Origin of the sequence: Sinorhizobium sp. 7-81 (assembly GCF_030124405.1) — a bacterium.
Taxonomy (GTDB): domain Bacteria; phylum Pseudomonadota; class Alphaproteobacteria; order Rhizobiales; family Rhizobiaceae; genus Sinorhizobium; species Sinorhizobium psoraleae.
This window is the reverse complement of the sequence record NZ_JASKLT010000007.1, coordinates 56,212-111,989: the sequence shown is the minus strand read 5'-3', so window position 1 is coordinate 111,989 and position 55,778 is coordinate 56,212. Positions and strand designations below refer to the sequence as shown.

Genomic DNA, 55,778 nt, shown 5'->3' with positions numbered 1-55,778 from the left:
CGGGCCGATCTTAGCGTTCTCTCCGATCACGGCCCCATCCTCGATGACAGATGACGGGTGGATCTTCGCAGTCGATGCAATCATGTTCAGGCGTCTTCCTTGCTGACGATCATCGCGCCGATATCAGCTTCCGCGACAAGTTGCCCGTCAACTTTTGCATCACAGTGAAATTTCCAGATATTGCCACGTTGCTTCTGCTTGACGACATGGAACTCGACCTGGTCCCCCGGCACGACAGGCTTGCGGAAACGGGCATTGTCGATGGTCATGAAGTAGACGAGGTTCTCGCCGATCCCGGTCTTGCGGGCGCAGATGGCGCCGGCCGTCTGCGCCATGCCTTCGATCAGCAACACGCCCGGCATGATCGGCTTTTCCGGGAAATGCCCGGTGAAATGCGGTTCGTTCGCCGACACATTCTTGATTCCGATCGCGGAGTTGTCGGAATCGATCTCGATGATGCGATCGACGAGCAGGAACGGGTAGCGGTGGGGAAGAAGCTTCAGGATTTCCTGAATATCCGCCGTGCCGAGTACGGTTGCAGCCTCATTCATCCTTGCCACCCTTCTTCTTCTGTCTTTCGCTGGCGCGCATCGCCATCTCGGCGATATCCCGCAGAAAATCCCGCATCGGGCGTGCGGGAATTCCGCCGTAACGCTCCCCGGGCGGCACGTCGCTTGCAACGCCACTCATGGCGGCGATCTGTACGCCGTCGCCGATCGTGATATGGCCGTTGACGCCCGTTCCGCCGCCAATCATCACGCCGTCGCCAATTTTCGTGCTGCCGGCGATGCCGACCTGGCTGACAATGCCGCAATAGCGGCCGATGCGGACGTTGTGTCCGATCTGCACGAGGTTATCGATCTTCGTGCCCTCGCCGATCACGGTATCATCCATCGTGCCGCGATCGATCGTCGTGTTCGCACCGATCTCGACATGGTCCTGGATGATCACGCGACCGACCTGAACGATCTTGATCATCCCGCCCTTTGGGCCTGGCGCGTAGCCAAAACCGTCCTGACCGATCCGCGCGCCGGGATGAATGATGACGTTGTTGCCGACCAGCGCACAAAGAATGCTGACACCCGCTGAAATCGTGCAATCACGGCCAATCCGGACATTCGGTCCGATGACGGCGCCCGCGGCAACGCGCGTTCCGCTCCCAATCTCGGCACCGGCACCGATCACTGCCGTCGGCTCGACCTCTACACCGGGCTCAAGCCGGGCTGTCGGATCGACAAACGCACCCGCAGCAACGCCCCGCTCGCTTGTAATGTACGATGGGCGCATTGCCGTTTCGTGAAGCAGCGCACCTGCAAGCGCGAAGGCTGTATGCGGCTTCGGGGTCAAGAGAACGGGGATATTGTCCGGTACGATCGAAGAAATCGCCTTGTCGCAAATGATTGCCGAAGCATGGCAATCTTGCAGCTCATCGCGGTTCTTGCGCGAGAGCATATAGCAAACGTCACCCGGTTTGGCGCGATAAACCGGTGCTACCCCGTGGATCAAGCGATCCGCGGCAGCGGCATCCGACAACTCCGCCCCAATCCGATTCGCCAAGTCGCCCAAGCGAATCCCTTCATGGGGCGGAAAAAAGCAGTTCTGTTCCATGGACACTCCAGAACGATTTTGTACGGCAGTTCTGGACTGCTTTTATCAGAACGACGAGTTAATGCCGAACTTGAAGTTCTGCACCTCGTCGAAGTCCTCCTTCGCAACCGGAACCGCGTAGTCGACACGCAGCGGACCGAATGGCGAAGCCCAGATAAGGCTGACGCCGACAGACGCACGCAACGATGCGTCCGTGCCACGAGCGAACTCACCCGCTCCGGTCAGCTCCACGTCATTACCGTAAAGCGTGCCGGCATCGACGAAGAGTGCACCGCGGAAGCCGCTATCGCGCGGAATGCCCGGCAACGGGAACGACGCTTCCGCAGAGGCCGTGAAGTAGGTCGTGCCGCCGAGCGCGTCGCCGTTGTTGACGCGCGGACCGATACCGTTGCGCTCAAAGCCACGGATATCGTTGCTACCCAGCTGGAACTGGTCGAAGACTTCCATTGATCCGGAGGTCTTGAACAGGTGACCGGCACTTCCGCCGATCGACGCGATGATGTCCGCCTCGTCGTTCAGCGTGTAGTACCACTTGGCCTTACCGGTAAGCTTGTAGAAATCAGAGGTACCGCCAAGTCCGGCGAACTCCTGCGTAACCGTCGCGAGAATGCCCTCGTGCGGCAATTGGGCGTCGTCAAGCGTGTTGTAGGTCACCGACTGCGAGATAGACGAACGCGTCCACGGGCTCTCTTCGACGACGCGGTCATAAGGCGAGGACAGTTCGTCCAAGTCGCCACCGTAATCGATCCTGGTGAAGTTGTAGCGCAGCGTTGTCGACAGGCTCTCGGTGATCGGCGCAGTCACGCGCAGGCTGAAGCCCTGATCGTCATAGGTGTAGTGATCGTCGTCGTAGTCGTTTTCGTTCTTGAAGAGATCGAAGCCAGCGGCCAGGCGGTAGCCGAGGAAATAAGGCTCGGTAAACGACACATTGTAGGTCTGGTTGTCTTCACCACGACCGGCTGCGACGCGAATGTACTGGCCGCGACCAAGGAAGTTCTTCTCTTCGATCGAGGCCTCGACAAGGAAGCCGCCGCCGCTGCCGGCCGAATAGCCGGCACCGATGCCGAACGAACCGGTCGACTGATCCTGCACATCGACGATGATCACGACGCGGTCCGCGGCACTGCCCGGCTGCGTCGAAATGTTCACCGTCGAGAAATAGCCAAGGGCCTCGAGCCGGCGCTTTGCGCGCGCGATCATCTCCTGGTTGAAGGCATCACCTTCACCGACGTCGAACTCACGGCGAATAACGTAATCACGCGTGCGCGTGTTGCCGCGGATCTCGATGCGCTCGACATAGGCGCGCTCGCCTTGGTCGACGAGATAATCGACGGCGATCGTGTGGTTGGCAAGATCACGGTTGCCACGGGGCGTCACGCGAGCGAACGGGTAGCCTTCCGAAGCTACACGCTTCGAAATTTCGCTCATGGTATCCTGAACATCCTTGGCCTTGTAGACGGAGCCTTCCCGGCTCTGGACCAGCCCCCTCAACTCCTCGGCGTCGACGCCTTCGACGGTCGATTCGATGTTGACCGGACCGAAATCGTAGCGCGGGCCTTCCTCGACGGTGATCGTCACCGCGTATTCATTGGTCGCCTCATTCAGCGTCGCGTCGGACGAGACGACCTGGAAATCGGCATAGCCGCGATTGTAATAGAATTGACGCAGCAATTCTTCGTCGGCACGCAGCTTGTCCGGATTGTAGACGTCCTTGCGGGTCAGGAACGAGAAGATGCCCGATTCCTTGGTCGCAATCACCGACTGCAACCGGCCATCGCTATAAGCCTCGTTGCCGACGAAATTGATCTGAGAAATCTTCGTGCGCTCGCCCTCATTGATGACGAAGGCGAGGTTCACACGCCCCTCGGCAATCGGCACGACCTGCGTCGTCACGGTGACGTCGCTACGGCCGATCGCGGCGTAGGCGTTCTTGATGGACTGGATATCGCTCTCGACGGTTGCCTCGCTGTAAGGACCGAGCGGCTGGGTCTGCACTGCAGCCTGCAGCTTGTCGTCCGTGATCTTGCGGTTACCGTTGAAAACAACCTGGTTGACGAGCTGGTTCTCGCTGACAGAGACGACGAGCGTGCCGCCGGCGACATTGATGCTGACGTCGGAGAAATAACCGGTGGCATAAAGACGCTTCACCGAAGCATCGATATCGGCGTTGCTGAAGCTCCTGCCCGGGACGATCGTTATGTTCGCACGTACGGTGTCCGCGCTTACACGCGTTGCGCCCCGCACCTCAACCCGATTGATGACCGCGGCTTGTGCAACCGACGTGCCTGCGAACACCCCAACACCGGCACCCGTGGTAACCATGCTTGCTGACAGCGCAAAGGCCGACACCGCGTTCAAAAATCTTGAACCAGCTTTCATGTTTAAATCTTACCTTTTCCCAACGTCCCGCGGCAATTTCGTACCGACTCCGGTCACGGTTGCCGTTTTACCCGCTTTTGCCATACAAGCAAGTCAGCTAGTTAAATTCTGTTTACTTCAATTCGAACCGTGGCTTAACAGCCACTACGGATTCGACTTATCGTAAACAAATCCTTGCGGCGCAAGCCACGGCGCGTCACTCGTTCACAATATCCGAAAGGTTGCTACGTCCCTCCCAGGACGCGGATCGCAAGAAGAGCAAAGACCTGCAGACAGCGCCTCGATCTTCGAAATCCTGTTTCAGCCGAAAAGCCAGTTGATGTCATTCCACGCCGCGAAGACCGTGAGCATCAGCACCATCGCAAATCCAATGCGGAAAGCGATATCCTGTGCTGCGGGGCCGACGGGTTTTCCGCGCAACGCTTCCACCGCATAGAACATGAGATGGCCGCCATCAAGCACGGGGACGGGCATGAGGTTAAGCAATCCTATAGAAACTGAAAGGACGGCTGCGAAATTCAAGACTTCGGCGACGCCAAGCTTGGCCATCTGCCCGGAAATCTGCGCAATACGGATCGGTCCACCCAGTTGATCGGCTTTCATCCGGCCAACGAACAGATTCGACAGATAGTCAAACGTGCCGGTCACGATTCGCCAGCTTTGCAGGGCTCCCTGACCGACCGCTTCAAGCGGTCCGTAGGTCTCGATTCGAAAGTTCCCGACCTCCTGATTTGTCCCGATGCCGATCTTGCCCTCTTCCACCTTGTTGCCCAGCGGGTCGACGGATTCGGTACGCTGCGGCACCATCTGCAGGTCGATCGCGGAACCGTCGCGCTCGACGCGGACCGTGATAGGCAGTTCCGGGCGAACGCTGACGTAGCGCCGTACGTCGTCAAAGGTGGCTATCGGCGTTCCGTCGATCGACACCAGCCGGTCACCCAACTTGACGCCCGCCTTTTCCGCCGCGCTGCCGGGCGCCACCAAGGCCACAACCGGATCGGCAACGGCACGGCCGTAGATGGAGAAGAGAACAGCGAAAATCGCAATCGCCAGCACAAAATTGGCAATCGGCCCGGCCGCGACGGTTGCAGCCCTCTTCCAAAGCTTCGCACCCAGGAATGAACGGGCGCGGTCTTCCGGCGCGATTGTCTCCAACCGGCGATAGTCGGGCGTGCTTGCTGCATCGTCGTCGCCGAAGAATTTCACGTAGCCGCCGAGTGGAACCACGCAGAACTTCCATCTGGTGCCGTGGCGGTCGGTCCAACCGAAGAGCTCCGGTCCGAAACCGACGGAGAAGGCGAGAATGCGGATGCCGGACCAGCGGCCCACCAGATAGTGCCCCAGCTCATGAACGAAGACCAAGAGGGTCAGCAGAAACAGGAAGGTGGGTATGGCGTATTGCAGATTCTCAAGCAGAAGGCTCATGGTATTTCCTAACGCATCCGCTGTTGCGACACCGCACTGCCTTGAGGTGCGCGGCTGTCGCTGTCACATTTTGCATGCTTGCATAATCTACCCCTAATTCGACTTCGACTTAAGGAATTATGCGGCAGCCTCAAAGGCCCAACAGAACCGGACCGAAGGCGACTGCGCGCCCGCCGGCAAACAGAAGCTGGGCCAGCACCAGAATCAAGGCGGCGACGCAGGCGAATATCAATCCGTCGACCCGATCCATAACCCCGCCGTGTCCAGGGATAAGCTTGCTCGAATCCTTTACGCCGAAACGACGCTTGATGAAGGACTCGAACAGATCCCCGATCTGGCTGGAAACGGACAGCACAAGCGCAATGATCGGGATGCGCAGATCCTGCAGGGAGAAATGAGCCATGAACACGGCAACACCCGCAAGAACGCCACAGATCGTCCCGCCCAGCGCTCCCGACCAGGTTTTTCCAGGCGAAATGGCCGGCGCCAGCTTCGGACCGCCGATCGCCCTTCCGGTAAAATAGGCGAAGATGTCCGTCCCCCAAACGACGGCGAACACGAAAAGCATCGCGATCAGACCGAGATAATCTGCCCCGCGGATTGCGGCGAGCGATACCGCAGTCAAACCCGCGTAAACGATGCCACCCGGCAACCACCAGCTCGTCTTGCGGATCAGCACCCAAAGCCCGCCGAAAAGCGAAAAGGCCGCCAGCACCGGCAGGCTGAAGTGAATATAGTCAAACAGGACGAGGATTGCGATCACGGCCTGCGAAAGCCACCCGAGAGCGTTGCCCTGAAAGTCGCTCTCGGCAAGTTTGGTAATGGTCGACCATTCGTAGTAGACCAGCAAACCGATCGCGACGGACAGGAGCTGGAAGGCAAGCCCGCCTGCCCAGGTCGCGCCAAGGGCGACCGCCGCAAGCACTACCCCGGAGGCGATGCGAAGCTTGAGTTCACTCTGCATCAGGAACCAACCGCCAGCGTCGGTTGCGGCAGGCCGCCGAAGCGGCGTTCGCGGCTGGCATATTTTTCAATGGCGGCAAGGAACGTCTCGCGTGTGAAGTCCGGCCAAAGTTCGGGAATGAACAGCAATTCCGAATAGGCTCCTTGCCAAAGCAGAAAGTTGGAGAGGCGCTCCTCGCCGCTCGTCCGCAGGATCAGGTCCGGATCGGGAATGCCGGCGGTATCGATCGTTGCGGTGATTCTTTCCGCCGTGATCTCGTCCGGGCGGAGGCGGCCGGCGGCCACCTCTGCGGCCAGGCGACGCATCGCCCTCGCCAGTTCGTCCCTCGCGCCGTAGTTGAATGCGATCACCAAGGTGATCCCGGTGTTCGCGTGCGTCGTCTCCTCCGCTTCGATCAGCAACGGCAGAATGTCACCGCTGAGATTTGCGCGATCGCCTATGACCCGAATGCGAACGTTCTCGCGATGCAGATCGGCGAGATCCCGTCTTATGAAGGCCTTGAGCAAGCCCATGAGGTCCGTGACCTCGGCCTCGGGCCTGCTCCAGTTTTCCGACGAGAAGGCGAAAAGCGTCAAATAGCGAATGCCGAGTTCGGCGGCCGTCTTTACCGCAGCCCGCACGGCCTCGACACCTTTTCGGTGCCCCATCGTGCGCGGAAGTCCACGCGCGTTCGCCCATCGACCGTTGCCGTCCATGATGATGGCAACGTGATTCGGTACGTTTGCGGGGGTGAACTCTTGCATTGGCGGTCCGAAAAAAGAGACTCAGATCATCGACGCGTCAGACCTGCATGATTTCCTTTTCCTTATCGGCGAGCAAGCGGTCGATCTCGGAAATCGTTTCGTCGGTCATCTTTTGGACACGCTCGGACTGAGCACGGTGGATATCCTGCCCGATCTCGCCATCCTTTTCGGCTTTTTTCAGGTCGTCCATGCCGTCACGGCGAACGTGGCGGACGGCCACCTTGCTTTTCTCGGCGTAGTCGTGCGCGACCTTGACGAGCGACTTGCGGCGTTCCTCGTTCAGCTCCGGGAGCGGAATGCGCAGGTTCTGGCCGTCGACGATCGGGTTGAGGCCAAGGTTCGATTCCCGGATCCCGCGTTCAACGGCGCCGACCATGGACTTGTCCCACACCGAAACGGACAGCATCCGCGGCTCCGGAACCGTGATGTTGGCCACCTGGTTCAACGGCATGCGTGAGCCATAGGCCTCCACGGTCACCGGGTCGAGAACATTGGCCGATGCGCGGCCGGTGCGAAGCGATGCGATGTCGTGCTTGAACGCGGAGATCGCTCCGTCCATGCGGCGTTTCAGTTCCTTCAGATCCACACCTTCACTCATGGTTCAAGACTCCTGTCTTCAACAGCCCCAGGGGCTTTCAAACTGTCAATTGTCCGTGACGATGGTGGCATGGCCGCCACCGGTCAAGATCTCCGCAAAACCGCCCCTCTCGTGAATCGAGAAAACGACGATCGGAATGGCATTTTCGCGTGCAAGCGCCACTGCGGCTACGTCCATCACGGCCAATCCTTTCTCCAGAACCTCACTGTGGGTCAGGCGATCGAAACGGGTAGCCGTTGGGTCCTTCTTCGGATCGGCAGAGTAAATACCGTCGACCTGCGTTCCCTTGAAGATCGCTTCTGCACCCATCTCGGCTGCGCGGAGCGCCGCGGCGGAATCCGTCGTGAAGAACGGATTGCCCGTGCCTCCGGCGAAGATGACCACGCGACCAAGCGATAGATGATATAGGGTAGCGCGTTGCGAAAAACTCTCACAGATTTCCGGCATCGCAATGGCCGAAAGCACCACGGTGTCGATGTCCAGCTTGCGCAGCGACGTCGCCAGCGCGAGCGCATTGATCACCGTCGCCAGCATCCCCATGTGGTCGCCGGTTACCCGGTCACCGCCCTTCGAGGCAACTGCGACGCCACGGAAGATATTGCCGCCGCCGACAACAACGCCGACTTCGACGCCCATGGCGCGCGCCTCGGCGATATCCGAGGCGATCCGGTCGGCGACCGCCACATCGATGCCGAAGCCCTGGCTTCCCATCAAGGCTTCACCGGAGGCTTTGAGAAGAACACGCTTGTAGATTGGCTTGGCCGACATCATCGCTCCTGAACAGATCGGCACGCCTGTGCGGAAGGCAGTGCACAGCGGCATAGGGTATATCGTATTGCGCGGTATCGACCGCTCCGGCACAAACCGGCGGGTCCGACGCATTGACGAATGCCGGATACACGAAGGGCATCGCGTTGTCACGCGATGCCCCCACGTTTTCCCAATAAGGGTGAAGAAATCAGCCCTTGGCAGCCGCTGCGACTTCCGCAGCGAAATCGGACTCTTCCTTCTGAACGCCTTCGCCGAGCAGCAGACGCGCGATACCGGCAACCTCGATCGGCGCACCGACGGTCTTTTCCGCTTCCTTGATCGCTGCCTCGACGGTCTGGTCGGGGTTCATGACGAAAGCCTGCGAAAGAAGCGCAACTTCCTCGAAGAACTTGCGCATGCGGCCTTCGACCATCTTCTCGATGATGTTATCCGGCTTGCCCGAAGCGCGCGACTGCTCGATGAAGACGTTGCGCTCGCGCTCGGCAACCGCCGGGTCGATTTCGCTCGGGCGAACTGCCAGCGGGTTGGTCGCGGCAACGTGCATCGCGACCTGACGGCCGATCGCGTTCAGGGCTTCCTTGTCGCCGGTCGACTTGAGGGCGACGAGTACGCCAAGCTTGCCGAGGCCATCAGCAACCGAATTGTGGATGTAGGTCGCGACGACGCCGTTGTCGACCGACAGCAGCGCAGCGCGGCGAAGCGTCATGTTTTCGCCGATCGTCGCAATCGCATCGGTGATCGTATCGGCGACGGACTTGCCGGTAGCCGGATAGTTGGCGGCGCTGATCGCGTCGACCGATCCATCGGTTCCGACAGCAACAGCCGCCACGCCGCGGACGAGGTCCTGGAAGGCGTCGTTGCGAGCAACGAAGTCCGTCTCCGAGTTGATCTCGACGACCACGGCCTTATTGCCGGCGCTGGCAATGCCGATGAGGCCTTCGGCAGCCGTGCGGCCGGACTTCTTGTCGGCCTTGGCGATGCCCTTGGCGCGCAGCCAATCGATCGCGGCTTCCATATCGCCATTGGTTTCAGCAAGCGCCTTCTTGCAATCCATCATGCCTGCGCCGGTCTTTTCGCGCAGTTCCTTCACCATTGCGGCAGTAACACTCATCTTCTTGCCTCTTTGTCTGTTTGGCTGGCGCGCTCACCATCAGCGGCGCAGTGCCAGGAGGTTTTGGCAGGGAATGGCTTTTCAATGTGACATCGTGATGAACGCTTCATCGCGATGATACGTGGGCAAGATATTGTAGGCCCGATCGCGCCATTTCCGGCTGAAAAGAACGAGGCCGTTCAGATTTCCATCCCAAACGGCCTCGTCCGACGTTTCATTTGGTACGGCAGCCTTGATCTGCCGCCCGGCCCGATCAGGCCTCGGACGATTCGTCGAGAGCAGGCTCGACCGGAACCTCGACCGATGCACCGAGATCGCGGCCAGCGGCACCCTGTTGACGGGCAATGCCGTCGATGGCGGCGCGAGCGATGAGATCGCAGTAGAGAGCGACTGCGCGCGATGCATCGTCGTTGCCCGGGATCGGATAATCGATCTGGTCCGGATCGCAGTTGGAGTCGATGACGGCAACGACCGGGATGCCAAGACGCTTGGCTTCTTCGATCGCGATCGATTCCTTGTTGGTGTCGATGATGAACATCAGGTCCGGCGTGCCGCCCATGTCGCGGATACCGCCGAGCGCGCGGTTCAGCTTCTCGCGCTCACGCTCGAGGTTCAGGCGCTCCTTCTTCGTGAAGCCGGAAGCTTCCGAAGCGAGAATTTCGTCGAGCTTGCGCAGGCGCTGGATCGAGTTGGAAATCGTCTTCCAGTTGGTCATCATGCCGCCGAGCCAGCGAGCATTAACGTAGTACTGGGCAGAGCGCTTCGCGGCGTCGGCGATGATTTCCGAAGCCTGGCGCTTCGTGCCGACGAAGAGCACCCGGCCGCCGTTGGCGACGGTGTCGCTGACGACCTGCAGGGCGCGCGACAGCATCGGGACGGTCTGGGCGAGGTCGATGATGTGGACGTTGTTACGATCGCCGAAGATGTAGGGCTTCATCTTCGGGTTCCAGCGATGCGTCTGGTGGCCGAAGTGAACGCCTGCTTCGAGAAGCTGGCGCATAGTAAAGTCAGGCAATGCCATGCCTTTTTCTCCTTTTCCGGTTGAACCTCCGCAAGGCGTCGAGCGCATTGCTGATGCGCCCACCGGCGGAACAATCCGGATTTCTCCCGGAACATCCCATGCCTCACGTGTGGAATGGCCAGCCCCTTAGCGGTAACTGCCCGATAAATCAAGACTGGAAGTCAGTTTTGTGCGGTTCCTGCTTATTTGCAGTCTCCCGCATTGAAGACTTCGAGTTTGGCGAGTTTTCCACTCAGCACGAAATCTCCATAATCCATCGTCAGGTCGCGAGTAACCCCGTTCTCGTAGAGCTTGAACGACATGCGGTAGATAGGCAGTGCATCTCCGCTCTTGTCGTCATTGAAATAGGAGATCGTCACCGGCCAATAATTCTCTGCAGCCAACTGTCCCGCCTTGCCGACATCAGCGTCGTCCGATGCCGGCTTGCGGGCCTTGCCGACGAAGGTCGAGGTGATCAGCGTCTTGTCGCCCGTGTCGGAGCCGTCAAAGATGCGCGCTTCGAAAAACGCGTCACCCTTCTTCGCCCGTTCGATCACTTCCAGCATGTGCTCGGTCGGGAAGCGGCTTTCGGCGAGCGCCACCTCGCGCTTGTCCGGCGCCGTCAGTTCGACCTTGACGCCGGTCTTGTCCTCATGCGCACTGCCGCGGACTTCCTTGTCGAGTTTCTCGTCGGTGAAAGAACGCGTCAGAAAGCGGAAGTTGCCGTTCCGCATGTCTTCATAGGTGGTCGTCTGCTGGTCCGTAAGGCGAACTTCCTCGCCGGTGTCGACCTGGGTCATGAACCTGAAACTGACCGTGTAACCCTCGCAGGCCGAGCCGTTGAACTCGTAGACCATGCGGCCATACATGCTCGAAATGCCCGACCGATCGGACGCATCCTTCAGCTCCAGATCGTAAACGGCGCGGTGAGGCGCAAGCGCGCTCGCATTCGCAGCAGCGGCGTCCAAGCTCACCATCGCCGCGAAACAGACGCTTCCAAAACTGGCGCGACCGAAGCCTGTACGAAACATCCGTTTCCTCCTGTTGCACTCGCCGGCAATGCTATAAACAAACTGTCGGCAGAAGCGAGGCAGATCCGCGACGAAAGATTGACGCCCGTCGCGATCCAGCTTGCATGCCGGATTTTATCACAAAAGACAACAACGGAGCCTTCCATGTCCGCAGAGATCGAAACGCGCCTCGCCGAACTTGGCATTACCCTGCCCTTGGCAGCAGCGCCCGCAGCGAACTATGTTCCCTACGTGATCAGCGGCTCGATGCTCTATATTTCCGGGCAGTTGCCCATGGAAGGCGGCAAGGTCGCGGTGACGGGGCATGTCGGCAAGGATGTCGATGTCGCGACTGCCCAGCGTGCCGCGGAACTCTGCGCCATCAACATCCTGGCCCAGGCAAAGGCAGCGCTTTCCGACGATCTCGGGCGCATCCGCCGCCTCGTCAAGATCAACGGCTTCGTCGCGTCCGTCCCGGATTTCGTCGAACAGCACCTCGTCATCAACGGCGCGTCCAACCTGTTCGCCAACGTGCTTGGCGAAGCCGGCAAGCATGCGCGCGCCGCGGTGGGCATGGCCGCCCTACCCTTCAACGCGGCCGTCGAAATCGACGCCGTCATCGAAATCGCCTGATCCGAGGAATCGCATGAAGGATATTTCCTGGCTCAAGGCCCAACCGATCGCCCATCGGGGCTATCACGACATGAATCGGGAGGTTTGGGAAAACACGCTTTCAGCGTTTTCCCGCGCCGCCGAAGCGGGTTTCGCGATCGAATGCGACCTGCAATATACCGCCGACAGTATTCCGGTTGTCTTTCATGACGACACCACGGAGCGCCTTTGCGGCATAAGGGGAGATGTTCGGGCACGGACCGCAGGAGAGCTCGGGCTGATGTCGGTCGGCGGCACCAAGGACAAGGTGCCGACGCTGTCGCAGATGCTCCGCCTCGTTAACGGCCGAGTGCCGCTCGTCATCGAACTAAAGGGCCGGAGAGGCGACGACGAAGGCTTTGCCGCCGCGGTGCTCGATACGCTCGAAGGCTATAAGGGCCAGGTGGCGCTGATGAGCTTCGATCATTGGCTGCTGAAGGACCTCAAGGCGCTCGACGCGCCGTATCCCCTTGGCCTGACGGCCGAGGGCGCCGAGCCGGAGCGCTTCTTCGTGCATGAGGAAGCGATGCAGCTTGGCCTCGACTTCATCTCCTATTTCTACGGCCACCTGCCGAACGCCTTCATCAGCAAGGAACGCGCGCTTGGACACACCATCATCACCTGGACGGTGCGCGACCCGCAGGCGCAGGAACACACCTTCGCTCATGCCGATCAGATGACATTCGAGGGTTTCGATCCACGGGAGACCATGATTTCCTAAGCTCATGACAGACGCCATCAACATCCGCATCGAGCACTCGTTTACATCGATCTCACCGGCGAACTGGAATAGGCTCGCCGGCGCCTCGAAGCTGAGTACCAACGTTCCCTACAATCCCTTTGTCTCGCACGCCTACCTCTCCGCACTGGAGGAGTCAGGCTCAGCGACCGCCGAAACGGGATGGCTAGGGCAACATCTGCTGATGGAGGATGCGGACGGCTTCCTGCGCGGCGGCCTTGCCTGCTACATGAAAAGCCACAGCCAGGGCGAATACGTCTTCGACCATGGATGGGCCGACGCCTTCGAGCGCGCGGGTGGCCGCTACTATCCGAAGCTGCAGTGCTCCGTCCCCTTCACGCCGGCCACAGGACCACGCCTGCTCACCACCGAAGGGCGCGATCCGCAGCCGGTTCGCGATGCGCTTGCCGCGGGACTGAAGGAACTCACGCGCCGCCACGGCGTCTCCTCGGCTCACGTAACCTTCGTATCGGCGGACGAAATGCCGACCTTCGAACGGGCGGGCTTTCTTCATCGGACCGACCAGCAGTTTCATTTCACCAATGAAGGCTACGGATCCTACGGCGACTTTCTCGAAACGCTGGCATCCCGGAAGCGCAAGGCACTGAAAAAAGAACGCCGGACGGCAGTCGAAAGCGGCATAACGATCGATTGGCTGACTGCGAGTGATCTGACCGAGGCGATCTGGGACCAGTTCTTCTCCTTCTATATGGATACCGGCGGCCGCAAGTGGGGTCGCCCATACCTCACCCGTGCCTTCTATTCGCTGATCGGTGAAAGGATGGCCGACGACATCTTGCTCGTCATGGCCAAGCGCGGCGGCCGATATATCGCTGGTGCAATCAACTTCATCGGCAGTGACGCGCTCTACGGCCGGCATTGGGGGTGTGTCGAGGACCACCCGTTCCTGCACTTCGAGGTCTGCTACCATCAGGCGATCGATTTCGCGATCGCCAAGGGATTGAAGCGCGTCGAGGCGGGAGCACAAGGAGAGCACAAGCTCGCCCGCGGCTACATGCCCGTCACCACGCATTCGGCGCACTTCATCACCCACTCGGGGCTCGCGCGGGCGGTTGCCGATTATCTCGAACGCGAACGCCGCGATGTGGAAGAAACCGGCGAATTTCTTGCGGAGCACGGACCTTTCCGCAAAGGTGAGCGCTAGAGCGGATGAGGAAAAGTGTGTGCGGTTTTCCGCCCGCATCCCGCTTTAACTTATCGTGATCTGGGACGACTGACAGGACGCCGACCACGCCGGCGCGACATTACGAGGATAGGAAAATGAGCACGTATGACACGAACAATATCTTCGCCAAGATCCTGCGGGGCGAAATTCCATCTCACAAGGTCTACGAGGATGATGCTACGGTCGCCTTCATGGATGTGATGCCTCAGGCGGAAGGCCACGTCCTGGTGCTGCCCAAGACCCCTTCCCGCAACATTCTCGATGCCGACGCGGCAACGCTGCCCTCGCTGATCGGCACGGTTCAAAAGATCGCGATCGCGGCCAAGGAAGCTTTTGACGCGGACGGCGTGACGATCATGCAGTTCAACGAAGCGCCCGCCGGACAGTCCGTCTACCACCTGCACTTCCATGTCATACCCCGTCGCGAAGGCATTCCGCTGAAGCCGCATTCCGGCAAGATGGAAGATGGCGCAGTGCTTGCGGCGAACGCGGAAAAGATCCGCGGGGCGCTCTAAGCGGCCTCACCACCGGACAATATCTCCCGACGCCGGGAAGCAGTTCCCTCTGGACTAGAAACCCTGCCACCAGAGTCCGGCGGCGAGTGTCGCGATTGCCGTTGCGATGCCGACCGCCGGTATTTGGCGGGCGAGGAAAAACGCGATCGCGCCGAGCGCCACGGCTCCCAGCCGCAACCACAGAGGTGATTGTTCGAGAACGCCGTTCGGATAGAGGATAAGCTTCGCGATGACGGCCGCGACCAGCGCTGTCGCTACCGCCCTTACCCAGTTCAATGCCTCGGAATCCTCGCGAAGTCGCTTGCCGGCGAGCACGCCGAGCCATCTCCAGATATCGGTCGCGAGCCAGCCGGCAATCGCGATGAAGACATAGGCCCACCAACCTTCAAGCCACATCACGCGCCCGCCTCCCGTCGCGGGCGCCAGAACCGCTCGGCGAGCCAGGCGAGCGTTCCACCGCCGACGCCCGCAAGCAGGATGTCGAACTCCGGCAGCAGCCAATAGAAAAGCGGTCCCGCGACAAGGCCGGCGGCAAGCGCCAGATAGACCACGCGATGACGCGCGGAATTCCAGATCGAGGCGAGAAAATAGACAGGCGTCAGAAAGAAGAGGCAGCCGGCGACGATCGGCGGAAAGTCGGTGACGAGACGATACACGACTGCCACGAGCATCATGTTTGCGGCGACGAGCGCAATGCCGAAACCAGCGAAGAATGTCACGCGGTGCGGGCGCGGCACTTGTTGCACGCGCTCCATCGCAAACACCCAGGCGGTGATCGCGATAAAGTGCGACAATACGAGAAGCAGCCATGTTGGCGTCTTCGCCGTGCGCAATTCAGGGACAAGGGCTGCCACCATCGGCATGAGCCGCACGGACGAGAGCGTCACCGCGAGAAAGGTCGTCGCAAGGCTCGCGCCGCTCAGAACCGAGCTCACGAGGATAACCTTCGCGGGCAGCGCCCAGACAATGCCCGTCATGAACACGACCTGCTCCGGCGGGACGCCGGCCTGCACGGTCAGCGAACAAAAGCCGACGAAGGAAAGCATGAGGATCATGGCGGGCAGGCTGAATATTCCGCGCGCGCCGGTCAGGAACCAGGCGAGAGATGATCGTTCGTCTTCAACGCGTTCCATGGACACCTGCAAGTTACGCTTACTCACCTGCACCGAGCTTCAAAGAAAGGCCGCTGTAGCACTTTGAGTTGCTGCATGTCTTATCCTAATGCATGTCGCCCGAAAGTGTGCAGCGGTATCGGGACAACGACATGCATGCAAACAAGGACTTAGAGCGTGTCGCGTGACTCCAATTGAATGCGACGCGCTTTAGGTCGGCTCCGATTTAAGGAAACATGCGGTAACACGACCGTGCCGGATGAAGCTCATCCGGCACGGTCGTGTTTAATAGCGATCGCGTTACTTCTTGCGCGGCACCTTGGGGACCGTCCGGCCCTTCAGCGGGGCCGCCTCTGACGTGCGGTCCTTGGAGGATGCTTTCGCTGCAGTCTTCTTCGCCTTTGGCTTCGGCCCGGAGTCGGCGGCGACGGTTTCCTTCTCGTCGCCTTTCTTGGGCTTGGCGCCCTTACCTGCGGGACGCGACACTTCAGCCTTCGGCTTGATCGGCGCCGTTTCAGGGACGGCATCGAGCATCAGGCCCTTGGTACCGTCCTCCTTCGTGCCGATCGTCACCTTGACGACGCCACCCTTCTTGAGCTTGCCGAAGAGGATTTCGTCGGCAAGCGGCTTCTTGATGTTTTCCTGGATGACGCGTGCCAGAGGCCGTGCGCCCATCTTTTCGTCGTATCCCTTCTCGGCGAGCCAGGCGATAGCGTCGGGCGCGAGGTCGAAGGTCACGTTGCGTTCGGCAAGCTGCGTCTCGAGCTGCATGACGAACTTCTGCACGACCTGATGGATAACCGGCGTCGGCAGCGAGTTGAACGGAATGACAGCGTCCAGGCGGTTGCGGAATTCCGGCGTGAACAGCTTGTTCAGCGCCTCGATATCCTCGCCCTCACGCTTCGATGAGCCGAAGCCGATCGCCGGCCGAGCCATGTCGGACGCCCCCGCATTGGTCGTCATGATCAGGATGACGTTGCGGAAGTCGATCCTCTTGCCGTTGTGGTCAGTCAGCGAACCATGGTCCATCACCTGCAGGAGGATGTTGAACAGGTCCGGATGCGCCTTCTCGATCTCATCGAGGAGCAAGACGCAATGCGGATGCTGATCCACGCCGTCCGTCAGGAGACCGCCCTGGTCGAAGCCGACATAGCCGGGAGGTGCGCCGAGCAGGCGGGACACCGTGTGCCGCTCCATGTATTCCGACATGTCGAAACGCAGAAGCTCGACACCCAGCGAGGACGCCAGTTGCTTTGCCACCTCGGTCTTGCCGACACCGGTCGGGCCGGAGAACACATAGCAGCCGATCGGCTTGTTCGGTTCCCGGAGGCCGGCACGTGCCAGCTTGATCGACGAGGCGAGCGCCTCGATCGCCAGGTCCTGGCCATAGACCACGGATCTCAGCTCCTTCTCGAGATTGGCGAGAACCGTTTCATCGTCCTTGGATACGGTCTTCGGCGGAATACGCGCCATCGTCGCGATCGTCGCCTCGATCTCCTTCTCGGTGATCAGCTTGCGACGCTTGCCAGCGGGAAGCAGCATCTGCGCGGCCCCAGACTCGTCGATGACATCGATCGCCTTGTCCGGCAGCTTCCGATCGTTGATGTAGCGAGCGGAAAGCTCGACGGCAGCCTTGATGGCGTCGTTTGTGTATTTGAGGTGGTGATAATCCTCGAAATACGGCTTCAGCCCTCTCATGATCTCGATGGCGTCGGCAATCGTCGGTTCGTTGACGTCGATCTTCTGGAAACGGCGCACCAGCGCGCGATCCTTCTCGAAGAACTGGCGGTATTCCTTATAGGTCGTCGAACCGATGCAGCGGATCGAACCCGACGAGAGCGCCGGCTTCAGAAGATTGGACGCATCCATCGCGCCGCCCGACGTGGCACCGGCGCCAATCACCGTGTGGATCTCGTCGATGAAGAGCACGGCGCCCGGATAATCCTCGAGCTCCTTGACGACCTGCTTCAAACGCTCCTCGAAGTCGCCGCGGTAGCGCGTTCCGGCGAGCAGCGTTCCCATGTCGAGCGAGAAGATCGTGGCGTCTTCGAGCGCCTCCGGCACCTTCTTTTCGACGATGCGCTTGGCAAGGCCCTCGGCAATCGCAGTCTTGCCGACGCCGGGGTCACCGACATAGAGCGGGTTGTTCTTGGACCTGCGGCAGAGCACCTGGATCGTACGATTGACTTCGGCATGGCGGCCGATCAACGGATCGATCTTTCCGGATTTCGCCTTCTCGTTGAGGTTTACGCAGTAGGCGGTCAGCGCGTCCTGCTGCTTCTTCGGGCCGGCTTCCTCGCTTTCGCGGGGCGCTTTCTGCTCGGAATCCTGATCCTCAGCCCCGCGCACCGGCCGCGACTCTGAGCTTCCCGGCCGCTTGCCGATTCCATGCGAAATGAAGTTGACCGCATCGTAGCGGGTCATCTCCTGCTCCTGCAGGAAATAGGCGGCGTGGCTTTCGCGCTCGGCAAAGATCGCCACCAGCACGTTGGCGCCCGTCACCTCCTCCCGGCCGGAGGATTGCACGTGGATGACCGCACGCTGAATCACGCGCTGGAAACCGGCGGTCGGCTTGGAATCTTCGTCATAGCCGGTAACGAGGTTCGACAGTTCGTTGTCGACGTAGTCCGTCACGGTCTTGCGAAGTGTTTCGAGATTTACGTTGCACGCGCCCATCACAGCAGCCGCATCGGCATCGTCGATCAATGCCAGCAGCAGGTGCTCGAGCGTCGCATATTCATGGTGGCGCTCGTTGGCAAAAGTCAGTGCCTGATGCAGCGCCTTTTCGAGGCTGGGCGAAAATGTTGGCACGTTAGTTCCTCATTTCTTTTCCATGACGCATTGCAACGGATGTTGATGCTGCCTGGCGAAATCCATCACCTGCGTCACCTTGGTTTCGGCGACTTCGTAGGTGAAGACGCCGCACTCTCCCACACCGTGGTTGTGGACGTGGAGCATGATGCGGGTCGCTTCTTCCCGATCCTTCTGGAAGAAGCGCTCCAGAATATGGATGACGAATTCCATCGGCGTGTAATCGTCATTCAAAAGCAGAACACGATACAGACTCGGCTTTTTGGTCTTCGGCTTGGTACGCGTGATAACGGAGGTGCCACGACTGGCGCCGCCTCCGTCTCCTTCGCTTCCCTGCTGCATCCGGACCGGCATGGCGATCATTCTTGTTCGTTCCTTGTACAGCCGCACATCCAACGAACGTGGCTGCGGCGTGCTTGTCCTTATCTAATAGTTCGTTTCCGAATTTTAAGGCCGAACCAACGCACTGCAATCATATTCGCACGGCGAAACACAAGATTGATCAACTTTCTTGGGGCATAAGCGGCCGGCATTTCAAAAAGCAAGAAGGCCGGCCGCGGCAACCGCGACCGGCCTTCTTACGATGGCGATGGTCTTTGTCGTCAGGCCGCGGCGGCAGACTTGACTGCTGAAGTCGCCTTGGCGACCGGCGCCTCGTAAGGCTTATAGGCATCCTTGGCGAGGTCAGCGTACATCTCGCCGATCTTCGTCGCCTCGGCGACAAAACCTTCGTAGCTCGCCTTCAGATAATTGGTTTGAAGCTCAAAAGCAGCTTCAAGGCTCTTGGTATTGGTCAGCTTTTCGAAATGGGAAATTCCGTCCTCGAAGGACTTCTTCGAATAGTCCGCTGCTTCCGTCGCAATGGCCTGAAAACCCTTGGTCAGGGTCGAATAGCTTTTGACAGCAACGTCAATGGCTTCTTTGCTTTTCTTGTTCGCATCGTCGAAGTTAAACATCAGGGTGTCTCCTTTGGACGGCTTAACTGTTAGTCAGTTTATGTGCAGTGCACAAAAAGTCAAGTTCTGTGTGCGACGCAATAAAACGCTGTTCTTGCAACGACTTGATGAAAATTCGTGACAAAACTGGGAATTTTTTTCGCGCGAGCGCGTTAAATATGACTTTTAATGAAAAAACCCGGCCTGATTGCTCAGAACCGGGTGGAAGATCCGACGATGGATGTCGATCTCACAGGTCGATGTCGAGGATCGCCATCGAGAAATTGTACGAAAGCTCTCCATCCTCTTCGTCGCGGAAAACGACACCGAGGAATTCGTCGCCGAGATAGACCTCCGCGGACTCGTCCTTCTTCGGCCGTGCCTTGACGACCATCGATTGGTTGAAGGTGCGCTTGAAATAGGCTTCAAGCTTTCGGATCTCTTCGGGCTTCAAATCTCTTCTCCGTGGATGTTTGATTTGCGGCGCTTCTCGCACGCGGAATTGCCAAGTGTAAACCCACTTGGACACCGGGCGTCCCTCCAGACTTGCGAAGTCGCCGTATCGGCTTGAATTTCTGTCCAATTTTCTGCAAGGCACGAACCGGACGCGAGCGGAAAACCGCTCGCAACTGCCTCGTCCCATCAAAACGCCTGCGACCCGAGCAATCGGCAAGGGCTGCTGCGGCGCCGGTGCTCCTATCTGCTCAGATGTCGAAGCTGGCCAGGATCTGGTCCATCTGGCGCGACGGCTCGGAACACCCGGCCTCGCCCACGACCTTTGCTGGAACGCCTGCCACCGTCGTTTTTGGGGGAACGGGCTTCAGCACGACGGAACCGGCGGCCACGCGCGAGCAATGGCCGATGTGGATATTGCCGAGAATCTTCGCACCCGCCCCGATCAACACGCCGTCACCGATCTTCGGGTGACGATCGCTACCCTCCTTGCCGGTGCCGCCAAGCGTCACGCCATGCAGGATCGACACATTGTCGCCAATGGCTGCCGTTTCGCCGACCACGAGGCCGGTCGCGTGATCGAGGAAGATGCCGCGCCCGATCCGGGCTGCAGGATTGATGTCGGTCTGAAAGACGCTGGAGGAGCGGCTCTGCAGATACAGTGCGAAATCCCTCCGACCCTGGTTCCATAGCCAGTGGGCAAGGCGATGCGTCTGGATAGCGTGGAATCCCTTGAAATAGAGCACAGCTTCGATGAACCGCGTGCACGCCGGGTCGCGATCATAGACCGCCTGGATGTCGACGCGCAGGATCGCGCCCCATTCCGGCCAGTCCTCCAGCATTTCGGCGAAGGTCTGACGCAGCAAGTTTGCCTGCAGGTCCGGATGGTCCAGCCGTTCGCAAATCCGGTAGATGACAGCCTCTTCCAGGGAGTGCTGATTGACGACGGTCGAATACAAGAACGCTGCCAGCATCGGATCGCGCTCGGCGGCGACCCGGGCTTCCTCGCGCAGGCTGTCCCAGATCGGGTCTATCGCCTTGAACGATTCCGTATGGCGCAGTTCGGTCTTGGCGACCATAGTCGCTCTCCTTCATGATCGATCGATGGTTTCGAATATAGGGTAATTCCCGGTCGACATAAATGGGTGCCCGACATTTCAGCCACCGGTCGCAGATCCGCTTTACGCTCGCCCGACCTCGCCAAGAAATTCGAGCACGGCCTTCTTGAACACGCGGTCACCGACTGCCAGCATATGATCGCGCCCCGGAATGTCGAGCGCCCTCGCCCGCGGCATAAGCGCGGCAAGCTCCTGCGCCGATCCGGCAATCTCGTCCTTCGTTCCGACACCGATCAGTACCGGTACGTCGATGTGCGCCACATCTTCGGCCGAAAGCAGATCACGCGACGTGGAAATGCAGGCCGCAAGTGCTTGGCGGTCGCTCTTGGTCTGATCGGCAAAGGCACGAAACATTCGGCCGCGCGCATGCGTCACGCTCTCCAGCGACGGTGCAAGCAACGCGTCGGCGATCGGATCCCAGTCTCCGACCCCACTCACCATGCCTATTCCGAGGCCGCCGAACACGAGCGAGCGCACGCGCTCCGGATGCATTAAAGCCAGGAATGCTGAAATGCGCGCGCCCATCGAATAGCCCATGACATGCGCCTCGCCGATTCCGAGATGGACCAAAAGCGCCGCCGCATCCCCTGCCATCTGTTGCGGATGGTAGAGCGAAGGATCGTAGGGCTTGCTGCTCTTTCCATGGCCGCGATTGTCCAAGGCAATAACCCTGTAGCCGGCGTCGCCAAGCGTCTTCAACCAGCCCGGATACACCCAGTTGACATTGGCGCTCGACGCAAAACCGTGAATGAGGAGGATAGGTTCTCCAGACGGATCGCCTTCGTCGAAGAAGGCGATCTCCAGTCCCTCATGCGCGAAGTGCGAAAATGGCGGCGGGATCAGATCCATGTCTCGTTTCCTGAAGGGTCGTTCTGTTTCGGCGCAAACTAGGTTGTAACGCCCTCGCGTGAAACCCCCGGCCGTCCAAAAACCCACAGGCGCGGCATGTTTGCCGCTACACATTTACGGCAAAGCTCACTATGGTGCCGGCAAATTCACATCCAGAGACTTGCATTCATCGGAGCATGACATGGCCGGCCACAGCATCCCGCATTTTCAGAATGACGGCGGACACCAGGCGATCGAGATCGGCGTCAAGGAATTCATGTGCACGGGCGCATCCGTTCCCTTCGACCACCCCCACATCTTCATCGACATGGGCGACGACAACGAGAAGGTCTGCTCCTATTGTTCGACGCTCTACCGCTATAATCCTTCGCTGAAGGCAACGGAGACGAATCCTCCGGAGTGCCTCTTCACCAGCAAGGCCGCTTAAGTCGCCCCAACTCACCGCCAAGAGATCGATGCAAAACGCTGGTCCGGTTGCAATTGTGGGCGCCGGTATCGCCGGCCTGACGACGGCTCTCTGCCTCGCCCGGCAGGGTTTCGAGACGGAAATATTCGAACAGGCCGACGCTTTGAAAGAAGTGGGCGCTGGGTTGCAATTGTCGCCGAATGCGTCACGCATCCTCATCGAACTCGGTCTGCTTCCTGCTCTCGAAAGTGTCTGGAGCGAGCCGGACTCGATTGCGCTTGTCGACGGCCACTCGTTACGTTCGCTCGCAAGCGTGCCGGCTGGTGCCCGTGCCCGCAACCGGTGGGCGGCTCCCTATGGCGTCCTGCACCGCGCCAGCCTGCAGAAGATCCTGTTCGACGCGGTCAAAGCCGAGCCGCGCTGCCGCGTTCACCTTGGCTGCCGGATCGAGAGCGAGCCGGAGGCAGCCATCGATCGCTCGATGATGCGGCGTCCGCAGGTAATCGTCGGCGCCGACGGTATCTGGTCGCGGACAAGGGCGTCCATTCCGGGCGCCGGCGCCGTGCGGTTCTCGGGCAACATCGCGTGGCGCATGATGCTGCCGGGCGCTGAGGCGACGGCCTGCCTGTCGGCCGATCGCGTCACAGCTTTCCTCGGTCCCAATGCGCACCTCGTCGCCTACCCGATCAAGGAGATCGGCGGCTTCAACCTTGTTGGGATCGTCGGGGGCGAGGCCGCCGACAGCGTGTGGATCGGCAAGGATTCCGAAGACAGACGGCGCGAACTCGCAGCAGCTTTCGATGGATGGCATCCCAAACTGCGCGAGCTTCTGACGCGCGCTACCGCGGCGACCTACTGGCCCTTGTGCACCGTCGATGACGGCGCGTGGCACGACGGGGCGAGAACCATTCTCATCGGCGATGCAGCTCATGCCATGACGCCATTTGCGGCCCAGGGCGCCGCAATGGCAATCGAGGATGCGCGAGAACTCGCGCAGTGCCTCGCTGAAGCCCAGGATATCCCCTCCGCATTTGCCGGATATGATCGCGTACGGCGGTCGCGGATCGATCGTGTGCGGAAGCGCGCTGCCTTCAACCGATTCGCCTATCACGCCCGCGGCCCGGTGAGGCTGGGGCGCGATCTGGTTCTGGCCCTCAAGGGTCCCGAAGCGCTGGCTGCCGACCTTGATTGGCTCTACGGTTACGGCGCTACTGCATCTATCCTTAAATCGTAGCCGATTTAAGGATAAAAACATGCGCCAATTCAAAGCGCTACAGCGACCTTTCCGCGTCCGATTGGACGCGCGGCGCTGTAGGGGACGCTGAAGCGTTAAACAGCGTTGGCGGCGGCGAAGCCCGCTTCGATGTCACGGCGAAGATCCGGCACGTCTTCCAGCCCGATCTGCAATCGGATCACCGGCCCTTCCGACGGCGCCTTCGCCACCTTGCGGTCGGAGAGATTGACGTGAACGGCGAGGCTTTCGAAGCCGCCCCAGGAATAGCCGAGACCGAACAGCGAGAGCGCGTCGAGGAAGGCATGGGCCTTGGTCCTGAACTTTTCCGGGCTGTCGGCCTTCAGGACAAAGGAGAAGATTCCGCTCGCACCGCCGAAGTCGCGCTTCCAGAGGTCATGTCCCGGAAAGCTCGGCAGCGCCGGATGCAGCACGCGCGCAACCTCGTCGCGGCTCTCGAGCCACCCGGCAATCGCCAGCGCGCTCGCCTGATGCCGTTCGAGGCGAATCCCCATCGTGCGCAAGCCCCTGAGGATCTGGTAGCTGTCGTCCGGTGATGCGCAGACGCCGAGCGTGACCATCGCCTCGGTTAGCGCCGGCCAATGGGCGACATTCGCCGACACGGTTCCGAACAGCACGTCGGAGTGCCCTGACGGGTATTTCGTCGCCGCATGAATCGAGACGTCCACACCGTGATCGAGCGGGCGGAAATAAACCGCCGTCGCCCAGGTATTGTCCATCGTCACAACGCAGCCGTGGCGGTGCGCCGCAGCCGCAATCGCACGAATGTCCTGCATTTCGAACGTATTCGAGCCCGGCGCCTCGGTATGCACCAGGCGCGTGTTCGGCCGGATCAGGCTCTCGATGGCGGCACCGATCATCGGATCGTAATATTCGACGGTGACACCGAGGCGCTTCAGCATCGTGTCGCAGAAATGCCGTGTCGGGAAGTAAACCGAATCGACCACGAGGGCGTGGTCCCCGGCGGACAGATAGGTCAGGAACGGCACCGTGACGGCCGCCAATCCCGAGGGCACGAGAATCGTTCCGGCAGCGCCCTCGAGCTCGTTGATCGCCTCACAAAGCGCGTCGGTCGTCGGTGTGCCACGCGTCCCGTATGTGTATTTCTGCGCCCGGCTTTCCATGGTCCTGGCGTTAGGAAACAGCACGGTGGAAGCGTGCACCACCGGCGGATTGACGAAACCGTGGAAATCCGAGGGATTGTTGCCGGAGTGCGCCAGACGGGTGTTGATGCCCGTTTCCTTGAGCGCGCTGATCTTGTCTGCCATTGAAAAATCCGCTGTTTGAATTCGACGCCAACTCATCGAACGCAGCACCCGCCGGGTCAAGGGAAAATTCCGGCGAAAGGCCGACGGCGGGTGCAAAATGCCGACCTGGCCGTTTTTTGTTCAAAGAAGCCCAGTTCCCGGCGAGAACTTGCCTAAACTTCTGGCGAAGTTCGGGTTTTTCACATGCAAAATCAGAAAATCGGCAACATCTCTTGACCCTTGTGAATTTTGAGCATGAGATAGATTGCACTCACGCCAGGAGGGTGGCGGAGGCTGCACGCGCCGACAGAGCGCGACTGTGCAGACGGGAACTAACGACAACCGAAAAGGTTCAAAAAATGGCAAGACGAATTCTGACAGCTCTGGTTGGCGCTGCTGTCATGGGTATTGGCGCACCTGCGGCATCGGCTGCAACCCTTGACGACGTGAAGGCCAAAGGCTTCGTGCAGTGCGGCGTCAACACCGGTCTGGCCGGTTTCTCCGCTCCCGACGCTTCCGGCAACTGGGCTGGTTTCGACGTGGACTATTGCAAGGCAATCGCCGCGGCCGTTTTCGGCGACGGCAGCAAGGTCAAGTATACTCCGACTTCCGCCAAGGAGCGCTTTCCAGCGCTGCAGTCGGGCGAAGTCGATGTTCTGGCTCGCAACACGACCTGGTCCATCAACCGCGACACCGCGCTCGGCTTCAACTTCCGCACGGTCAACTACTACGACGGCCAGGGCTTCATGGTCCGCAAGGGCCTCAACGTGAAGTCGGCGCTTGAACTTTCCGGCGCTGCCGTCTGCGTGCAGACCGGCACGACCACCGAATTGAACCTTGCCGACTACTTCAAGTCGAACAACCTGCAGTACAATCCGGTCGTCTTCGAGAAGCTCGACGAAGTGAACGCCGCCTACGACGCGGGCCGTTGCGACGTCTACACCACCGACCAGTCCGGCCTCTACTCTCTCCGCCTGACGCTTTCGAAGCCGGATGATCACATGATCCTGCCGGAAATCATCTCGAAGGAGCCGCTTGGCCCGGCCGTCCGCCAGGGCGACGACCAGTGGTTCGACATCGTCAGCTGGGTTCACTACGCGCTGGTCCAGGCTGAAGAATTCGGCATCACCCAGGCGAACGTCGAAGAGATGAAGAAGTCGACCAACCCTGACGTCCAGCGCTTCCTTGGCGTTGAGGCCGACAGCAAGATCGGTACCGACCTCGGCCTGACCAATGAGTGGGCCGTCAACATCATCAAGGCCGTCGGCAACTACGGCGAAGTCTTCGATCGCAACATCGGTGCCGGCAGCCCGCTGAAAATCGAGCGCGGACTGAATGCGCTCTGGAGCAAGGGCGGCATCCAGTACGCACCGCCGGTCCGCTGATCGCCTGCGACTTTGGAGGAGCGGGAAACCGCTCCTCCATCCCAACGATAAGAACACTCAAAAAGAGTGGATAGGGGAAAGAGGCATTGCATGGCCATTGGCGCAACAACCACGCCTGAAAAAGAGAAATCTGCCGGTTCATTCATCAACGATCCGCAGGTGCGCGGGATTTTCTACCAGGCAATCACGGTCATTATCCTCGCACTACTGATTTACTGGATCGCCGACAATACGATCGAGAACCTGAGGCGCGCGAACATCGCTTCCGGATACGGCTTTGTCAGGGGCCGCGCAGGCTTCGACGTCGGACAATCCCTGATCGCCTTCACGAGTGATTCCACCTATGGCCGCGCGCTGGTGGTCGGCTTCTTGAATACCTTGCTTGTAGCGATTGCGGGGATCATCACGGCAACGATCATCGGCTTCATCGTCGGCATCGGCCGCCTGTCGCACAACTGGATCATTGCGAAACTGTCGCTCGCCTATGTCGAGGTTTTTCGCAACATTCCTCCGTTGCTCGTCATCTTCTTCTGGTACAGCGGCGTTCTTGCTGTGTTGCCGCAGGCGCGTGAAGCGCTTGCCCTCCCCTTGAATGTCTTCGTGAGCAACCGCGGCGTCGCCTTCCCGAGACCTGTCTTCGGAGACGGTTTTCAGTACACGCTCTACGCCTTCATCCTTGCCGCGCTCGCCAGCTTCCTGGTCAGCCGCTATGCACGCCGGAAGCAGGCCGAGACCGGCCAGCGCATTCCGGTGCTTTGGACAGTGCTCGGGCTCGTCATCGGCTTGCCGCTGGTGACGTTCGTTGCGACGGGAGCACCACTTACCTTCGATGTGCCTGTTGCAGGCAAGTTCAACCTCACCGGCGGTTCGGTCGTCGGGCCGGAATTCCTGTCGCTGTTCCTTGCGCTTTCCTTCTACACCGCAGCGTTCATCGCGGAGATCGTCCGCGCGGGCATTCGCGGCGTGTCCAAGGGGCAGACGGAGGCGGCGCACGCGCTCGGCATCCGCCCCAGGTTGACGACGCGCCTGGTGGTCGTGCCGCAGGCAATGAGGATCATCATCCCGCCGCTGACCAGCCAGTATCTTAATCTCACCAAGAACTCGTCGCTCGCGATCGCTATCGGCTATGCCGACCTCGTCGCCGTCGGCGGTACGATCCTGAACCAGACCGGGCAAGCGATCGAGGTGGTCAGCATATGGCTCATCGTCTATCTGAGCCTCAGTCTCGCGACGTCGCTGTTCATGAACTGGTACAACGCTCGCATGGCTCTGGTGGAGAGGTGAGATCATGAACACGCACCAGGCAAGTTTTGTTCGTGCCTCGATGATCGAGGCCTCACCGGCACCGTTGCTGGAAAGCGGCGTTGCTTACTGGCTGAGAAAGAATCTCTTCGCCACGCCGAAGGACACGGCCCTGACGATCATCAGCCTGCTTGTTTTGGCATGGCTGATTCCGCCGGCAATCCAATGGCTCTTCATCGACGCGGCCTGGAGTGGCGGCGGTCGTGGCGTTTGCGCCACGGTGGCGCAGGGCGGCTCGCAACCGGATGGCTGGAGTGGTGCCTGCTGGGCTTTCGTCAACGCGAAGTTCAGCCAGTTCATCTTCGGGCGCTATCCGCCTGATGAACGTTGGCGGCCCGCTCTCGTCGGTATCATCTTCGTGCTCTTCCTCGTACCGATGCTGATCCCGAAGGTTCCATACAAGGGACTGAACGCGTTTCTCCTCCTCGTCGTGCTGCCGATCCTCTCCATCATTCTGCTGCCGGGCGGCTGGTTTGGCCTGACCTATGTAGAGACGCCGCTCTGGGGCGGCCTCATGGTCACGCTCGTCCTTTCGTTCGTCGGCATTGCAGTCTCGCTTCCTCTGGGCGTGCTGCTGGCGCTCGGCAGGCGCTCGACGATGCCCGTGATCAAGATGCTCTGCACGATCTTCATCGAGATCGTTCGCGGCATTCCGCTGATTACAGTGCTTTTCATGGCGAGCGTGATGCTGCCGCTGTTCCTGCCGCAGGGCGTCACTTTCGACAAATTCCTGCGCGCCCTGATCGGCGTATCGCTCTTCGCGTCGGCCTATATGGCGGAGGTCGTGCGCGGTGGCCTGCAGGCGATCCCGAAGGGCCAATATGAAGGCGCCGATTCGCTCGGCCTGGGTTACTGGCAGAAAATGAACCTGATCATCCTGCCGCAGGCGCTGAAGCTCGTGATCCCCGGGATCGTGAACACCTTCATCGGCCTGTTCAAGGATACATCGCTGGTCTCGATCATCGGCATGTTCGACCTTCTCGGCATCGTCCGGCTGAATTTCTCGGATACGAATTGGGCTTCTGCGGTTACGCCGGTCTCGGGTCTGATTTTTGCAGGCTTCATATTCTGGCTTTTCTGCTTCGGCATGTCGCGCTATTCAGGCTTTATGGAGCGAGTGCTCGACACGAGCCAACAACGATAAAAAGGGGAAATAACATGGCCAATCTAGCCACAACTTCCAAAATGACCGGGACCGATGTTGCGATCGAAATCACGGGCATGAACAAGTGGTACGGAGACTTCCACGTTCTGCGCGACATCAATCTCAAAGTCATGGGAGGCGAGCGCATCGTCATCGCCGGCCCTTCCGGTTCCGGCAAATCGACGATGATCCGCTGCATCAACCGGCTCGAGGAACACCAGAAGGGCAAGATCGTCGTCGATGGCATCGAGCTTACCAACGACCTGAAAAAGATCGATGAGGTGCGCCGCGAAGTCGGAATGGTTTTCCAGCACTTCAACCTGTTTCCGCATCTGACGATTCTTGAAAACTGCACGCTGGCGCCGATCTGGGTTCGCAAGATGCCGAAAAAGCAGGCCGAGGAAGTGGCGATGCACTTCCTGAGGCGCGTCAAGATTCCGGAGCAGGCGCACAAATATCCGGGCCAACTCTCTGGCGGGCAGCAACAGCGTGTGGCGATCGCGCGTTCGCTGTGCATGAAGCCGAAGATCCTGCTGTTCGATGAGCCGACTTCGGCGCTCGATCCGGAAATGGTCAAGGAAGTGCTGGACACGATGGTGAGCCTCGCCGAGGAGGGAATGACCATGCTGTGCGTGACCCACGAAATGGGTTTCGCGCGTCAGGTCGCCAACCGAGTGATCTTCATGGATCAGGGCCAGATCGTCGAACAGAATTCGCCTGCCGAGTTCTTCGACAATCCGCAGCACGAGCGCACCAAATTGTTCCTCAGCCAGATCCTGCACTGATATCGAGAGCATAAACTGGAACGAGAACGGCCCGCCGGCAACTGGCGGGCCGTTCTCGTTCAATCGTCAGTTTATCCGTACCGCCCTCGCGGGATCGCGTGAACCGCCAAGAACGAGGCGGACCGGCAACCGGCCCCGCCGGAACTGTCAAAGTGCGGGCAGTGTCGGCCGCTTGCCGCCGGCAACCGACTTGGCGACCTTGAGGATCTCGATCTTCTCCTCCGCGTCGAGCGTCATGTTCTCGCCAGGCGAACCGCAAACGATCAGGCCGTCCGCGCCGGCCTCGAACGCAAAGCGGCGTTCCATCTCCGCCTTGTCGAACTCGCCCTCAGTCGTGAATTTTGTGGTTACTGCAGGAAATACGCCGCGCACATGATAGGCCTCCTTGATTCTGATATATCAGCGTGCTTGCCACCATTTCGAATACGTGTCATTTTCTGATATATCAGAACCAAGGGATGCCCATGCCAGCCCATTCCCAGGCCCACCTCGCCTATCTGGCGCTCGAACGCCTCATCGTCACGTTAAAGCTCAAGCCCGGATCGCTCGTAACCGAGCGCCAGCTCATCGAACTCGCCGAGCATGGCCGTACCCCTGTTCGGGAAGCGATCCAGAAACTTGCCTGGCAGAGGCTCATCGAGATTCGCGCGCGGGTGGGATTACAGATCACCATGATCCAACCGGAGGATCGCGCTCACGTGATGCAGACGCGCCAACGGTTGGAACCATTAGCGGCAACCCTCGTCGCGCAACATGCGAGCCCCGAGGCTCGGCTGGCGATAAGCGGCTGCGAGCAACAGATGGCGGCATGTTCGGATCAAGGCGACATGGAAGGCTTCCTCGTCGCCGACAAGATGTTCGACGAAATCATGGAAGACGCCTGCCCGAACAGGTTTCTGACGGCAGCACTTGCGCCCTTGCAGACCCATGCGCGCCGCATATGGTTTGCATCCGCGGCGCTGGAAAAGATGAAGGCGTCAGTGCAACGTCACATCAAGGTGATGCGCGCGATCGAGGCAGCGGATGCCGAGAAAGCCGCCGCGGCCATGTCGCAGTTGATGGATTACCTCGCGGACGCTTGATGTCGAGCCTCCGGCGACATGCTTCCGGTCTTCAACCGCCGCCCCTTCCGGTGAAAGGCTTCTCAAGAATATGCGGCGTCTGCGCGGCGCACAGGGTTGATGTTTGCCTGAAGTCAAATGCTCCACAAACGAAAAGAGGCGCGTTCGGGACGCGCCTCTTCGTAATCATTGATATCTCAATTGCCTGCGATATCAGCCGACGAATGCACGCTCGATAACGAATTCCGCCGGTTTGTTGTTGGCGCCTTCCGTCATGCCGGCGGCCTCCAGAATTTCCTTGGTGTCCTTGAGCATCGCCGTAGACCCGCAGATCATGCCGCGATCGACCGCCGGATCGAGCGGCGGAAGGCCGAGATCCGCGAAGAACTTGCCGTTGGTCATCAGGTCGGTGATCCGGCCCTTGAACGGATAGTCTTCGCGCGTCACCGTCGCATAGTGGCGAAGCTTGCCGCCTACAATCTCGTTCAGGAACTCGTGATTGCGGATCTCGTCTACGAGATCGAAACCGTATTTCAGTTCCGCCACGTCGCGGCAGGTGTGCGTAAGAATGACTTCCTCGAACTTTTCGTAGGTCTCCGGATCGCGAATGAGGCTCGCGAAGGGAGCAATGCCGGTACCGGTCGAGAACATGTAAAGCCTGCGGCCGGGCACAAGCGCGTCGAGCACCAGCGTGCCCGTCGGCTTCTTGCGCATAAGAACCTGGTCGCCCGGCTTGATCTTCTGCAGATGCGACGTCAGCGGGCCGTCCGGAACCTTGATCGAGAAGAACTCGAGTTCCTCGTCCCATGCCGGGCTTGCGACCGAATAGGCGCGATAGATGGGCTTGTCGCCGACCATGAGACCGATCATGGCGAATTCGCCGGAGCGGAAACGGAACTCCTGGGGACGGGTCATGCGGAAACGGAAAAGGTGGTCCGTATAGTGCGTGACACTCGTGACCGTCTCGACAAAGACACCCGCCGGTGCCTGGATCGCGAAATCTTCCGTTTTTGCCGGAGCATTCATCGTGGCTACAGTCCTGTAATGGTGACCCTGTCTATCAAGTATGAGCGGATATTCCAACTCGCACTCGATTGAAAGGAAATCCCTTCCAAATATAGGCGCTTTCGAGGATTTCGGCTTGCTTCACACTGTCGCAACTGCGCTTTTTTTAAGAAACGCGGCGCCAACTGTAAGATTTCACGTCCGATGAGGGTCTTGCAGTCGGCTGATAGTGATTGGCGATGCCTGGCAGGCGCCCCTCCGAAAGACGCTTGATCGCCGTCGCATTCGTGACAGCGAAACTGTCAATGCCACAACGCAACATCAACGGGATCTGGTCGATCAGCACGTCTCCGACAGCGCGGACTTCACCTTCGAAGCCGAGCCGAGCGCGAAGCAGCGAAGCGTGGCTGAACGCACGTCCGTCATTGAAGGCTGGAAACGCGACCGCGACCAGAGCGACCCGATCCAGGTAAGGGGCCAGCCGCGTCACGTCGTCGGCCGGCGCGATCAGGACACCAAACTCGCGCCCGTCCCCAGTGGAGACCGCGTCGAGGAACACATCGAGGCCGAGGATCGCCTTTTCGTTCGAGCCGGCCTTGGCTTCTTCCGTCTCGATGATCCAGGGATCATCGCTCACAAAGCCGGTTTCTTTCCAGATTTTCGTCATGTTCTCGTCCCTGCCTCAAGCGGCTTCCTGTGCATTGCCGCCGTAGAGCGCATCCTTGAACGGTTGCGGTCCAACCCGGCGATAAGCCTCGAGGAAGGTCTCCAACCTGTCCCGGCGCAGGCCGAGATAGGTGTCGACGATCGTCTCGACGGCGTCGGTAACCTTTTCTGGCTCGAAGCCGCGGCCGATGATTTCGCCGATCGACGTCTTCTCGTCGCCAGACCCGCCGAGCGTAATCTGATAAAGTTCGGCACCCTTTTTCTCGACACCCAACAGGCCGATATGGCCGACGTGATGGTGGCCGCAGGCATTAATGCAGCCGGAGATCTTGATCTTAAGCTCGCCGATTTCGGCTTGCCTTTCGGGGGAGCCGAAGCGGTTCGAAATCTCCTGGGCGACCGGGATCGAACGCGCGTTGGCTAGCGCGCAATAGTCAAGGCCGGGACAGGCGATGATGTCGGTGATCAAGCCCGCATTGGCCGTCGCGAGACCCGCGGCGACCAGAGCGCGGTAGACCGGCTCCAGGTCAGCGAGCGCCACATGCGGCAGAATCAGGTTCTGCTCGTGGCTGACGCGGATTTCATCGAAGGCGTATTCCTCGGCGATATCCGCGACCGCATCCATCTGTGCGTCACTGGCGTCGCCCGGAATACCACCGATCGGCTTCAGCGAGATGGTCACCATGCCGTAGTCGGGATGCTTGTGCGGCTCGACGTTCTGGTGAACCCAGCGCGCGAACTCCGGATCGACCTTCTTCCAGCGCGCGAGGTTTCCCCAGCCTTCCGGTCGGTTCGGCAAGGCTGCCGGCGCAAAATAAGCCGAAATCGCCTGGATATCAGCTTCCGGCAGCTTCAACTCGGTGTCCTGGAGCTTGGCGAATTCGACTTCGACCTGGCGCGCCAGCTCCTCGGCACCGGTTTCATGCACCAGGATCTTGATGCGCGCCTTGTACTTGTTGTCGCGGCGGCCATACAGGTTGTAAACGCGCATGATCGCCGTCGTGTAGGACAGCAGGTCCTCTTCCGGCAGGAAGTCACGTATCTTCTTGGCGATCATCGGGGTCCGGCCTTGCCCGCCACCCACATAGACGGCAAAGCCGAGCCTGCCATTCTCGTCCTTCTTCAGGTGCAAGCCGATGTCGTGCACCTGGATCGCGGCGCGGTCACGCTCGGCACCGGTCACCGCGATCTTGAACTTGCGCGGCAGGAACGAGAATTCCGGATGGACGCTCGACCATTGGCGGAGAATCTCGGCATAAGGGCGCGGGTCGGCAACTTCGTCGGCAGCCGCGCCGGAAAAATGATCCGCCGTCACGTTGCGAATGCAGTTGCCCGAGGTCTGCAGCGCATGCATCTCGACGCTTGCCAGTTCCTGCAGGATGTCCGGCGTGTCGGAAAGACGCGGCCAGTTGTACTGGATGTTCTGGCGCGTCGTGAAATGCCCATAGCCGCGGTCGTATTTGCGGGCGATGTGGGCGAGCATCCGCATCTGCCGGCTCGACAGCGTGCCATAGGGGATAGCAACGCGGAGCATGTAGGCATGCAGTTGCAGATAGACGCCATTCATCAACCGCAGCGGTTTGAAGGCATCTTCAGCCAGTTCACCGGACAGCCGCCGCTGGACCTGATCGCGGAACTGCTCGACACGTGCAGAAACGAAGGCGTGGTCGAATTCGTCGTAACGGTACATAGGGTCTCAGGTCCTCAGGCAGCAAATTTCGGGCCGGATAGCCCATGATATCCAGGAGCGTAGGCTATCGACGGGCCCTCGGCCCGGATCCGCTCGCGCATGCGCAGCGGGCGAAGCGTGCCGTCAACTTCCTCAACGTCGATAACGTTGACGTCCACGACTTTATTCTCGTCGAACGAGCGCTTTCCAGTCGATTCGAGCGCCGCAATGGCCTCGGCGTGGCGGGCGACGAAGGCGTCCTGCAGCGACTCCACCCAATTGCCGGAGGCGTCGAGCCACACGGATATGCCATCCGCCAGTCGGTTTGCCGTCAAAACCTTGTCCACCATTCGCGTCGTCCTCAATTCAAAATCTGTTCAGCGCGTTCCGCGCTAGAAGCGTCCCTAGCCTCGGTGCCCCGCCGCCGCCCGGCAGCAAGCGGCTCCGACCGGCCGAAATTCGCACCCGCAACAGCGTCACCAATGATCACCATGACCGGGCCGTCGAGCTCCGTGCGGGCTTCGAGGTCCGGCAGGTCGCGTAGAATCCCGTGCAACAGGCGACGTTCGGCGCGGCTGGCGTTCTCGATCACGGCGACGGTCGTCTCCTGCGGAAGGCCCGCCTGCATGAGCCGTGCGGCAACCGAAGCCGCTACAGTGCGGCCCATATAGACCGCGATCGTCGCGCCGGAAACGGCAAGCCGCGCCCAGTCCGGCAGCACGTCACCACCAAGGTCGTGGCCGGTCGTGAAGACCAGCGACGACGCGACGCCACGAAGGGTCAACGGCAACTCGAAGTCTGCCGCTGCAGCAAAAGCGGAAGTGATACCGGGAACGATCTCGTAGCTCATGCCGGCTTCCCGCAATGCAGCCATCTCCTCGCCGGCTCGACCGAAGATCAGCGGGTCGCCGGACTTCAACCGAACGACACGCTTGCCCTCGCCTGCGAGTTTCACCAGCAACTGGTTGATTTCGTCTTGCGATTTGGTGTGGCAGCCTTTGCGCTTGCCGACCGAAAGACGCTCGGCATCGCGGCGCCCCATATCGATGATCGCCTGCGGCACGAGTGCGTCATAGACGATCGCATCGGCCTCCATCATCACGCGCTGCGCGCGCAGCGTCAGCAAGTCTTCCGCTCCCGGCCCGGCACCCACGAGCCAGACATGACCGGAAACGCGATCTGCACCATCCAGCAGCCGCGACGCCTCGCGGCGGGCTGAGGCGACATCGCCAAGCGCAACATGATCGGCCACCGGACCGGAGAAGAACCGCCGCCAGAAAACGCGGCGCGCGACACCGCGCGGCACGAGCCGCTCGACCGCATCGCGATAGCTTGCAGCCAAAGATGCGACGACACCGAGCGACGGAGAAAGCAATTGATCGATCTGGGCGCGGATCATCTGCGCCAGAACGGGTCCCGCCCCTTCCGTACCGATCGCGACGGCGACTGGTGCGCGATTGACAAGCGCGGGCGTCAGGAAATCGCAATAATCCGGCTGATCGACGGCATTCGCGGGGATTTTTCTTTCCCGCGCGGCGGCAACGATCGCCCTGTCCGCCGCGGCATCGCCGGTCGCAGCGAACACGAGGACGGCGCTCTCGACCTGATGCGCGGCAAAGGGTTCCCGAACGGTCTCAAGGCCGTTGGTATGGAGGAATGTCTCGAACGAGACCTCGGGCGCATCCGCATAAACGACGATGTGCGCCTCGGTATTCAGAAGCAGCCGCACCTTGGCAAAAGCCTCGTCCCCATTGCCGAACACCGCCACGCGCTTCTGCGCGACGCTAAAGAATGTCGGGAAAAAGGACAGTTGCTGCGACATCACTGAAAGAGCGGCTCCTTCTACAGGCTGCGGCGAATATCCTCCATAGCCGGCAACAATTGAAGAAACAGAAATTTCAATGCTTTTCCGGCCACGTATTGTTTTGCTCGACAGTCAGCCATTTTGAGTAAATATCTCCGGGGCAGACAGCTCCGCGAGCCTGGTTCGGCCATTGCGCTGGCGAGCCGACCTCCGTTAAATGCCGCCTGATATTTGCGGAGAGTACAGAAATGGAACAATCGGAACTGGCCGAACGCCTGCTGACGGTGATCGAAAAAGACATCCTTCCGCTGACGGAAAAAGGCGTAGCAGCCGGCAACAAGGTCTTCGGCGCGGCGATCCTGCGCAAGTCCGATCTTTCGCTGGTGCTTGCCGAAACCAACAACGAGACGGAAAATCCGCTGTGGCATGGCGAAGTCCATGCACTCAAGCGCTTTTACGAGATGGCAGACAAGCCCGACACACGGGAACTCATCTTTCTCTCCACCCATGAGCCCTGCTCCATGTGCCTCTCCGCGATCACCTGGGCCGGCTTCGACAATTTTTACTATTTCTTCAGCCACGAGGATTCGCGCGACAGCTTCTCGATCCCTCACGACCTGAAGATCCTGAAGGAAGTCTTCCGGCTGGAACCGGGGGGCTACGCACAGCATAACGCCTTCTGGAAATCGGCCTCGATTGCGGCACTGACGCGCGATACCGATCAACTGACAAAGGAACGACTCGCCGCGCAGGATAGGCGCATCCGCGAGCGTTATCACCGTCTGTCTCGAGACTACCAGGCAGGCAAGGACCGGAACACGATACCGCTGAACTGAGCCATGGAACCTTCTCGCGACATTGAACGCCTGCTCGAAATCATGGCGGCGCTCCGCCAGCCGGACACCGGCTGCCCCTGGGATATCGTCCAGACTTTCGAGACGATAAAGCCCTACACGATCGAAGAAGCCTACGAGGTCGCCGATGCCATCGAGCGCCACGACATGGACGATCTCTGCGACGAGCTCGGCGACCTTCTGCTGCAGGTGGTCTTTCATGCCCGCATGGCGGAAGAGGCCGGCGAATTCTCCTTCGGCGACGTCGTCGAAGCCGTCACCCGCAAGATGATCCGCCGCCATCCGCATGTCTTCGCGCGCTCGGACGCCGATACGCCTGAGGCGGTCAAGTTGCAATGGGACGAGATCAAGCGGGCCGAGAAGGCCGACCGGCGGCAGCGGCGCATGCGGCGTGGCCTGCCGCAGGACGCGGACGCCAGCCATCTCGGTTCCGTGCAACGCAGCTTCCCGGCCCTGGTCGAAGCACTCAAACTTCAGGAACGCGCGGCAAAAGTCGGCTTCGACTGGTCGAAGCCCGAACCGATCCTCGACAAGATCGAGGAGGAGATCACCGAACTGCGGCAGGCCCTCAAGGATGGAGACCAGCGAAAGGTGGCCGACGAACTCGGCGACCTGATTTTCGCTGTCGTCAATATCGGGCGCCATGTCGGCACCGATCCGGAGATGGCGCTCCGCGGCACCAATACCAAGTTCCGCCGACGCTTCGGTCATATAGAGCAGGAGCTGGAAGCCGGCGGAGAGAGCCTCGACGTCGCCTCGCTGGAGCGCATGGAAGAACTCTGGCAGGCCGCCAAGGCAATCGAGCGCCAGCTGACGTAACGGGATGCCGTTGCGTCAGCTCGTCACCAGTCCTCTTCGACCGGTTTCGGTCCGTTACCGAGCCGCCGTTCAAGCTCGGCGGCCTCGCCTTCGGTCAGGCGCAGATCAAGGCTGACCCTTCCGTCTTCCAGATCGTCGCGTCCATCAACGATCGAGTGTTCGTACACCCAAGGCAAGAGCTGCAACTGATCGAGACCGAGCACAACCGTGCACTCAGTCAGCACACCCGAAAGACGGCGGCCGATCTCGGCAAGCAGTTGATCGACACCCTCGCCGGTAATCGCGGAAACGGCGACCGTATTGGCCGTAGCTGCCGCCTTGTTCACCAGCGCCTCGTGCATTTCCGGTTCGAGCCTGTCGATCTTGTTCCAAACCTCGATGATACGCGCGGCGCCTTCCTTCTCGTCGATGCCGAGATCGGCAAGGATGCGCAACACATCGCTTGCCTGCGCCTGGTTGTCCGGATCGGAAAGGTCGCGCACATGCAGGATCAGGTCTGCTTCGAGCACTTCCTCAAGCGTCGCCCGGAAAGCTGCAACAAGGTGTGTTGGCAGATCGGAGATGAAGCCGACCGTATCGGACAGAATGACCATGCGCCCATGCGGAAGCTTCAGACGCCGAAGCGTCGGATCGAGCGTCGCGAAAAGCATGTCCTCGGCCAGCACGCCTGCGCCGGTCATCCGATTGAAGAGCGTCGATTTGCCCGCGTTCGTATAGCCGACCAGCGCCACGATCGGGTGCGGCACCTTCTTTCGCTTCGAGCGATGAAGCTGGCGGGTGCGCCGTACCTGCTCGAGCTCACGCTCCAGGCGGACGATCCTTTCCTGGAGCAGCCTGCGGTCAGCCTCGATCTGGGTTTCACCGGGGCCGCCCATGAAGCCCGCGCCGCCGCGCTGGCGTTCAAGGTGGGTCCAGCTTCTGACCAGCCGGCCCTTCTGATAGTTGAGGTGCGCGAGATCGACCTGAAGCGTGCCTTCCTTGGTGGAGGCACGACGCCCGAAGATTTCCAGAATGAGGCCCGTGCGGTCGATGACCTTGGCGTTCCATTCCTTCTCGAGATTGCGCTGCTGCACCGGCGTCAGCGGGTGATCGACGATCACCAGCCCGGCATCCTTTTCGTTCAGGATGTGGCCGATTTCCTCGATCTTGCCGCTGCCGAGCAAAGTTCCCGGCTTCGGCTGGGCCACTGGAACGATCATTCCGTGCACGACGTCGAGATCGATGGCGAGCGCAAGACCGGTGGCCTCTTCCAGACGGCTTTCGTCGGAGCGCGTCACCGGTGCAGACAGGATCTCGGCTGATGCCTTTCCTGTCTTCTTCAGAACAGGAACGACGACGACCGCGCGCATGTCATCGCGGAGCTTTTCCAGCTCCGGAATGACCGACGACGATTTTGAATCACGCTTGGTAATGTTCCTCACGTCCCGTCAGGATGCGGCTTCCTCATTCTCGAACATTTGCAGCGGCTGACCCGGCATGATCGTCGAGATGGCGTGCTTATAGACGAGCTGAGAATGGCCGTCGCGGCGCAACAATACACAGAAATTGTCAAAAGATGTGACCACACCCGTCAATTTGACGCCGTTGATGAGGAAAATGGTCAATGAAATCTTTTGCTTGCGGACGGTATTGAGAAAGAGATCCTGCAAGTTTTGAGAACGTTCCGCCATCGCGCCGCTTCTTTCTTATTTGCCGGCCTTTGGGCGCCGGTGCATTTTGTCTAATTCTGCGTTTCGAGGCGTCACAGTATCCTTCCCCGACACCTCTCCAAGTTTGGTATCAAATCAATGTCTTTTCCGCAATGTCGAAAAAGGCTTCGCGAATATTCTGTGCTATGCTTCCGGGATGGCCGTTGCCGATCGTCTTTCCGTCGACCGAGACGACGGGAAAGCAGATGCTCGTCGCCGCGGTGATGAACACTTCACGCGCCGCAAACATTTCCTCTACCGAAAACGCCTTTTCCTCGACCTTCAGGCCAAGTGGCTTCGCCACGTCCATCAGCGTCGTCCGGGTTATGCCCCGCAGAATGCCGTGCTCTGCAGGACGTGTGCGCAACGTGCCATCGCCATCGACGATCCAGACGTTCGTCGCCGCCCCCTCTTTGACGGTGCCGTCTGCGTCGACGAAAATCGCCTCCTGCGCTCCGAGTTCCTTTGCCTTCTGTCGCGCGAGAACATTCGGCAGAAGGCCTACCGACTTGATATCGACCCGATCCCATCGGTTCTCCGGCACCGTAATCGCCGCGATTCCCTCGGCATTCTTCTTTGCGATTGCCGCGGCGTCCGTCCGCTTGGCCGTAACGACGAGCGACGGCGGCGTATCCTTTGTCGGAAAAACGTGGTCGCGCCGCGCAACGCCACGGGTTACCTGCAGATAGAAGAGCCCGTTGCGCACCCGGTTCCTGCGCAACACCTCGCGAATGACGTGGATCAGCGCCGCCCGGCTCATCGGCCAGCCAATCTGCAGTTCCTTCAGGGATCGGTCGAGGCGATCCAGATGCCGGCTGAGGTCCACGATGAAGCCGTGCCGAACCTCGCAGACCTCGTAGACGCCGTCCGCGAACTGGTAGCCGCGGTCTTCGACATGAACTGCAGCCTCGGAATGCGGCACGTAAGCGCCGTTGACATAGGCAATTCTCGGCATCGGGATTGCGACCTCAGAAATATTGGATGCTGACTCGGAAAAGCTGTTCGACGTGGCGCACGGCGTCGGCGGATGCGAAAAGAACGACGCGATCCTTCGCCTTTATCCTCGTGTTGCCGTCAGGACGAATGAAAGTCTTGTCGCGATAGAGGGCGCCGATGCGGATCCCTTCCGGCAGTTCAAGCTCGCGGAGCGCCTTGCCGACCAGCGGTGACGTTTCGAGTGCCTCGGCCTCGATGACTTCCGCCGCGCCGTTCTGCACCGCATAGACCGACCGGATGCGGCCCTTCCTGACATGCTGCAGGACGCGGGAGATCGTCACCGCCCGCGGGTTGATATGCGCGTCGACTCCGGCAGTGCCGGCAAAATCCTGGTAGGCCGGCTCATTGATCAGGACCAGGGTCGACTTGGCGCCCAGGCGCTTGGCCATCATGCTGCCGAGAATATTGATCTGATCGTTGTTCGTGAGGGCGACCACGAGATCGGCCTCCTGAACATCCGCCTGCATCAGGATCCGCTGATCCATAGCCGAGCCGTTCAAGACAACCGTGTTGCTCAGCTTGTCGGCCAAGAGCACCGCGCGGTCCCGGTCGCTCTCGATGAGCTTGACGCGCATGCGGGGCTGCTGCTCCTCGATGGTATGCGCGACGAAATAGCCGATGTTGCCGCCGCCCATGATGATGATCCGCCGAGCCTCCTGCTCCTCATGCCCGAAGAGTCCCAGCGTGCGGCGCGTATGATCTCGATCGCAGACGACATAAGCGAGATCCCCCGTCTGCAATTGATCGGCGGAATGCGGCACGATCAGCTTTCCGTCCCGGAAAATGCCGGTGACGGTCGCCAGAAGATCCGGGAAGAGCTCGCTCAGTTGCTGCAGCGGCGTGTCTACGACCGGACAATCTTCCATGCACTCGATCGCGACCATGGCGATGCGATCCTCGGCGAAGCGAACCACGTCGGTCGCGCCGGGAAAGGAAATGCGCCGAAGAACCAGACGACCGACTTCGATCTCCGGCGAAATCGTCACGTCGATCGGGACGTTCTCCCGTGAAAAGAGGTCCGAATATTCCGGTACGAGATAATTCTGAGCGCGAATCCGGGCGACCTTGGTCGGCACGTTGAAGATCGCATGCGCCACTTCGCAGGCGACGATGTTGACCTCGTCGAAAAGGGTCACCGCGATGATCATGTCAGCCTGATCGGCACCGGCTCTCGCCAGCACATCCGGATGGGCGCCGTGACCGACATAGCCGCGCACATCCAGCGTCTCGGTGATGTGCGCGATGAGCGCGGCGGACGTATCGATCACCGAAACGTCGTTGTTTTCCTGTGACAGACGCTCGGCGATCCCGTATCCGACCTGTCCGGCGCCGCAAATGACAACTTTCATCGCCGTTCCTTCATCCCACAAGCTGCAGCGCAGAGAAGCGAAAAACCGCCGCCAACCCGCTCCGGATCAGACGCCCAGCGACTTCAGCTTGCGATGAAGCGCGGAACGCTCCATGCCGACGAACTCCGCCGTGCGCGAGATGTTTCCGCCGAATCGGTTGATCTGGGCGATCAGATAATCGCGCTCGAACATTTCACGAGCCTCGCGCAGCGGCAAGGTCATGATGTGCTGATCACCCTGTGCGGAAATCTTCGGCAGCGTGTCGCCGACCTCTGTCGGCAGCATGTCGGCGGTGATCGGCGTATCGGGCCCGTCGCTGCGTGCGAGAATCATCAGGCGTTCTATGTTGTTGCGCAACTGGCGGATGTTGCCCGGCCAGTCATGCGCCTGCAGGACGGCGAGCGCATCCTCGCCGATCTTGCGAGGGCGTATGCCGGCCTGTTCGCTCACCTGACGCATGAACATGTCCACGAGGAAGGGTATGTCTTCGCGCCTTTCGGCAAGAGCCGGAACGCGCACCGGGATCACCGCCAGCCGGTGAAACAGGTCCTCGCGGAAAAGGCCTTCGGAAATCATGTTTTCCAGATTGTAAGCGGTCGAGGAGATGATGCGCACATCCACCTTGACGCGCTTCGAACCGCCGACGCGCTCGAACTGCTGATCGACAAGCACGCGCAGGATTTTGTTTTGCGTTTCCCGCGGCATTTCGCCGATTTCGTCGAGATAAAGAATGCCGCCATGGGCCTCTTCCAACGCACCTGTTCGGCGCGGTTGGCCGGGCGTCCCTTCCGTGCCGAAAAGCGCGATTTCCATGCGATCCGGGGTGATTGCTGCCGCGTTCAGCGCGACGAACGGCCCGGACGAACGCGTGGATTTGCGGTGGATCATGCGTGCGACAAGTTCCTTGCCGGAACCCGAAGGGCCCTGGATCATGATCCGGCTGTTGGTTGGAGCCACCTTCTCGATCGTCTGCCGCAGCTGCGATACGGCGACGGAGGTTCCGATGAGCTCCACCGGATCTCCGGACTTTCTCTTCAGTTCCGAGACCTCGCGCTTAAGCTTGGAATTCTCTAACGCCCGCTCGGCGATGAGAATCAGCCGGTCCGCCTTGAACGGTTTCTCGATAAAATCGTAAGCGCCACGCTTGATGGCGGAAACGGCCGTTTCGATGTTGCCGTGACCGGAAATCATCACCACCGGCAGATCGGCATGGCGGCCCTTGATTTCGTCAAGCAGCGCCAGTCCGTCGAGGCGGCTACCCTGCATCCAGATGTCCAGGAAAACCAGTCTCGGCACACGATCGTTGATCGCCGCAAGCGCGCTGTCGCTATCAAAAGCCGTCCGGGTCTCGTGACCCTCGTCCGACAGGATTCCCGAGACGATCTCCCGGATGTCCTCCTCATCGTCCACAACCAGAATATCAGCCGCCATTGGTATTACCCTTATCCTTTACAGTATCTTCGCCCCCGGTCTCCCCGGCAGGCGGCAGGATCACCCGGATCATCGCCCCGACGCCGCCGTCGAAATCGACCGGTGCGTCGTGCAGTTCCAGTTGTCCGCCATGGTCCTCGATGATTTTCTTGACGATTGCGAGGCCGAGACCGGTGCCCTTTTCGCGCATCGTCATGTACGGCTCCAGAATTCTGTGCCGGTTCTCGGTCGGCAGCCCCTTGCCGTTGTCGATGACATCGACAACGAAGCGGCCGGAAGCACCCTCGCGACGGGAGCGAATGATGATGGTCGGCGCACCACGCGACGTTCCAGCGGGGACGGCCTCGATTGCCTCGACCGCGTTCTTGACGATGTTGCCGAAAGCCTGGCCGAGCATGCGGCCGTCGAACTGGCCTTCGAGCGGCTCGTCACCGAAATCGCGAACGAAGGTGATGTGCGTGTTGCCCATCTCGCGCAGAAAAACGGCATCCTTGAGGATCGAGCGCAGGTCGGATTTTTCCTTCGTCGGCTTCGGCATCCGTGCAAAGGCAGAGAATTCGTCGACCATCCGGCCGATATCCTCCACCTGCCGCACGATGGTGTCGGTGCATTGGTCGAAGACGGCCCGGTCCTGCTGGTCGATCTGCTTGCCGTACCGGCGCCTCAGGCGCTCGGCCGAAAGCTGGATCGGTGTCAGCGGGTTCTTGATCTCGTGAGCAATGCGGCGCGCCACGTCGGCCCATGCGGTCGACCGCTGCGCGATCACCAGATCGGTGATGTCGTCGATGGTGATCACGTAGGAACCGTGCGAGTCGTCGCCTTCCTCCCGCGTCACCTGAACGTTCAGCGTGCGCTCGGTTCCGCCGCGCATGATGTTGATCTGCTTGCGGTAGTCGTTGCGATAGCGGCTTTCGGCCTCGATCAGCACCGCATCGATCTCCGGCGCAACCTCGCTGAGGCTTGCGCCCAGCAGTCCCGGCGCGGCCGTCCTCAGGAACTCTTCCGATGAAGGATTGGCGATGGTAATGCGACGGTCCTTGCCGACGCCGATAACCGCGGTCGTGACGCCGGAGAGCACGGCCTCGATAAAGCGGCGGCGCTGATCCACTTCGTCCTTCGCCACCAGGATCTGCTCCTGCTGCGTACGGATCTCGCTGACCATCTTGTTGAAGGTGCGCGACAGATTGCCCACGTCGCCATCGACGGCGCGCACCGGAACGACGACGTCGAGATTGCCGGAAGCCACGCTGTCCGCGGCACCGATCAACTGCCGGATCGGTCGAACGATACGATCGGCAACGGCAATCGCCGTCCAGATTGCCGCTAGCAGAACGATAAGAGCAAAGCCGATATAGAGAACGCCGAAGGCGATCTGCAGCGACGTGCGCCCGGCCTCCAGAGCCTTGTATTCGGCAGTGTTCTCCTCCATCAGCCGCATCGAACGCATCACTTCGGGATCGACGTTGCGAACCGTGTAGAGATAGGTACCGGGTATATTGTCGAGTGGAATGACGGCGCCGACGAGGTTGGTGACGCCCGGAGGAATAAGCGTCGGCTGACCGGAAATAGTGCTTTTGAGCGCATCCTGCGGAATAGCCGGCAGCGGCCGCTCGGTCGAGATATTCGCCTGAAGGATGGCGCTGCCGTCGGCGCGGACCAGGAAGGCGCCAAGCATGCCGCGCCCCCTCGCCTGCCGCGTCATCAATTCGGTGAAGCCGGTGCGATCGAGGCTGTAGAGCTGCCGGTTGCGCTCGAGGTCGTTCGCCATCGACACAGTCTGGCCTTGCAGATAGCTGGCATTCTCCAGCACATAGGCTTGCGCGACGTTCAGCGACGAGCGGACGATCGCCTGTGTCCGCAGAGAGAACCAGCGGTCGAGCCCGACGTCGAGGGTAATGCTCGCGAAAATCGCGACCAGAATCGCAGGCGTTATCGCGACGATCGAAAACAGCGCGACGATGCGCACATGCAGCCGCGCTGCCGCTCTTCCCTTGCTGCGCGCCCTCAGCAGTCTGAGGATTTCGCGCGCGATCAGATAGATCAGGCCGACGACGAAGACGCCGTTGATACCCGCACAGGCGATGACGATGTTTCGCTCTGGTCGAACGGGGGTAAGGCCGAGGAGAACGAGCAGCGACAAGGTGGCACAGATCAGCGCGCCGGTGGCGAGCATCAATCCAGGCAGGGCGAAGGATGCCCGCCGATCCTGGACAGTTGCGACCCTGTCCTCTGTGCCCAATGGCAGGGCCATTCCGTCCACCATGTAAAATGCTTCCCCCAAACCGGCGCCCGACGGCGCCGGCAAACGCGAACTTTAACAGGTCAAAGAAACTGACCGCAACGCCCCGCCCCAAACGTATCGGCGAGCCTCGACCGGATGAGTCGCGTTCAATGACGACGCAGCGAATCGACGCTATGGACGTTCAAGCAACGCATTGTGGCGAAAATGCAACGGTGTTGCATCACAGTCAAGCACTGCGTGAACTCCGGTAAACGGAGACTCCGAGTTCGCGGATCTTCTTGCGCAGCGTGTTTCGGTTAAGGCCGAGGAGGTCGGCAGCCTTGATCTGGTTGCCCCGGGTCGCCGTCAGGGCTGCGAGGATCAGCGGGTACTCCATCTCCGCGAGCACCCGATCATAGAGGCCGGTGGGCGGCAGGGCATCGCCGAAACTTGCGAAGTACTGCCGCATATTCTCTTCGACTGCCTGGGAAATCGACATCGAACCGGAGCGGGTCGCCGACTTTTCGATCGGGCTGTCGGGGATCTCCGAGCGTAGCTCGTTCTCGATGATTTCCTTGGTGATCACATCCTGTGGATAGAGGGCGGTCAGCCTCCGTACCAGATTTTCGAGTTCTCGCACATTGCCGGGCCACGGATGCGCCTTCATCAGTTCCAGCGCTTCCTGGTCGAAACGCTTGACGTCGAGCCCTTCCCTTTCGGCCTGCTGGACAAAATGGCGGACGAGATCCGGAATATCCTCCGCCCGGTCCCTGAGCGGCGGCAAGCGCAGGGGCACGACGTTCAAGCGATAGTAGAGATCCTCGCGGAAAAGCCCTTGGTTGATCGACTGTTTCAGGTCCTTGTTCGTCGCGGCGACGATCCGTACATCCGAGCGGATCGGCGTACGCCCGCCGACGGTCGTGTATTCCCCCTGCTGCAACACACGCAGGAGCCTGGTCTGGGCATCCATCGGCATGTCACCGATCTCGTCGAGGAAGAGCGTCCCGCCTTCCGCCTGCTCGAAACGGCCGGTCGAGCGCGTCTGCGCGCCGGTAAAGGCGCCCTTCTCGTGGCCGAACAGCTCCGATTCGATAAGGTCGCGCGGGATCGCCGCCATATTGATCGCAACGAAGGGGCCGTTCCTGCGCTTGCCATAGTCGTGCAGCGCGCGTGCGACCAGTTCCTTGCCCGTCCCCGATTCCCCGGTGATCATCAATGTCAGATCGGTCTGCATCAGGCGCGCGAGCACCCGGTAGATTTCCTGCATGGCGGCCGAGCGGCCGACAAGCGGCATGCCGTCCTGCGAATCGTCGTCGATCTTGGAGGGACGACGCTTCGGTTCGGCGAGCGCCCGACCGATGATCCCGATCAGTTCCGTCAGGTCGAAAGGCTTCGGCAGGTAGTCATAGGCTCCCTTTTCGGACGCCTTGATGGCTGTCATGAACGTGTTCTGCGCGCTCATCACGAGAACAGGCAGATCCGGACGCGCCTTCTTGATCCGAGGCAGGAGGTCGAAGGCGTTCTCATCCGGCATTATGACGTCGGTCACGACCAGATCACCGTCGCCGGCAGCGATCCAGCGCCACAGCGTCGCCGCATTGGAGGTGATGCGCACATCATAACCGGCGCGGCTCAGAGCCTGGTTGAGCACGGTGCGAATGGCGGCATCGTCATCCGCGACGAGGATCGTAGCGCCCGTCATGCAATGTTTCCTTTTGTCATCGGAATTTCGTCGTCATCCGCCGCAGGCCCCTTGGAAGCCGGCATAAGAACACGGAAGGTGGTGCGGTTGTGCTGGCTATCGCATTCGACGATGCCCCCGTGGCCGCCGATGATCTTGGCGACCAGCGCCAGCCCAAGGCCCGAGCCGTTCGTCTTCGTGGTGATGAACGGGTCGAAAAGATGCGGCAGCAGATCCGACGGAACGCCGGGTCCGTTGTCGTGTACGCAGAACTCCAGCGGTAGCGAGATCTTTTCGCGCGTTCCGGCAACAGAGAGCCGAATTCCGGGCCGATAGGCCGTCGTCAGCATGATCTCGCCGTCCGTCCGGTCGCCGATCGCCTCGGCGGCATTCTTGATCAGGTTGAGGAACACCTGAACGAGCTGGTCTCGATTGGCATAAACCGGGGGCAGCGACGGGTCGTAGTTCTCGGAAATCTTGATTCTGCGGGCAAAGCCAGCCTTGGCAATCGCCTTCACGTGGTCGAGCACGGAATGGATATTGAGCGGTACGCGATCGACCGGCCGTTCGTCGGAGAACACCTCCATGCGGTCGACGAGCGATACGATACGGTCCGTCTCGTCACAGATCAGCCGCGTCAACGCCCGATCTTCGTCGTTGACCGATGTTTCGAGAAGCTGTGCAGCGCCGCGAATGCCGGAAAGCGGGTTCTTGATCTCGTGGGCCAGCATCGAGGCGAGACCGGTCACCGATCGCGCGGCGCCCCGATGGGTCAGCTGCCGATCGATCTTGTCGGCCATCGAGCGCTCCTGGAAGACGATGACCACAGATCCTGGTGCGGAGAGAACCGGCGCGACGTAGAGATCGACGAGCTTGTCGGCGCCAAGGCGCGGCGAGCTCAGATCGACCCTGTATTCGTTGACGGGCGCCCGTCGTTCGCGAACCTGATCGATCAACGTCAGCAGCGGGCTGCCGAATGGAATGAACGCGCTGATGTTGTGGCGGGCGAGATGATTGGCGCTGGCGCCAAAAAAGGACTCGGCTTCCCAGTTGGCGAAGGCCACCAGGCCGTTTTCGTCAACAAGGATGACGGGGTTCTGGATCGCGTTCAAAACCGCCATGGAAAGATCGTTCGCATCTCCCGCCGGGTCCATTGCCATTGCCTTGTCCGTCATGCCGCCATCTCCTCGTTGACCGATGCGATGCCGGAATTCGCGATCGCGGCAGCGACCCGGTCGCTGACCAGATCCGGATCGGTGGATGTCAGGATCGCCGCCTTGTCGGTGGACGAGAGTTCCGGTGCGAAACGCTCGATGTACCAGCCGACATGCTTGCGGGCATGCCGAAGACCGATCTGGGGCCCATAGAACTCGAGCATCGTTGCGTAGTGCTCGGCGAAGATCCGCGCGATCTCCAATGCGTCGGGATGAAGACGAGCGCCGGCAAGAACACCCGCATGCCACGGCCGCCCCTGTGACGACCGACCGACCATGACCGCGTCGGCACCCGACCGGCGCAGGATTTCCGTCGTATCCGCCACCGTATCGACGTCGCCATTGGCGATGAGAGGGACCGAGATGACGTCGCGAACCGCACGGATCGCGTCCCAGTCCGCCTTTCCGCTGTAGAACTGCATCCGGGTGCGGCCGTGAATCGTGATGGCCCGCACACCCGTCTCTTCGGCCCTGCGGGCAATCAACGGAGCATTTATCGAGTTCTCGTCCCAACCGAGCCGCATCTTCAGCGTTACAGGCACGGAAACGGCCTTGACGATTGCTTCGATAAGCGACAGCGCGTGATCGGGGTCGCGCATCAAGGCCGAGCCGGAATAGCCGCCTGTCACTTTCTTCGCCGGGCAGCCCATGTTGATGTCGATGATGTCCGCGCCGTTCGCCTCGACAATTCTTGCGGCTTCGGCCATCCAGTGCGCCTCACGCCCTGCGAGTTGGACGATGTGCGGCTCGATGCCCGAATTCTTCAGTCGCACCCAGGATTCGGCGGCGTTACTGACCAGTTCACGGCTGGCGACCATTTCCGTAACCACAAATCCCGCGCCGAAACGCGAGGCGAGCGCGCGGAAAGGCAGATCCGTCACCCCGGACATCGGCGCGAGCGCCACCCGGTTGCGGATTTCAACATTCCCGATCCGGAGCGACGATGACAGGGCCGGTAGTGGCAAATGCATATCTTTCAGGCACATGTTCTTCTTGCACTATTTTTAGACATTGTTATTCGGCTTGCCAAGCGATTTCCACGCGCCCGACGAAATTCCCCACATGGCTCCAATGACGGCTTCCAACGGCGGGGGCTGGCAATGGCGGGGCCTTCGCGGTAGATCACGGCGAAGATCGGCGAAACGCGGGACCACATACATAAGATGCAGCCTGAAGAACAGTTCTCCTGTGGTGTCGTCATCGTCGCGGCCGGCCGCGGCGAGCGTGCCGGCCAATCGGCCGAGGGCCCGAAGCAGTACCGGACGATCGGCGGCCGGCCTGTTATCGCGCACACGCTTGACATTTTCGCGACATGGGCAGGAACGGGGCCGCTGATTGTGGTTATCCACCCCGATGACGAGGAATTGTTTGCCTCCGCTTTGAAGCGCGTGCCCACGCCAAGCGATTTGACCATCGTGCACGGAGGAGCGACGCGGCAGCTTTCGGTCCTCGCAGGCTTGGAGGCGATTGCGGCTGCTGGCGCCAAATACGTCATGATCCACGACGCCGTGCGCCCCTTTGCCGACCACGCCTTGCTCGATCGCTGCCGGGCAGCGCTGCTGGCCGGCGCGGAGGCGGTCCTGCCGGCGATCGCCGTCGCCGATACGCTGAAGCGGGCCGGCGCAAATGGCGTCGTAGGAGAGACCGTCCCACGAACCAACCTCTTTGCGGCACAGACGCCGCAGTGCTTCAAGTTGGACGCGATCCTCTCCGCGCACCGTGCCGCCAATGCCGGCGCCAAAGCGGATTTCACCGATGACGCGTCCATTGCCGAATGGGCGGGCATTCCCGTTGTCTTGGTCGAAGGTATGGTGGACAACGTCAAGCTCACGTTGCAGAGGGATATTTCGATGGCTGATGAAAGGCTCACGGGCAGCACGATCCCGGACGTGCGCACTGGCAATGGCTACGACGTCCATCAACTCATCGAAGGCGACGGCGTCACGCTTTGCGGCGTGTTCATTCCGCACGATCGCAAACTCTCCGGCCATTCCGATGCCGATGTCGCGCTGCATGCGCTGACCGATGCACTTCTCGCAACCTGCGGCGCAGGTGATATCGGCGATCACTTCCCTCCGTCGGACCCGCAATGGAAGGGTGCGCCTTCCCGTATCTTTCTGGAGCATGCGGCGCGGATCGTGCGCGAGCGTGGCGGCGTCATCACCAATGCGGACGTATCGATCATCGCCGAAGCGCCGAAGATCGGGCCGCACCGGCAGCAGATGCGGGAGAACCTGGCAGCAATGCTCGGCATTGCAATCGACCGCTGCTCGATCAAGGCGACCACCAACGAAAAGCTCGGCTTCATCGGCCGAAACGAAGGGATCGCTGCAATCGCAACTGGGACGGTCGTCTACGCGCCGGGGAGCAGCGCATGATCTGGCCGGCCGATATCGAACGAAAGGCGCACGCGATCATCGCCGACTTCACCCAACGCAAGCTGAAGCTAGCCACGGCGGAGTCCTGCACCGGCGGCCTGATTGCCGGCGCGCTGACCGAGATTGCCGGTTCGTCACTCGTCGTCGATCGTGGTTTCGTCACCTACTCCAACGACGCCAAGATACAGATGCTCGGTGTTGAGATCGCGACGCTCGCCGCCCACGGCGCGGTCTCGCGCGAGACCGCCATCGAAATGGCACGGGGCGCCGTCTCCCATTCCGGGGCGGATGTCGCGGTCGCCGTGACGGGTATAGCTGGCCCGGGCGGGGGTTCGGCGGAGAAACCGGTGGGACTTGTACATCTCGCCGCTACAGGCCCCAACGGCAGGGTGCTTCACCGCCAGATGCGCTATGGCGACATTGGCCGCGATGCCGTCCGACTGGCAACCGTCAGAACCGCGCTCGACCTCCTCAAAGAGATCGCTCAGGAAGCGTAGATCTCGTCGGCTCTCTTTTCGAAGGCATCGGAAAACATCCGAAATGCTCGGTCGAACATGGAGCCCATCAGAGCCCCCAGAATGCGGCTCTTGAATTCGTAGTCGATATAGAAGTGCACGATCGACAGCTTTTCGCCAGTCGGCTCGAAGCGCCACTCATTGTCGAGATATTTGAACGGCCCGTCGATATAGTTGACGTCGATCGTGCGCTCGGCCCTGTTGAGCAGAACCTGGGTCGTGAAGGTCTCGCGGATCGCCTTGTAACCGACGGTCATGTCCGCCAGCAGCAACACCTTGCCATCGCGCTCCTTGCGTGAGCGCACACTCAAGGCCTCACAGAGCGGCAGAAACTCCGGATAGCGCTCGACGTCGGCAACGAGATCGAACATCTGATCGGCCGAATGCTTGACGACATGGTTGGTTTCATAGTGTGGCATGACTTGCAGTTAAGCGCGTGCCGCGAGAAGTTCAAGCAGCGTGCGCATTTGTGCCCGGCTTCTTATCTGCAGGACCGGAACGTCCGGCCCGTGCTCCCGCAGGCCGGTCTCGATCCGCGGCACGAACTTGCGCTCGAACGTCCAGATATAGCGGACGAACTCCCAACTTACCCGTTCCGGACATCCGTCGGCCATTTCCGGCCGTGCCGCCCCTCGCCATTTCAGCCAACGCCGCGTCACGCCTATCAGGCACAGCAAGCGTGGCATCCTCACCCAGAGCACGACGTCTGCGCGGGGCAGTCGCAGATCGAAGGTCGACGGGTTCGTCCCATCCATCACCCATCGCGCGTTAGCGACCTTGGCGGCGATAAGACTTCTTTGTTCCTCCCGCGCTCTGGAAACCCATCCGGGCAGCCAGAAGAACTCTCTGTCCATCGAAACAAATGGGAGTTCGTAGTGTTCCGACAAGTGTCGGGCGAGTGTCGTCTTGCCTCCCCCCGAGCAGCCGATGACCAAAACACGTTTTGCCTCCGAGAGAATAGATGCAGCCCGCTTCGTGTCCGTCAGATCATCTGCCACTCTCGCCCCCCCAAAAAAAGAGCCGCGACGATACAACGCCGCGGCTGTTCTTCACCGGCTGTGGGAATGAACTACTCCGCTTCGGCCAGAAGCTTCTTTTCGCGCGCTGCCCTCAACCGCGCAAAATCGTCGCCCGCGTGATGCGACGAGCGTGTCAGCGGGCTTGAGGAGACCATCAGGAAGCCCTTCGTGTAGGCGACCGTCTCATAGGACTTGAACTCCTCCGGGGTCACGAAATTCTCGACCTTGTGGTGCTTGCGGGTCGGCTGCAGATACTGGCCGATCGTCAGGAAATCGACGTCAGCGGTACGCAGGTCATCCATCAACTGCAGCACCTCGTTCCGTTCTTCGCCAAGGCCGACCATGATGCCGGATTTGGTGAACATCGACGGATCGAGTTCCTTCACCCGCTGCAGGAGCCGGATCGAATGGAAGTAGCGAGCGCCAGGACGAACGGTCAGATAGTTCGAGGGCACCGTTTCGAGATTGTGGTTGAAAACGTCGGGCTTGGCGGCGACCACACGCTCCAGCGCACCGGGCTTGCGCAGAAAGTCGGGCGTCAGGATCTCGATGGTCGTTTCGGGAGAGGCCGCGCGGACCGCGAAGATGACTTTCTCGAAATGCTCGGCACCACCGTCGTCCAGGTCGTCGCGGTCGACCGAGGTGATGACGACGTGGCTGAGCCCCATCTGCTTGACCGCCTTGGCAACGTTGGCGGGCTCTTCCATGTCGAGCGCATTCGGCTTGCCCGTCGAGACGTTGCAGAAGGCGCAGGCCCGCGTGCAGATCTCGCCCATGATCATGAAGGTCGCGTGCTTCTTGTCCCAACATTCGCCGATGTTCGGGCACCCAGCCTCCTCGCAGACGGTGACCAGATTGTTGCCCTTCACGATCGAGCGGGTTTCCATGTATCCCTTCGACGTCGGCGCCTTTACCCGAATCCAATCGGGCTTGCGCAGCACTTCCGTGTCAGGCTTGTGCGCCTTTTCCGGATGGCGGACGCGTTGCGCCCGGTCCGAGACAGCATCGAAAACCGTTACCATGTGTCTTCCTTTGTCGCGTCGAGCGCGCGGCGTGACGCCGACCTGCCCGTTATCGATCTATATAAACGGCCCGACAGGAAAAGTCAGGCCGGCAGTTGCAATGCGGCCCGACAGCAGACGCATGGCTTGCGCGGCGCTACCTTCTCACGGCGCGCCCCGCGGCAATCAGCAGGCAGGCGCCGATAAAGCCGATGACCAGATAGGCGAGCCAGCCGGTGTAGGTCATACCGAAGGCGGCCAGAATGAAGTTCAGTACGATGGCGCCCAGAATGCCAAGGACGATGTTCATGAACAGCCCCATCTCGCTGTTCATGAATCTCTCCGCAAGCCAACCGGCCAATCCGCCTATGATGATTGCAGCAAGAATACCGACGCCATTCAAGCTCATCGCGACCTCCCCGCAGTGAAAAAGCACCAGCGGCTTCAATGCATGATCGGATCAAAAGTTCCGAACGGCGGCACGTCATCAGGCGTTCAGCATCCGGCCGTAGGCGTCAAGCACGCTTTCCTTCATCATTTCCGACAGCGTCGGATGCGGGAAGACCGCGTGCATCAGTTCTTCCTCGGTCGTTTCGAGATTCATGGCAACAACGAAACCCTGGATAAGTTCGGTTACCTCGGCACCGACCATATGCGCACCCAAGAGTTCGCCGGTTTTCTTATCGAAGATCGTCTTGATCAGCCCCTGGTCCTCGCCGAGCGCGATGGCCTTGCCGTTGGCGGCGAAGTTAAAGCGGCCGACACGGATCTCGCGGCCGAGTTCCTTCGCCTTCGCTTCAGTCAGTCCGACAGAGGCAACCTGCGGGTCGCAATACGTGCAGCCCGGGATCTTGCCCTTGTCGAGCGCGTGCACGCCTGGGACACCGGCGATCTTCTCGACGCAGATCACGCCCTCGTGCTCGGCCTTGTGCGCCAGCATCGGCGGCCCGGCGACGTCGCCGATCGCGTAGATGCCGGCTACATTCGACTTGCCATAACCATCGGTGACGATGCAGCCGCGATCGGTTTTGACGCCAAGCGCCTCAAGCCCAAGATTCTCAATATTGCCTTGCACGCCGACGGCGGAGATCAGGCGGTCGGCCTTGATCTGCGTTGCCTTGCCGTCCTTCGTCTCGACATGCGCGGTGACATCATTCGCGCCCTTTTCCACCTTCGTCACTTTGGCGTCGGTGAAGATCTTCATGCCGCGCTTTTCGAGCTGCTTGCGGGCGAAAGCGGAAATCTCCGCATCCTCTACCGGCATGACCTGCGGCAACAGCTCGACGACGGTGACGTCCACGCCCATCGACAGGTAGAAGCTTGCGAATTCGATGCCGATGGCGCCGGAGCCCATCACGAGCATGGATTTTGGCATTTCCTCAGGCTTCATCGCCTCGAAATAGGTCCAGATCAGCTTGCCATCAGGCTCGATGCCCGGGAGCGCGCGTGGCCGGGCGCCGGTCGCGATGATGATGTGCTTGGCGGTGTACGTGCCCTCGCCCTTCACGCCCTTCGGCACAGGGTTCTGTGGTTGGACCGCGGGCTTAGACGGCGCGCCAACGACGATCTCGCCGGACTTCGTCAGCTTGGCCTCGCCCCAGATGATGTCGACCTTGTTCTTCTTCATGAGAAATCCAACGCCACCGTTCAGCCGAGCGGAGACAGCACGCGAGCGGGCGACGACGTCCTTGACGTTGGCGGTCATCTTGCCTTCCAACGTCAAGCCGTATTTCTTGGCGTGATTGGCGTGGTCGAGTATCTCGGCGGAACGCAGCAACGCCTTGGTGGGAATGCAGCCCCAGTTGAGGCAGATGCCGCCGAGGTGCTCGCGTTCGACGATCGCCGTCTTCAAGCCAAGCTGAGCCGAACGAATGGCGGTGACATAGCCCCCCGGACCCGAACCGATAACGATGACGTCGTAATTCTCAGCCATATGTTTCCTACCTTGTCTCAAGCGACCTGCAGGGTGAACAGCACCCAGTCGTGTTTCTTGCTGTCCTCGAAAAGCGGCACGGCTTCAACGCGCGCCACCTCCTCGAAGCCGTTGACCTTATAGAGTGCCTGAGCCGTTTCATTGTGGCTTTCGGTGATCAGGCTCACCGGCGCCGACCTGGCGCGGGCAATTTCGTGTTCCAGCAAAGCGCGGCCGATCCCCTTGCCGCGATGATGCTTGTAGACCCCCAGGCTGTCGATGAACCAATGGCCCACCACCTGCCTCTGAAGGGCTAGCAATGGGGCGAGCACCGGATGGTTCGCTTCGATATCGCGGACGGAGGAATCGATCGCGTAGGAGACCGCTACACCCGCAATCTCGTCCTCGACTTCGGCAACGATCGCATCGCGCCACGTACCCCGCCCCGCGTCTTCGCGTAGCTTGTTGCGGCCGTGTTCGAACGCCGTTTCCGCGACGCCACGCAACACACCGCCATACCAGAGCCAGGCCGCAAATCCGTGCGAGGCAATATCGATCAGGACAGCCAGGTCCGCTGCCTCTCTCCGTTCCGCAGGTCTGAGGGTCGCGCCGGCCGCCATGGTCAGAGCCCGAGCATCATCCGCACGACCGGTTCCAATCCCCGGCCAATCGCGCGGGTGTTGTCGGCGTCGAGATGCACGCCATCGAGCGGCGTGGTCTTTGCCACCGAGCCGGCGTCGAAAAAACCGCAGTCGAGCTCGTCGGCGAGATCTCGGTAGAGCGGCGCCAGCATTGCCGATTGCTCGATAGCGCCCGCATACATTGCTGCAAAGGCGCTGTTCGCGGTTTCGCAAAGCGGCGGCGGCGAGACGATGAGGATGTCCGGCCCCTGCTCGGCTTCGACCGGCCAGTCGTGCCGACGGACTAGATTGACAAGGCGCGCGATCCCCTTCACGGCGCCGAAGGCCGTGCCGTGGATCACCGGCTTCATGTCGT

General features: G+C 60.5%; 57 protein-coding genes and 1 pseudogene (2 of these 58 only partly in view). 15 read left to right on the top strand and 43 right to left on the bottom strand.

The window, feature by feature from the left end; all coding sequences use genetic code 11:
• The 12 genes from lpxA to QN224_RS22195 all read right to left on the bottom strand — a co-directional run.
• Window positions 1-90 carry the beginning of an acyl-ACP--UDP-N-acetylglucosamine O-acyltransferase gene (gene lpxA / locus QN224_RS22250; RefSeq protein ID WP_283978529.1) on the bottom strand. Its footprint begins 729 nt before the window's first position, so 90 of the gene's 819 nt are visible here — the first part of the coding sequence; the start codon lies at window positions 88-90; its stop codon lies off the left edge, out of view.
• The gene (fabZ, locus tag QN224_RS22245; protein ID WP_269276084.1) at window positions 87-551 is read right to left on the bottom strand and encodes a 3-hydroxyacyl-ACP dehydratase FabZ; all 465 of its coding nucleotides are present in this window, start codon (window positions 549-551) and stop codon (window positions 87-89) included. Before fabZ ends, lpxA begins: the two co-directional genes overlap by 4 nt.
• Window positions 544-1,608, bottom strand: a complete 1,065-nt coding sequence (lpxD, locus tag QN224_RS22240) for a UDP-3-O-(3-hydroxymyristoyl)glucosamine N-acyltransferase (RefSeq protein ID WP_283978398.1) — start codon at window positions 1,606-1,608, stop codon at window positions 544-546. The genes fabZ and lpxD overlap by 8 nt, the downstream gene beginning before the upstream one ends.
• Window positions 1,609-1,653: 45 nt before the next feature.
• The gene (bamA, locus tag QN224_RS22235) at window positions 1,654-3,987 is read right to left on the bottom strand and encodes an outer membrane protein assembly factor BamA (protein ID WP_173512733.1); all 2,334 of its coding nucleotides are present in this window, start codon (window positions 3,985-3,987) and stop codon (window positions 1,654-1,656) included.
• Between the two features lie 300 nt (window positions 3,988-4,287).
• The gene (gene rseP / locus QN224_RS22230) at window positions 4,288-5,412 is read right to left on the bottom strand and encodes an RIP metalloprotease RseP (protein ID WP_269276088.1); all 1,125 of its coding nucleotides are present in this window, start codon (window positions 5,410-5,412) and stop codon (window positions 4,288-4,290) included.
• 130 nt (window positions 5,413-5,542) lie between these two features.
• Window positions 5,543-6,376: a phosphatidate cytidylyltransferase gene (locus tag QN224_RS22225; protein WP_283978397.1), complete on the bottom strand. Its 834-nt coding sequence runs from the start codon at window positions 6,374-6,376 to the stop codon at window positions 5,543-5,545.
• On the bottom strand, window positions 6,376-7,119 hold the full coding sequence (locus QN224_RS22220; protein ID WP_173512730.1) for an isoprenyl transferase: 744 nt from the start codon (window positions 7,117-7,119) through the stop codon (window positions 6,376-6,378). Before QN224_RS22220 ends, QN224_RS22225 begins: the two co-directional genes overlap by 1 nt.
• 37 nt (window positions 7,120-7,156) lie before the next feature.
• A complete protein-coding gene (gene frr, locus QN224_RS22215) occupies window positions 7,157-7,717 on the bottom strand; it encodes a ribosome recycling factor (protein WP_269276093.1) in 561 nt (186 codons plus the stop codon).
• A 45-nt stretch (window positions 7,718-7,762) separates the two neighbouring features.
• The gene (gene pyrH, locus QN224_RS22210) at window positions 7,763-8,485 is read right to left on the bottom strand and encodes a UMP kinase (protein ID WP_173512728.1); all 723 of its coding nucleotides are present in this window, start codon (window positions 8,483-8,485) and stop codon (window positions 7,763-7,765) included.
• A 190-nt stretch (window positions 8,486-8,675) separates the two neighbouring features.
• On the bottom strand, window positions 8,676-9,599 hold the full coding sequence (gene tsf, locus QN224_RS22205) for a translation elongation factor Ts (protein WP_283978396.1): 924 nt from the start codon (window positions 9,597-9,599) through the stop codon (window positions 8,676-8,678).
• A 253-nt stretch (window positions 9,600-9,852) separates the two neighbouring features.
• On the bottom strand, window positions 9,853-10,620 hold the full coding sequence (gene rpsB / locus QN224_RS22200) for a 30S ribosomal protein S2 (RefSeq protein ID WP_173512726.1): 768 nt from the start codon (window positions 10,618-10,620) through the stop codon (window positions 9,853-9,855).
• 182 nt (window positions 10,621-10,802) lie between these two features.
• Window positions 10,803-11,630 (bottom strand): cell envelope integrity EipB family protein, encoded by an 828-nt coding sequence (locus QN224_RS22195; RefSeq protein WP_283978395.1) that lies wholly within the window; start codon window positions 11,628-11,630, stop codon window positions 10,803-10,805.
• A gap of 144 nt (window positions 11,631-11,774) precedes the next feature.
• Here QN224_RS22195 and QN224_RS22190 point away from each other — a divergent pair, with 144 nt between their 5' ends.
• The 4 genes from QN224_RS22190 to QN224_RS22175 all read left to right on the top strand — a co-directional run bounded on the left by QN224_RS22190 (window position 11,775) and on the right by QN224_RS22175 (window position 14,700).
• Window positions 11,775-12,242 (top strand): RidA family protein, encoded by a 468-nt coding sequence (locus QN224_RS22190; protein ID WP_283978394.1) that lies wholly within the window; start codon window positions 11,775-11,777, stop codon window positions 12,240-12,242.
• Window positions 12,243-12,255: 13 nt separating this feature from the next.
• Complete coding sequence (locus tag QN224_RS22185) at window positions 12,256-12,981, top strand: glycerophosphodiester phosphodiesterase (protein ID WP_173512723.1); 726 nt, start codon at window positions 12,256-12,258, stop codon at window positions 12,979-12,981.
• 4 nt (window positions 12,982-12,985) lie between these two features.
• Entirely contained in the window at window positions 12,986-14,164 is a 1,179-nt protein-coding gene (locus QN224_RS22180; protein ID WP_283978393.1) for a GNAT family N-acetyltransferase, read from the top strand.
• A gap of 116 nt (window positions 14,165-14,280) precedes the next feature.
• Window positions 14,281-14,700 carry an HIT family protein gene (locus QN224_RS22175; RefSeq protein ID WP_173512721.1) on the top strand — a complete coding sequence of 140 codons (420 nt, stop codon included), beginning with the start codon at window positions 14,281-14,283 and terminating at the stop codon, window positions 14,698-14,700.
• 54 nt (window positions 14,701-14,754) lie between these two features.
• Here QN224_RS22175 and QN224_RS22170 read toward each other — a convergent pair whose 3' ends face one another.
• The 8 genes from QN224_RS22170 to QN224_RS22135 form a co-directional block, all read right to left on the bottom strand.
• Entirely contained in the window at window positions 14,755-15,096 is a 342-nt protein-coding gene (locus QN224_RS22170; protein ID WP_269284241.1) for an AzlD domain-containing protein, read from the bottom strand.
• Window positions 15,096-15,833 carry an AzlC family ABC transporter permease gene (locus QN224_RS22165; RefSeq protein ID WP_283978392.1) on the bottom strand — a complete coding sequence of 246 codons (738 nt, stop codon included), beginning with the start codon at window positions 15,831-15,833 and terminating at the stop codon, window positions 15,096-15,098. Before QN224_RS22165 ends, QN224_RS22170 begins: the two co-directional genes overlap by 1 nt.
• Window positions 15,834-16,112: 279 nt before the next feature.
• Window positions 16,113-18,623: an ATP-dependent Clp protease ATP-binding subunit ClpA gene (clpA, locus tag QN224_RS22160; protein WP_173512719.1), complete on the bottom strand. Its 2,511-nt coding sequence runs from the start codon at window positions 18,621-18,623 to the stop codon at window positions 16,113-16,115.
• A 9-nt stretch (window positions 18,624-18,632) separates the two neighbouring features.
• Window positions 18,633-18,986 carry an ATP-dependent Clp protease adapter ClpS gene (gene clpS / locus QN224_RS22155; protein ID WP_173512718.1) on the bottom strand — a complete coding sequence of 118 codons (354 nt, stop codon included), beginning with the start codon at window positions 18,984-18,986 and terminating at the stop codon, window positions 18,633-18,635.
• 239 nt (window positions 18,987-19,225) lie between these two features.
• Entirely contained in the window at window positions 19,226-19,579 is a 354-nt protein-coding gene (locus QN224_RS22150; protein WP_173512717.1) for a phasin family protein, read from the bottom strand.
• Window positions 19,580-19,808: 229 nt separating this feature from the next.
• A complete protein-coding gene (locus QN224_RS22145) occupies window positions 19,809-20,012 on the bottom strand; it encodes a DUF3126 family protein (protein WP_034854672.1) in 204 nt (67 codons plus the stop codon).
• A 250-nt stretch (window positions 20,013-20,262) separates the two neighbouring features.
• A complete protein-coding gene (cysE, locus tag QN224_RS22140; protein WP_283978391.1) occupies window positions 20,263-21,090 on the bottom strand; it encodes a serine O-acetyltransferase in 828 nt (275 codons plus the stop codon).
• 102 nt (window positions 21,091-21,192) lie between these two features.
• Entirely contained in the window at window positions 21,193-21,978 is a 786-nt protein-coding gene (locus QN224_RS22135) for an alpha/beta hydrolase (protein WP_283978390.1), read from the bottom strand.
• A 181-nt stretch (window positions 21,979-22,159) separates the two neighbouring features.
• Between QN224_RS22135 and QN224_RS22130 the strand changes: the two genes are divergently transcribed.
• The gene (locus QN224_RS22130; RefSeq protein ID WP_283978389.1) at window positions 22,160-22,405 is read left to right on the top strand and encodes a zinc-finger domain-containing protein; all 246 of its coding nucleotides are present in this window, start codon (window positions 22,160-22,162) and stop codon (window positions 22,403-22,405) included.
• A 28-nt stretch (window positions 22,406-22,433) separates the two neighbouring features.
• A complete protein-coding gene (locus QN224_RS22125; protein ID WP_283978388.1) occupies window positions 22,434-23,618 on the top strand; it encodes an FAD-dependent oxidoreductase in 1,185 nt (394 codons plus the stop codon).
• Window positions 23,619-23,713: 95 nt separating this feature from the next.
• On the opposite strand, the gene QN224_RS22120 is transcribed toward QN224_RS22125, so the two are convergent.
• Window positions 23,714-24,904 (bottom strand): cystathionine beta-lyase, encoded by a 1,191-nt coding sequence (locus tag QN224_RS22120; protein ID WP_283978387.1) that lies wholly within the window; start codon window positions 24,902-24,904, stop codon window positions 23,714-23,716.
• 338 nt (window positions 24,905-25,242) lie between these two features.
• Between QN224_RS22120 and QN224_RS22115 the strand changes: the two genes are divergently transcribed.
• From QN224_RS22115 to QN224_RS22100, 4 genes are all read left to right on the top strand, one after another.
• Window positions 25,243-26,268, top strand: coding sequence for an amino acid ABC transporter substrate-binding protein (locus QN224_RS22115; RefSeq protein WP_173512711.1), 1,026 nt, complete (start codon window positions 25,243-25,245; stop codon window positions 26,266-26,268).
• 90 nt (window positions 26,269-26,358) lie between these two features.
• The gene (locus tag QN224_RS22110) at window positions 26,359-27,552 is read left to right on the top strand and encodes an amino acid ABC transporter permease (RefSeq protein ID WP_283978386.1); all 1,194 of its coding nucleotides are present in this window, start codon (window positions 26,359-26,361) and stop codon (window positions 27,550-27,552) included.
• Window positions 27,553-27,556: 4 nt separating this feature from the next.
• On the top strand, window positions 27,557-28,714 hold the full coding sequence (locus QN224_RS22105; RefSeq protein WP_283978385.1) for an ABC transporter permease subunit: 1,158 nt from the start codon (window positions 27,557-27,559) through the stop codon (window positions 28,712-28,714).
• A 14-nt stretch (window positions 28,715-28,728) separates the two neighbouring features.
• The gene (locus QN224_RS22100) at window positions 28,729-29,499 is read left to right on the top strand and encodes an amino acid ABC transporter ATP-binding protein (protein WP_173512708.1); all 771 of its coding nucleotides are present in this window, start codon (window positions 28,729-28,731) and stop codon (window positions 29,497-29,499) included.
• Between the two features lie 159 nt (window positions 29,500-29,658).
• On the opposite strand, the pseudogene QN224_RS22095 reads toward QN224_RS22100, so the two are convergent.
• Window positions 29,659-29,871: pseudogene (locus tag QN224_RS22095) on the bottom strand (dihydrodipicolinate synthase family protein); the annotation flags it as partial.
• Between the two features lie 92 nt (window positions 29,872-29,963).
• Here QN224_RS22095 and QN224_RS22090 point away from each other — a divergent pair.
• Complete coding sequence (locus QN224_RS22090; RefSeq protein WP_283978384.1) at window positions 29,964-30,581, top strand: GntR family transcriptional regulator; 618 nt, start codon at window positions 29,964-29,966, stop codon at window positions 30,579-30,581.
• Window positions 30,582-30,773: 192 nt separating this feature from the next.
• Here the strand turns inward: QN224_RS22090 and QN224_RS22085 are convergent, their stop codons facing one another.
• From QN224_RS22085 to cysG, 5 genes are all read right to left on the bottom strand, one after another.
• The gene (locus tag QN224_RS22085) at window positions 30,774-31,586 is read right to left on the bottom strand and encodes a ferredoxin--NADP reductase (protein ID WP_283978383.1); all 813 of its coding nucleotides are present in this window, start codon (window positions 31,584-31,586) and stop codon (window positions 30,774-30,776) included.
• A 145-nt stretch (window positions 31,587-31,731) separates the two neighbouring features.
• Window positions 31,732-32,232 (bottom strand): DUF934 domain-containing protein, encoded by a 501-nt coding sequence (locus QN224_RS22080; RefSeq protein ID WP_283978382.1) that lies wholly within the window; start codon window positions 32,230-32,232, stop codon window positions 31,732-31,734.
• A gap of 15 nt (window positions 32,233-32,247) precedes the next feature.
• Entirely contained in the window at window positions 32,248-33,921 is a 1,674-nt protein-coding gene (locus tag QN224_RS22075; RefSeq protein WP_283978381.1) for a nitrite/sulfite reductase, read from the bottom strand.
• Window positions 33,922-33,935: 14 nt separating this feature from the next.
• Complete coding sequence (locus QN224_RS22070) at window positions 33,936-34,250, bottom strand: DUF2849 domain-containing protein (protein ID WP_283978380.1); 315 nt, start codon at window positions 34,248-34,250, stop codon at window positions 33,936-33,938.
• 11 nt (window positions 34,251-34,261) lie between these two features.
• Complete coding sequence (cysG, locus tag QN224_RS22065) at window positions 34,262-35,722, bottom strand: siroheme synthase CysG (protein ID WP_283978379.1); 1,461 nt, start codon at window positions 35,720-35,722, stop codon at window positions 34,262-34,264.
• Between the two features lie 230 nt (window positions 35,723-35,952).
• Here cysG and QN224_RS22060 point away from each other — a divergent pair, with 230 nt between their 5' ends.
• Together QN224_RS22060 and mazG are read left to right on the top strand one after the other, a co-directional pair.
• Window positions 35,953-36,540 carry a nucleoside deaminase gene (locus QN224_RS22060; RefSeq protein ID WP_283978378.1) on the top strand — a complete coding sequence of 196 codons (588 nt, stop codon included), beginning with the start codon at window positions 35,953-35,955 and terminating at the stop codon, window positions 36,538-36,540.
• Window positions 36,541-36,543: 3 nt separating this feature from the next.
• Window positions 36,544-37,377 carry a nucleoside triphosphate pyrophosphohydrolase gene (mazG, locus tag QN224_RS22055; protein ID WP_283978377.1) on the top strand — a complete coding sequence of 278 codons (834 nt, stop codon included), beginning with the start codon at window positions 36,544-36,546 and terminating at the stop codon, window positions 37,375-37,377.
• A 23-nt stretch (window positions 37,378-37,400) separates the two neighbouring features.
• On the opposite strand, the gene hflX is transcribed toward mazG, so the two are convergent.
• The 9 genes from hflX to dusB all read right to left on the bottom strand — a co-directional run bounded on the left by hflX (window position 37,401) and on the right by dusB (window position 48,943).
• Window positions 37,401-38,798, bottom strand: coding sequence for a GTPase HflX (hflX, locus tag QN224_RS22050; RefSeq protein ID WP_283978376.1), 1,398 nt, complete (start codon window positions 38,796-38,798; stop codon window positions 37,401-37,403).
• Window positions 38,799-38,804: 6 nt separating this feature from the next.
• Window positions 38,805-39,047 carry an RNA chaperone Hfq gene (gene hfq / locus QN224_RS22045; RefSeq protein ID WP_003535434.1) on the bottom strand — a complete coding sequence of 81 codons (243 nt, stop codon included), beginning with the start codon at window positions 39,045-39,047 and terminating at the stop codon, window positions 38,805-38,807.
• Window positions 39,048-39,156: 109 nt separating this feature from the next.
• On the bottom strand, window positions 39,157-40,020 hold the full coding sequence (locus QN224_RS22040) for a D-amino-acid transaminase (RefSeq protein WP_283978375.1): 864 nt from the start codon (window positions 40,018-40,020) through the stop codon (window positions 39,157-39,159).
• Window positions 40,021-40,033: 13 nt separating this feature from the next.
• Window positions 40,034-41,410 carry a Trk system potassium transporter TrkA gene (gene trkA / locus QN224_RS22035; RefSeq protein ID WP_283978374.1) on the bottom strand — a complete coding sequence of 459 codons (1,377 nt, stop codon included), beginning with the start codon at window positions 41,408-41,410 and terminating at the stop codon, window positions 40,034-40,036.
• Between the two features lie 66 nt (window positions 41,411-41,476).
• The gene (ntrX, locus tag QN224_RS22030; RefSeq protein WP_283978373.1) at window positions 41,477-42,841 is read right to left on the bottom strand and encodes a two-component system response regulator NtrX; all 1,365 of its coding nucleotides are present in this window, start codon (window positions 42,839-42,841) and stop codon (window positions 41,477-41,479) included.
• Window positions 42,831-45,104, bottom strand: a complete 2,274-nt coding sequence (locus QN224_RS22025; RefSeq protein WP_173512695.1) for a PAS domain-containing sensor histidine kinase — start codon at window positions 45,102-45,104, stop codon at window positions 42,831-42,833. Before QN224_RS22025 ends, ntrX begins: the two co-directional genes overlap by 11 nt.
• A 205-nt stretch (window positions 45,105-45,309) precedes the next feature.
• Window positions 45,310-46,764 carry a nitrogen regulation protein NR(I) gene (gene ntrC, locus QN224_RS22020; RefSeq protein WP_283978372.1) on the bottom strand — a complete coding sequence of 485 codons (1,455 nt, stop codon included), beginning with the start codon at window positions 46,762-46,764 and terminating at the stop codon, window positions 45,310-45,312.
• The gene (locus QN224_RS22015) at window positions 46,761-47,918 is read right to left on the bottom strand and encodes a nitrogen regulation protein NR(II) (protein WP_283978371.1); all 1,158 of its coding nucleotides are present in this window, start codon (window positions 47,916-47,918) and stop codon (window positions 46,761-46,763) included. The genes ntrC and QN224_RS22015 overlap by 4 nt, the downstream gene beginning before the upstream one ends.
• Window positions 47,915-48,943, bottom strand: coding sequence for a tRNA dihydrouridine synthase DusB (gene dusB, locus QN224_RS22010; protein WP_283978370.1), 1,029 nt, complete (start codon window positions 48,941-48,943; stop codon window positions 47,915-47,917). Before dusB ends, QN224_RS22015 begins: the two co-directional genes overlap by 4 nt.
• A 177-nt stretch (window positions 48,944-49,120) precedes the next feature.
• On the opposite strand from dusB, the gene QN224_RS22005 reads away from it, so the two are divergent.
• Both QN224_RS22005 and QN224_RS22000 read left to right on the top strand, forming a co-directional pair.
• Window positions 49,121-50,335: a bifunctional 2-C-methyl-D-erythritol 4-phosphate cytidylyltransferase/2-C-methyl-D-erythritol 2,4-cyclodiphosphate synthase gene (locus QN224_RS22005; protein ID WP_283978369.1), complete on the top strand. Its 1,215-nt coding sequence runs from the start codon at window positions 49,121-49,123 to the stop codon at window positions 50,333-50,335.
• Window positions 50,335-50,832: a CinA family protein gene (locus QN224_RS22000; RefSeq protein WP_283978528.1), complete on the top strand. Its 498-nt coding sequence runs from the start codon at window positions 50,335-50,337 to the stop codon at window positions 50,830-50,832. Before QN224_RS22005 ends, QN224_RS22000 begins: the two co-directional genes overlap by 1 nt.
• Here QN224_RS22000 and QN224_RS21995 read toward each other — a convergent pair.
• The 7 genes from QN224_RS21995 to QN224_RS21965 all read right to left on the bottom strand — a co-directional run.
• Window positions 50,820-51,269 (bottom strand): type II toxin-antitoxin system RatA family toxin, encoded by a 450-nt coding sequence (locus QN224_RS21995; RefSeq protein ID WP_283978368.1) that lies wholly within the window; start codon window positions 51,267-51,269, stop codon window positions 50,820-50,822. The genes QN224_RS22000 and QN224_RS21995 overlap by 13 nt on opposite strands.
• 9 nt (window positions 51,270-51,278) lie before the next feature.
• Window positions 51,279-51,848: an AAA family ATPase gene (locus QN224_RS21990; RefSeq protein ID WP_283978367.1), complete on the bottom strand. Its 570-nt coding sequence runs from the start codon at window positions 51,846-51,848 to the stop codon at window positions 51,279-51,281.
• Window positions 51,849-51,919: 71 nt separating this feature from the next.
• Complete coding sequence (lipA, locus tag QN224_RS21985) at window positions 51,920-52,891, bottom strand: lipoyl synthase (protein ID WP_283978366.1); 972 nt, start codon at window positions 52,889-52,891, stop codon at window positions 51,920-51,922.
• 136 nt (window positions 52,892-53,027) lie between these two features.
• On the bottom strand, window positions 53,028-53,279 hold the full coding sequence (locus tag QN224_RS21980) for a GlsB/YeaQ/YmgE family stress response membrane protein (protein ID WP_173512687.1): 252 nt from the start codon (window positions 53,277-53,279) through the stop codon (window positions 53,028-53,030).
• 78 nt (window positions 53,280-53,357) lie between these two features.
• Entirely contained in the window at window positions 53,358-54,803 is a 1,446-nt protein-coding gene (gene lpdA, locus QN224_RS21975; protein ID WP_283978365.1) for a dihydrolipoyl dehydrogenase, read from the bottom strand.
• Window positions 54,804-54,820: 17 nt separating this feature from the next.
• Window positions 54,821-55,402 carry a GNAT family N-acetyltransferase gene (locus tag QN224_RS21970; protein ID WP_283978364.1) on the bottom strand — a complete coding sequence of 194 codons (582 nt, stop codon included), beginning with the start codon at window positions 55,400-55,402 and terminating at the stop codon, window positions 54,821-54,823.
• Between the two features lie 2 nt (window positions 55,403-55,404).
• On the bottom strand, window positions 55,405-55,778 hold the 3' portion of the coding sequence (locus QN224_RS21965) for an SGNH/GDSL hydrolase family protein (RefSeq protein WP_283978363.1). The gene runs 268 nt beyond the window's last position; only the last 374 of its 642 coding nucleotides appear in the window; its start codon lies off the right edge, out of view; the stop codon is at window positions 55,405-55,407.

What these genes read in the sequence shown, in the direction of transcription:
- QN224_RS22015 (WP_283978371.1), bottom strand. Translation starts at nt 47,918, where the DNA reads ATGACGGACAAGGCAATGGCAATGGACCCGGCGGGAGATGCGAACGAT.
- cysE (WP_283978391.1), bottom strand. Translation starts at nt 21,090, where the DNA reads ATGGTCGCCAAGACCGAACTGCGCCATACGGAATCGTTCAAGGCGATA.
- QN224_RS22150 (WP_173512717.1), bottom strand. Translation starts at nt 19,579, where the DNA reads ATGTTTAACTTCGACGATGCGAACAAGAAAAGCAAAGAAGCCATTGAC.
- QN224_RS22175 (WP_173512721.1), top strand. Translation starts at nt 14,281, where the DNA reads ATGAGCACGTATGACACGAACAATATCTTCGCCAAGATCCTGCGGGGC.
- QN224_RS22185 (WP_173512723.1), top strand. Translation starts at nt 12,256, where the DNA reads ATGAAGGATATTTCCTGGCTCAAGGCCCAACCGATCGCCCATCGGGGC.
- QN224_RS22025 (WP_173512695.1), bottom strand. Translation starts at nt 45,104, where the DNA reads ATGGTGGACGGAATGGCCCTGCCATTGGGCACAGAGGACAGGGTCGCA.
- QN224_RS21980 (WP_173512687.1), bottom strand. Translation starts at nt 53,279, where the DNA reads ATGAGCTTGAATGGCGTCGGTATTCTTGCTGCAATCATCATAGGCGGA.
- lpxD (WP_283978398.1), bottom strand. Translation starts at nt 1,608, where the DNA reads ATGGAACAGAACTGCTTTTTTCCGCCCCATGAAGGGATTCGCTTGGGC.
- QN224_RS22100 (WP_173512708.1), top strand. Translation starts at nt 28,729, where the DNA reads ATGGCCAATCTAGCCACAACTTCCAAAATGACCGGGACCGATGTTGCG.
- QN224_RS22130 (WP_283978389.1), top strand. Translation starts at nt 22,160, where the DNA reads ATGGCCGGCCACAGCATCCCGCATTTTCAGAATGACGGCGGACACCAG.
- QN224_RS22085 (WP_283978383.1), bottom strand. Translation starts at nt 31,586, where the DNA reads ATGAATGCTCCGGCAAAAACGGAAGATTTCGCGATCCAGGCACCGGCG.
- QN224_RS22115 (WP_173512711.1), top strand. Translation starts at nt 25,243, where the DNA reads ATGGCAAGACGAATTCTGACAGCTCTGGTTGGCGCTGCTGTCATGGGT.
- QN224_RS22105 (WP_283978385.1), top strand. Translation starts at nt 27,557, where the DNA reads ATGAACACGCACCAGGCAAGTTTTGTTCGTGCCTCGATGATCGAGGCC.
- QN224_RS22080 (WP_283978382.1), bottom strand. Translation starts at nt 32,232, where the DNA reads ATGACGAAAATCTGGAAAGAAACCGGCTTTGTGAGCGATGATCCCTGG.
- tsf (WP_283978396.1), bottom strand. Translation starts at nt 9,599, where the DNA reads ATGAGTGTTACTGCCGCAATGGTGAAGGAACTGCGCGAAAAGACCGGC.
- frr (WP_269276093.1), bottom strand. Translation starts at nt 7,717, where the DNA reads ATGAGTGAAGGTGTGGATCTGAAGGAACTGAAACGCCGCATGGACGGA.
- QN224_RS22225 (WP_283978397.1), bottom strand. Translation starts at nt 6,376, where the DNA reads ATGCAGAGTGAACTCAAGCTTCGCATCGCCTCCGGGGTAGTGCTTGCG.
- QN224_RS22190 (WP_283978394.1), top strand. Translation starts at nt 11,775, where the DNA reads ATGTCCGCAGAGATCGAAACGCGCCTCGCCGAACTTGGCATTACCCTG.
- ntrX (WP_283978373.1), bottom strand. Translation starts at nt 42,841, where the DNA reads ATGGCGGCTGATATTCTGGTTGTGGACGATGAGGAGGACATCCGGGAG.
- QN224_RS22170 (WP_269284241.1), bottom strand. Translation starts at nt 15,096, where the DNA reads ATGTGGCTTGAAGGTTGGTGGGCCTATGTCTTCATCGCGATTGCCGGC.
- QN224_RS22180 (WP_283978393.1), top strand. Translation starts at nt 12,986, where the DNA reads ATGACAGACGCCATCAACATCCGCATCGAGCACTCGTTTACATCGATC.
- trkA (WP_283978374.1), bottom strand. Translation starts at nt 41,410, where the DNA reads ATGAAAGTTGTCATTTGCGGCGCCGGACAGGTCGGATACGGGATCGCC.
- pyrH (WP_173512728.1), bottom strand. Translation starts at nt 8,485, where the DNA reads ATGTCGGCCAAGCCAATCTACAAGCGTGTTCTTCTCAAAGCCTCCGGT.
- lpdA (WP_283978365.1), bottom strand. Translation starts at nt 54,803, where the DNA reads ATGGCTGAGAATTACGACGTCATCGTTATCGGTTCGGGTCCGGGGGGC.
- QN224_RS22060 (WP_283978378.1), top strand. Translation starts at nt 35,953, where the DNA reads ATGGAACAATCGGAACTGGCCGAACGCCTGCTGACGGTGATCGAAAAA.
- QN224_RS21970 (WP_283978364.1), bottom strand. Translation starts at nt 55,402, where the DNA reads ATGGCGGCCGGCGCGACCCTCAGACCTGCGGAACGGAGAGAGGCAGCG.
- ntrC (WP_283978372.1), bottom strand. Translation starts at nt 46,764, where the DNA reads ATGACGGGCGCTACGATCCTCGTCGCGGATGACGATGCCGCCATTCGC.
- hfq (WP_003535434.1), bottom strand. Translation starts at nt 39,047, where the DNA reads ATGGCGGAACGTTCTCAAAACTTGCAGGATCTCTTTCTCAATACCGTC.
- QN224_RS22120 (WP_283978387.1), bottom strand. Translation starts at nt 24,904, where the DNA reads ATGGCAGACAAGATCAGCGCGCTCAAGGAAACGGGCATCAACACCCGT.
- QN224_RS22110 (WP_283978386.1), top strand. Translation starts at nt 26,359, where the DNA reads ATGGCCATTGGCGCAACAACCACGCCTGAAAAAGAGAAATCTGCCGGT.
- bamA (WP_173512733.1), bottom strand. Translation starts at nt 3,987, where the DNA reads ATGAAAGCTGGTTCAAGATTTTTGAACGCGGTGTCGGCCTTTGCGCTG.
- rpsB (WP_173512726.1), bottom strand. Translation starts at nt 10,620, where the DNA reads ATGGCATTGCCTGACTTTACTATGCGCCAGCTTCTCGAAGCAGGCGTT.
- QN224_RS22195 (WP_283978395.1), bottom strand. Translation starts at nt 11,630, where the DNA reads ATGTTTCGTACAGGCTTCGGTCGCGCCAGTTTTGGAAGCGTCTGTTTC.
- cysG (WP_283978379.1), bottom strand. Translation starts at nt 35,722, where the DNA reads ATGTCGCAGCAACTGTCCTTTTTCCCGACATTCTTTAGCGTCGCGCAG.
- QN224_RS22125 (WP_283978388.1), top strand. Translation starts at nt 22,434, where the DNA reads ATGCAAAACGCTGGTCCGGTTGCAATTGTGGGCGCCGGTATCGCCGGC.
- QN224_RS22075 (WP_283978381.1), bottom strand. Translation starts at nt 33,921, where the DNA reads ATGTACCGTTACGACGAATTCGACCACGCCTTCGTTTCTGCACGTGTC.
- QN224_RS22135 (WP_283978390.1), bottom strand. Translation starts at nt 21,978, where the DNA reads ATGGATCTGATCCCGCCGCCATTTTCGCACTTCGCGCATGAGGGACTG.
- lipA (WP_283978366.1), bottom strand. Translation starts at nt 52,891, where the DNA reads ATGGTAACGGTTTTCGATGCTGTCTCGGACCGGGCGCAACGCGTCCGC.
- dusB (WP_283978370.1), bottom strand. Translation starts at nt 48,943, where the DNA reads ATGTGCCTGAAAGATATGCATTTGCCACTACCGGCCCTGTCATCGTCG.
- QN224_RS22005 (WP_283978369.1), top strand. Translation starts at nt 49,121, where the DNA reads ATGCAGCCTGAAGAACAGTTCTCCTGTGGTGTCGTCATCGTCGCGGCC.
- QN224_RS21995 (WP_283978368.1), bottom strand. Translation starts at nt 51,269, where the DNA reads ATGCCACACTATGAAACCAACCATGTCGTCAAGCATTCGGCCGATCAG.
- fabZ (WP_269276084.1), bottom strand. Translation starts at nt 551, where the DNA reads ATGAATGAGGCTGCAACCGTACTCGGCACGGCGGATATTCAGGAAATC.
- mazG (WP_283978377.1), top strand. Translation starts at nt 36,544, where the DNA reads ATGGAACCTTCTCGCGACATTGAACGCCTGCTCGAAATCATGGCGGCG.
- clpS (WP_173512718.1), bottom strand. Translation starts at nt 18,986, where the DNA reads ATGATCGCCATGCCGGTCCGGATGCAGCAGGGAAGCGAAGGAGACGGA.
- QN224_RS22165 (WP_283978392.1), bottom strand. Translation starts at nt 15,833, where the DNA reads ATGGAACGCGTTGAAGACGAACGATCATCTCTCGCCTGGTTCCTGACC.
- rseP (WP_269276088.1), bottom strand. Translation starts at nt 5,412, where the DNA reads ATGAGCCTTCTGCTTGAGAATCTGCAATACGCCATACCCACCTTCCTG.
- QN224_RS22040 (WP_283978375.1), bottom strand. Translation starts at nt 40,020, where the DNA reads ATGCCGAGAATTGCCTATGTCAACGGCGCTTACGTGCCGCATTCCGAG.
- QN224_RS22090 (WP_283978384.1), top strand. Translation starts at nt 29,964, where the DNA reads ATGCCAGCCCATTCCCAGGCCCACCTCGCCTATCTGGCGCTCGAACGC.
- QN224_RS22220 (WP_173512730.1), bottom strand. Translation starts at nt 7,119, where the DNA reads ATGCAAGAGTTCACCCCCGCAAACGTACCGAATCACGTTGCCATCATC.
- QN224_RS22070 (WP_283978380.1), bottom strand. Translation starts at nt 34,250, where the DNA reads ATGGTGGACAAGGTTTTGACGGCAAACCGACTGGCGGATGGCATATCC.